Consider the following 57,671-nt stretch of genomic DNA (forward strand, 5'->3'; position numbering starts at 1 on the left):
GCCCCGCTGCGCCCCGAGCTGCACGCCCACTGCTACCGGCTGCTGGGTTCGGCCCACGACGCCGACGACGCGCTGCAGGACGCGCTGCTGCGGGCCTGGAGAGGCGTGGCCGGGTTCGAGTCCCGCAGCTCGTGGCGCACCTGGATGTACACCGTCGTGACCCGGGTCTGCCTCGACGCATTGCGCGGCCGGTCCCGCCGGGCGCTGCCGATGGACCTCGGGCCGCCGTCGGCGCATCCGGTGCTCGACGACCGGCCGGCTACCGGGACCCACTGGCTGGAGCCGTACGCGGTCGCCGGCCTGGGGGAGGGGCCGCTGTCGCCCGCCGCCCGGTACGAGCAGCGGGAGGCGGTGGAAGTGGCGTTCGTCGCCGCGGTGTCGCACCTGCCGCCCAACCAACGCGCCGTGCTGGTGCTGTTCGACGTGCTCGGGATGTCGGCGGCCGAGATCGCCGACGTCGTCGGTACCTCCGTGCCCGCGGTGACGAGTGCGCTGCAGCGCGCCCGCCGGGTGGTCGCCGAACGCGTCCCGCCCCGCTCCCAGCAGCAGACGCTCCGACAGGTCGGGGATGGCCGGGTCCGCTCACTCGTCGAGGGCTTCGCCGCGGCGTTGGAGCAGGGTGACGTCCCCCGGCTGACCGCGCTGCTGACGGCCGACGTCACCTGGTCGATGCCGCCGCTGCCGCGCTGGTACGGCGGGCGAACGGCCGCCGTGGCCTTCGCCGCCGCCGTTCCGATGGCGACCTGCGGGGCGTGGCGGCACCGGGCGGTCACCGCCAACGGTCAGCCCGCCGTCGCGGGATACCTGTGCGCGGACGGCAGCGGGGTCTTCCGGGCCTGGGCGGTCACCGTGCTCACCGTCGACGGCGGACTGGTCGGCGGGATCACCTCGTTCCTCGGTGTGGACCACTTCCCGCGGTTCGGACTGCCGACCGAACTGCGCTGACGAGACCGGACGCGACCCACGGCTGCGGTCAGGTCGCCGCGGGGTCCAGCGCCTCCCTGGGGTTCTGAGCCTCCCCGAGATCCTGAGCCTCCGCCGGGTCCGCCTCGGCGGCCCGCTGCGCGGCGGCCCGTTTCCGCCGCTTGCCTTCGTGCATGGCCTGCACCCGGGCCACCGGGATGGTGTGTCCCTCGGCGACGAGGGCCTGCGGAAGTCGTTGCCGCGCCGGCAGGGTCGCCGACCACGGGTCGTGCGCGCCCAGCAGGCCGGGCACCGTGCGGACGGTCAGCTCGTCGGGCACGACGTCGTCGAGTCCGTCCCACCCAACCGGGAACGACACCGGCACGCCGGGACGGGCCCGCGGGCTGTAGGTGGCCACCAGCGTCGCCCCGCCGGACCGGGTCGAGTCGACGAACACCCGGCCGCCGCGGTCGTCCTTGATGTAGGCGACGGTGGCGAGCTCCGGGTCGAGGGCCGCGGCGCGGGCACCGAGGGCGCGGGTCGCGGCGGCCGCGTCGTCCACCGTGGTGTCGGGAGCGACCGGCACCAGGATGTGCAGGCCCTTCGACCCGCTGGTCTTCACCGCGCCGACGAGGCCCGCATCGGCCAGCGCCTGCTGCACGAGTCGCGCAGTCCGCACCACCGTGCCGTCGCGACCCCACCGCTCCCGACCGTCCGACTCGGGCGGGTCGAGGTCGAGAACCACCCAGGACACGGTGTTCTCGGGTGCGGTGAGCACGGTGACGTGGTACTCCACCGCGCGTTGGTTGCCGAACCACAGCAGCGTCCGGGGATCGTCGGCCACCGCGTAGGCGATCTCCCGGTGCGAGGCCGACGACCACACCGGCAGCCGGGGGATCCAGGCCGGAGCGGTCGGCGGGAGGTTCTTCTGCATGAACGGCGGTTGCCCCGGCCGGATGCGCACGACCGACAACGGGCGGCCGGACAGCCCCGGCAGCATCCGGTCGGCCATCACCTCCAGGTAGTCGACGAGGTCGCGCTTCGTCGCGCCCGCCCCGTCGAAGAGGGTCTGGTCGAGGTTGGTCAGCTCGACGCCGAACCGGGTCTCCACCGTGCGCGCCATGTGTCTCCGCTCGTGGTACCGACACCGCCGTGTCCGACCGTAACGCGTGCACCGCCGGGCGGATCTCGTCCGGGCTGATCGCACCGCCAGACCCACCTGATCGACGGAACACGGCCCGCCGTTGACGACGTTCAGTCAGCGCAGATCTGCACTCGCCCTCTGGTGCATCACCCGTTCGTGACTTACAGTCCTATTCCTCCCCGCTGATCCGACATGTCCGTGTCGTGTGTCCGAGCGGGCTGGAGACAAAGGGGTCGGCGCGTGAAGAAGTGGTTGACGGCTGGGGTGGCGGTCGTGGTGGGGATGACGGTGGTGTTGCCAGGGGTGGCGCACGCCGCCGACAAGGTCATCGTGGTGCCGCAGGATTTCGTCAGGAGTCTGAGCGACACCCGGGCGACCGGGCACTACGAGATCGCGGGCACCGGGCTGCACATCTCCACCGAAGGGTCCACCAGCACGGACAAGGTCGCGGAGTACGTCTCGAGCAGCAGGGCGCTCGCCGGGGTGGGGGAGCCGTCACTCGACTACACCCCGACTTTCGGTGGCCTGCCCGGCTTCCAGTTGATCGTCGACTTCGACAACGACAAGGCGGCGGACGGGATCCTCGTCGGTGAGAAGATCTACGGCAACGACTGGTGGGCCAGCAACGGGTCGGCGCAGTTCGTCAAGAATGCCGCCCCCTCCCACGCGCCCGGGTCGGGCAGCGACAACCACGGGACCCTGGACGAGTGGCGCACGGCGTTCCCGGCCGCCACCGTTCTCGCGTTTGGCTTCTCGCTCGGCTCCGGCGTGCACGGCGACGGAGTTCTGAACGCCATCAACCTGGGCGGCGACCGCTACACCTTCACCGACAAGGCTCCCGACACCACCGCCCCCACGGTGACCTGCGACATCGCCCTCCCCGGACCTGACGTCGCCTTCGGCAGCACCACCCTGGTGACCGCCACCGTCACCGACGCCGGCTCCGGCCCGGCGGCGGTCGCGGTCTCCGGCGCAGCCGACACGGCCTCCCTCGGGACCAAGACCATCACGCTGACCGGAACCGACAACGCGGGGAACACGGCCTCCGCCACGTGTGCCTACACCGTGGTCGCCGGAGCCCCCACCCAGCTGACCGTGGTGTCGGGAAGCGGCCAGAAGGCCGCCGTCGGAACCGCCTTCGCCCAGCCGGTACGGATCCGGGTGACCGACGCGGGCGGCAACCCGGTCGGCAACGTCGGCGTCACCTTCACGGCGCCGCCGAACACGGGGGCGTCGGGCACGTTCACGTCGACGACGGTCACCACCGGGCAGGACGGCATCGCCTCCGTCAATGTCACCGCCAACGCGAAAACCGGTGTCTGGCAGGGGTCGGCCACCACGGGCGACCTCACCGCCGGGTTCTCGCTGACCAACACACCGGCGCCGCCGAAGAAGGCCGACCTGCGGGTCACCCTGACCGGTCCGTCGGAGATCGCCAGGAACAAGAGCGGCACCTACACGGTGACCGTCCGCAATCTCGGCCCGGACACGGCGACCGACGTCCTCACGTCCGTGGTGCTGCCCTGCACGATCGTCTCCGTCACCTTGACGGGCGGCGGGCAGCGCGCCGGCAGCCTGGTGGTGTTCCCGACCGCGAAGTCCCTGGCCTCGGGCGCCTCGGTGACCTACACCGTGACGGTGAAGGCGACCGCGAAGGGCAGCGGTGTCGTGGCCGCCGGAGCCGCCTCGCTGCGGACCGGGGATCCCGTGCTCGCCAACAACGCCGCGGCGGTGAAGCTCACCGTCCGGTGACCCCACCGCGACGCCGGCGGGGCCGTCAGGGCCCCGCCGGCACCGGTGCGGCTACGACGGGTCAGTGGCTCAGCTGCCGCCACAGGAATTCGTAGGCCAGTGCGGTCTTGAAGGCCAGCTGCCGGTTGTCGGCGGCACCGCCGTGCCCGCCCTCGATGTTCTCGTAGTAGGCGACCGGCTGTCCGGTCTCGGCGAGGCGGGCGGCCATCTTGCGGGCGTGCCCCGGATGGACCCGGTCGTCGCGGGTCGAGGTGGTGATCAGCACGGGCGGGTAGGGCCGACTCGCGCGGTCCGGGGCGACGTTCTGGTACGGCGACCACGTCGCGATCGACGCCCACGCGTCCGGGTCGTCGGGGTCGCCGTACTCGGCCACCCAGGACGCGCCCGCGAGAAGCAGGTGGAAGCGACGCATGTCGAGTAGTGGCACCTGACACACCAACGCGGCGAACAACTCCGGGTAGCGGGTCAGCATGATGCCCATCAGCAGACCGCCGTTGCTGCCGCCCTGGGCGCCGAGCCGGTCGGGGGTGGTGATGCCGCGGGCCACGAGATCCCTGGCCACCGCGGCGAAGTCCTCGTGCACCTTGTGCCGGCCGGCCTTGAGCACCTGGGTGTGCCACGCGGGGCCGTACTCGCCGCCGCCCCGGATGTTGGCCACGACATAGGTGCCACCGCGTTCCAGCCACGCCAGCCCCATCGCGCCGCTGTAGGCCGGCGTCAACGAGATCTCGAAGCCGCCGTAGCCGTACAACAGGGTCGGCCCAGGGCCGGCCTCCGGGCGCCCGACCACGAAATAGGGGATCGCGGTGCCGTCCTCGGAGGTCGCGAAGTACTGGTCCACCCGCAGTCCGGCGGCGTCGAAGAACGCGGGCGTCCCGCGCATCACCGCGGGGGCCGCGCGGTCGGTCAGGTCGCCGCGGAGCAGCGACGCCGGCGTCAGGTAGCCACTGGCGTTGAGCCAGAACGCGTCCCCGGCGTCGTCGCCGAGTTCGTCCGCGGCGTCGGGATCCGTGGCCGTGACGCCGATGTCGGTGAGCGGCGGCAGGCCGGTGAGCTCGGCCGTGGTGAACCCGTCCGGCCCCGGCGTGGCCACCAGCACACTCGACGCGACGTCGCGCAGCACCACCAGCAGCAGGTGGTGGCGGGTCCAGGCGTACTGGTGGAGTGCGGTGTGCGCGTCGGGGGCGAACACCACGTGCAGGGTGCGGTCACCGGCGAGGAAGTCGTCGAACCGCGCGGCGAGCAACGCGCCGGCAGGATATTCGGTGTCGGCGACCGTCCAGGGGGTCATCAGCCGGATCAGCAGCCATTCCCGTTCCACCGACAGGGACGCGTCGGTGGGGGCGTCCACCCGGGTGAGGGCGTCGTCGGGTCCGACCAGGTACTGCTCGGAGTTGAAGAAGTCGACCGCCCGGCTGACGAAACCCCGCTCGTGACCACGGGTCCGGTCGTGCCAGGCCGACACGGCGACGTCGGCGGACTCGCCGGCGAAGACGGTCACCGCCTCGCCGATCGGGGTACCGCGCCGCCAACGCAGGGCCAGCCGCGGGTATCCGGAGTCGGTCAGCGATCCATCGCCGAGATCGGTTCCGACGTAGACGGTGTCGTCGTCGATCCAACCGATGTCGGTCTTGGCCTCGGGCAGGTGGAAGCCGCCGTCCGCGGGATCCACGAACGCCCGGCGCAGCAGCGAGAACTCACGCACCACGACCGCGTCGGCGCCGCCCCGGGACAGCGACACCAGGACCCGGTCCTGGGCCGGCCGCAGCACCTGGGCCGACGACCACACCCAATTCTCGTTCTCGGCGGCGGCGAGCGCGTCGACGTCGATCAGCACGTCCCAGTCCGGCGACCCGTCGCGGTAGGCGTCCAGGGTGGTCCGCCGCCAGAGTCCCCGCGGGTGCTCGGCGTCCTTCCAGAAGTTGTACAGGTGCGGTCCCCGCGGCGTCACATACGGGATGCGCGCGTCGGTGTCGAGCACGGCGAGGACGCGCGCCTCCAGGGCGCGGAACGTGTCGTCGTCGGCCCACACGGACACGGTCTCGGCGTTGCGCGCCCGGACCCAGTCCAGCGCGGTGTCACCGGTGACGTCTTCCAACCACAGAAAGGGATCGTCCATGCGCTCATTGTGTCCGAGAGCGCGCCGGTGCCGGGCCGGCGCCCCGGTCAGGGGCCACCCAGCCAGTGGTCGATGCGGTGGTGGTCGGGCGTGAAACCGTGGTCGACTCCCCACAGCACCGCCTGCGTGCGGCTCTCCACGCCGATCTTGCGGTAGACGCTGCGGATGTAGGACTTGACGGTGTTGGGGCTGAGATAGGTCAGCGAGGCCACCTCGGCGTTGCTCTTGCCCTGGGTGATCAGGGCCAGGATCTCGGCCTCCCGGTCGGTGATGCCCTCGCGCCGGCCGGGCCAGTCCAGACCGAGCGCGCTGCCGGCCCGCCGCGGCGGCTCGCTGATGACCACCTCGCCCCGGTGGACCCGCTCCAGGGCCTCGACGAGTTCCCGCGCGGGCAGTGTCTTGGACAGGTACCCGCCCACCCCCTGATCGCGGGCCTGCTGGACCAGGTCGGGGTGGAAGTTCCAGGTGTACATCACCACCCGGCCCGCCCGGCTGCTCCGGGCCAGCTCGTGCAACTCGGGATGATCGGACTCCGGCTGCGCGAAGGAGTCGTACAGCACGATGTCCACTCTGTCGGTCAGAGTGGCGTTGGCGTCGATCTCGGCGATCAGGATGCGGTCGCGGTAGTCGTCGAACATGTGCGCCAACCCCTTCAGCACCACGTCGTAGTCGTCGACGAGGGCGACCAGGATGGGCGGCGGCGAGGGCACCGGTGACGGGGTCATCACCTGACGTTAAACCTCCCTAGGGGTGTAGTGGCACACCTCCAGGGGTGGTTGTGTCATCGGAGTCAGAGAAGACGCGGCGTTCCACCGGATCGTCGATCAGCCGCCTTCACCCGCAGGACGCACGGGATCCCGTGCTGTACAGGAGGCTTCTCATGCTCGGACTCATCATCGGCATCATCGTGGTCGGCCTCGTCGCCGGCGCCCTCGCCCGGCTGATCGTGCCCGGCTCACAGCACATCTCGATCCTGGCGACGATCGTGCTCGGCATCGTCGGATCCTTCGTCGGTGGCTTCCTCGGCTACCTGATCTTCCACAAGGACGCGCAGGAAGGGTTCCTGCAGCCGTCGGGCATCATCGGCTCGGTCATCGGCGCCGTCATCGTCCTGGTCCTCTACCTGAAGTTCGGCAGCCGCAACGCCGTCCGGCGCTGACCCCCGGCCGCCGGACCGCCGTCCCGACCGGCACCCCCCGGCGGCCGGTACCCGGCCCGCCCCGACGGGCGGCCGCACCCCACCCGATCGCGACGACCGCGCAGACGCCCTGCGCTCCGGAGGTCGTCGCAGTCGGGCAGCGGGGAAGAGGCGCCCCACCGGTCCGTCCGGTGGGGCGCTTCGTGCGTCCCGGGTGCCTGCCCTGGGCGCGCCCCGATGGGCCGGGTCCACGTCGCCACCCATCCGGCCGGTCACCGGAACCGAAGCACTCCACGGGCTCCGGTGGTGTCCGCACCCCGGGGACGCCCCGTGACCCGACCGCGCATCCCGCGGACGACGAGATTCGATCACCTCCGATGCAGGTGAGAAACCACCGCCCAGCGGGCAAGGAGAACGCATGGAGGCAGGGCGCCTGTACCGGCTCATCCGTCAGCTGCGCAGCGTGGCGGGTGCGGCGACCGGTGATTCAGCGGAGACGGTGTCACCGAGCATCATCGCGGTGATGGAGGATCTGGCCGAGCATCCGGACAGTTCGATCACCGAGATCGTCGGCCGGACCGGTCTCGTCCAGAGCATGGTGTCCACCGCCGTCGCCCAGTTGCGTTCCGACGGGGTGTTGCGGACGACGGCCGACCCCCGTGACCGCCGCCGGACCCTCGTCTCGATGGTGCCGTCGGCGTCCGACGGGGTGGTGCCCCGCCCCGGGCGCTCCGTCGACGACGCGTTGCGTCAGGTCCGGCCCGAGCTCGACGACGACCGGCGGGCCGAGGTGGTCCGCCACCTCGAGCAGGTGGCGGCCCTGCTGGAACACTGACCGCCGGGTGCGGCGCTCACGCCGCGGCGCGGAACGCGCGCAGCCGCAGGCTGTTGGTGACCACGAAGACCGAGCTGAGGGCCATCGCCGCCCCGGCCAGCATCGGGTTGAGCAGTCCCGCCGCGGCGAGCGGGATGGCTGCGACGTTGTAGGCGAAGGCCCAGAACAGGTTGCCGCGGATCGTGCCCAGGGTCCGCCGGGCCAGCCGGATGGCCGTCGGTGCCGTCCGCAGGTCGCCGCGGACGAGGGTGAGATCGGACGCCTCGATGGCCACGTCGGTGCCGGTGCCCATGGACAGTCCGAGGTCCGCGGCGGCGAGCGCGGCGGCGTCGTTGACCCCGTCACCCACCATGGCCACCACGTGTCCCCGCTCCTGCAGCCGCCGGACCGTGGCCACCTTGTCGGCCGGCAGCACCTCCGCGACGACGTCGGCCCCGGCGATCCCGACCTCCCGGGCGACCTCCGCGGCGACGGCGGCGCTGTCCCCGGTCAGCAGCATCGGTCGCAGCCCGAGCGCCCGTAGCTCGGCGACGGCCTGCGCCGAGGACGGCTTGACGGTGTCGGCGACGGCCAGCACCCCCCGGGCCCGGCCGTCCCAGCCGACGACGACGGGTGTGCGCCCGGCCGTTCCGGCGGCGCGGACCGCGGCGGCGAGCTCGGCGGGCAACGCCGACCCGTCGTCGACGACCATCCGCGGGGACCCCACGACGACGCGTCGGCCCTCGACCGTGCCCCGCACTCCGCGACCCGGAACGGCCACGAAGCCGCTGACGCCGGGCAGGGGTGCGGACCCGGCCGCGGCCGTGACGGCGGCGGCGATGGGGTGCTCCGAGGACTGCTCGAGCGCACCGGCCAGCCGCGCGACCAGCGCGGGGTCCTCTCCGTCGGCGGCGGTGACGTCCACGACGCCCATCCGGCCGCTGGTCACGGTGCCGGTCTTGTCCAGCAGCACCGTGTCGACCCGGCGGGTGGACTCCAGGACCTGTGGGCCCTTGATGAGGATGCCCAGCTGCGCGCCCCGGCCTGTGCCGACCAGGAGGGCGGTCGGCGTGGCGAGCCCCAGGGCGCACGGACAGGCGATGATCAGCACCGCGACGGCGGCCGAGAACGCCGTCACAGCCGGGGCGCCGTTGCCCAGCCAGAAGCCGAGAGTGCCGACGGACAGCGCGATCACGATGGGCACGAACACCGCCGACACCCGGTCCGCCAGCCGCTGCACCTGGGTCTTGCCGTTCTGCGCGTCCTCGACGAGACGGGCCATCTGCGCGAGCCGGGTGTCGGCGCCGATCCGGGTGGCCCGGACGACGAGCCGACCGCCGGCGTTGACGGTGGCCCCGACGACCGGGTCACCCGGACCCACGTCCACGGGCACCGACTCGCCGGTCAGCAGCGACACGTCCACCGCCGACGCCCCCGTCACGACGACGCCGTCGGTGGCGACCTTCTCTCCCGGGCGCACCACGAAGTGGTCGTCGACCGCGAGCCGGTCGACCGGGATCATCACCTCGACCCCGGACCGCAGCACGGCCACCTCCTTGGCGCCGAGGGCCAGTAGCGCCCGCAGGGCGGCTCCGGACCGCCGCTTCGCGCGGGCCTCGGCGTAGCGGCCGGCCAACAGGAAGACCGTGACGCCGGCAGCGACCTCGAGGTAGATCTCGTCCGCGCCGCCGCCGCGGGGGGCGAACAGGGTGAACGGCATGGTCATCCCCGGCTCGCCCGCGTCACCGACGAACAGGGCGAACAGCGACCAGCCGAACGCGGCCAGCACCCCCGTGGAGATGAGCGTGTCCATGGTGGCGGCACCGTGCCGCAGGTTGGTCCATGCCGCCCGATGGAACGGCCAGGCGCCCCAGACGACGACGGGGGCGGCCAGGGTCAGCGAGAGCCACTGCCAGTGCCGGAACTGCAGCCCCGGCACCATCGCCATCGCCACCACCGGGACGGCGAGTGCGAGCGTGACCAGCAGGCGGTGCCGCAGCGCGGCCGCCGGATCGTCGTCGGGTCGGACGTCGTCGTCCACCCGCGGGTCGGCGGCGGACGGAGCCGGCGGCGGCGGCAGGGTGGCGGTGTACCCGGTGGCCTCGACCGTGGCGATCAGATCGGCGGGTGCGGTGTCGGCGCCGTAGGTGACCCGTGCCTTCTCGGTGGCGTAGTTGACCGTGGCGCTGACGCCGGGCATCCGGTTGAGTTTCTTCTCGACCCGGGCGGCACACGAGGCGCACGTCATGCCGCCGATGGTGAGTTCGACGTCGGTGCCGTCCAGGTCGGGCACCCCGGTGGGAGTCGTGGTGGTGGGGGTGGTCATCCGGTCCCTCCCGGGGGTCGGTGCGGAGGTCGTGCTCAACCGGGATGCGGTGCGCTTCCGGTCGTGTCGGTCAGGTCGCCCATCGGCGGGTGGTCGGTCGATCGGGGCGCCGGGACGGCCGTCGCGGGCTCGACCCGTGGGGGACCGACCGCGGGCACGGCCCGGCCGAGCCCGAACGCCGCGGCGAAGACCACGGCGAGCGCGCCGGCGAAGCCGGCCAGGACCACGCCGGTCCGCGGGGCGCGGTCGCCGGTCACGCCGGAACGGGGGCCAGCTCGTAGCCGGCCTCGTCGACGGCGGCGCGGACGGCCTCCCGGTCGAGATCGGCGGTGCTGTCCACCGTCACGGTGGACACGCCGCCGGCGGCGAGGTCGACGACGACGTGCGCGACGCCGGGCAGGCGGCCGAGCTCCTCGGTGACGGCCGCGACGCAGTGACCGCAGGTCATGCCGGTGACGCCGTAGGTGCTGGTGCTCATGGAGTGCTCCTCGAGAGGGTGGGTGGGTGACCGGACGGTCAGCTGCGGACCAGGCGGGCGATCGCGGCGGAGGCCTCGCGCACCTTGACCTGAGCTTCGTCGCCGCCCTTGGCGGCCGCCTCGACCACGCAGTGACCCAGGTGCTCGTCCAGCAGCTCGAGGGAGAACGCCTGCAGCGCCTTGGTCGCCGCCGACACCTGGGTCAGCACGTCGATGCAGTACTTGTCCTCCTCGACCATCCGTTGCAGGCCGCGCACCTGTCCCTCGATGCGGCGCAGCCGCTTGAGGTGGCTGTCCCGCCGGGCGGAGTACCCGGGTGCGGTGCTGTGGTCGTGCGGTTCGGTCATACCGTCGACCATACCCCCAAGGGGTACCGGACACTACCCCCCGGGGGTACCGGACGACCGGCCCGCCCCGGTCGGCCGTGACGTCGCGGGCCGGTGGAGGCGGCCCGGTCAGCCCAGCTGGACGTCGTCGAACCAGGCCGTCCCGGAGTTGTACGCCGACTTCAGGTGGATCTGGAACGACGTCGCCGCGGCCGGAGCCCGGCCGGTGACGGTGATCCGCTGCCACCCGGACCGGTCGTTGCGGGCGTTGACGCTCTCGCTGCTGCCGAGATAGGTGGCGCCGTCGAACCAGGCGACGGCGATCCGGGAGAACCCCGTGGCTGCCTCCAGCCGGATGCTCACGCCGGCGGTCACCGTGCGGGCGCCGGACAGCAGCAGGAAGGTCTGACACACCGCGGGCACCATCGAGGGGCTGCCGCCGGTCCGGGTCAGCATCATCGCGGCGCCACTCACCCCCGCCCCGGCGACGGCACCGACACCGCCGATCTGGGCGGCGTCGAACACCCGCCAGGACCCCAGCCGGCCGGCCGACGACGGCGTCGGATCGGCCCGCTCGAAGCCGCCGTCGGCGTCGAGAGCGGTCGCCGCCGGTCGCGCCGGGTCCACCGCCGGCACCCCGGTGGGACCGAACATCCGGCGGACCAGGTCGGCGGCGGGCTTCCAGCTGCCGTCCAGCCGCCGCAGTCCGAACGAGGCCTCCGACGGCGTCCGGAACGCGGCCGGCATCGTGTCGAGGGCGAAGTCGGTCAGGGTCCAGGGGGCGAACACCCCGATCCCGGCGTCGCGGGTCAGCTGCGCGACCGCGGCGTAGTGGGCCAGCTGGCCCTGCTCGGACCCGGCCGTCCCGCCGTCACCGGTCGACCGGCCCGCTTCGCCGACGATGACCGGCCGTCCGGCGGCGACGGCCCGGGCCGCGGCGACGTAGGCGGGCATGGTGGACAGATCGCCGTACAGGTGGATGTCGATGACGTCCAGGGACGACCTCGGGATGGCGGCGTCGAGCGCCCGCAGGGCCGTGACGGTGTTGGTGGACATCGATCGCGGTACCCCCGGCAGCACGATCGCCAGGTAGGGCAGCATCTCCTGCGCCCAGGCGACGGCCGGCGGGTGACCGAAGGTCATCTCGTTCTCGAGCTCGACGAGGACGATGCGCGGATCATCCCGGTACGGCGAGAGCAGTTGCGCCACCCACGCCTTGGACGCGGCCAGCTCGGACCAGGAGTACCAGAGGTCGAACAGGGTCAGCTCCACCGTCAGCCCGTGGGCGGCGGCGATGTCGACCGTGTCCCGCAGGGCCGCCGCGCCGGCCGGCGTCACCGTCGGCCACCCGACCCCGGCGGGCTGCACGATGATCCGCACGGTGGTCGCGTTCAGGGAGGCGATGGCCGCGAAGTCGGCGTCGGTGCGGGCGGCGGAGTACGAGGTCCACATCGAGGTCCACGGAGCGTCCGCCGGGTAGTAGTTGACGATCCGGAGCTCCTCCGGGGCGAGCCGCACAGGTGCCGCGGGGGCGTCGGACGCGGCGCTCGACGGGGTGGCACCGCCACCGGGGGTGCCGGTCGGGTCGGCGGGACCGGTCGGACCGCGGACGTCGGTGGGGCCGGCAGGGTCGGACGGTCCGGTGGTCGCGGTGGCGGGTACGGCCGTTCCGGGGGTGGCCGGCAGGGGAGGCGTCGGGCCTCCTCCGTCGGCGGGCAGTGGTCCAGTCGGTGTCGGCGGATCCGGTGACGTGGTGGTGCCGGCAGTGGACGGTGGCGGTACGGGATCGGCGGGGAACGCCTCCACGGCCGTCCCCGCCGTCGACGACACCGTCGTGCCGGCGAGCACCGTGCCGGTCGTGCCGGTGGGTACGGCGCCGGTCGTGCCGGTGGGTGCGGCTCCGGTCGTGCCGGTGGGTGCGGCTCCGGTCGTGCCGGTCGTGCCGGTGGGTACGGCGCCGGCCGGTACGGCGACCGTGAGTGCCCACAGAGCCACCCCGACCGCCAGGAGGGCGGCGGAGAGCGGGCCGCGGCGCGCGCTCCGCGCGACGGTGGGGCGGGAGATCATCGGCGGTTCTCGTTCCGTCGGAGGTCGCAGTCGTGTCCGTCGACGGTGACGGCGAGGACGCGCACCGCGCGCGTCGGCGGGTCGCGGGCGGCAACCGGCGGTGACGCTACCGCGGAGGCGGACGACACGGCGCACCTCAGCGGCCCTCCGGTGTCACGCTGCGTCACCGGAGGGTCGTGGGGCTGTCGCGGTGTCCGCGTCCGGGTGGGTGCACCGGCACTGTGCTGACGCACCGTGCCCGCCGACCGGCCGCGTCGGCGTCCGACGCGCCGTGATCTCGGCGAACGGAGGATTTTCGTCCCCGCACGGAGTCTTCCGCGACCGAACCCCTCACGGCCCCTGTCAACGGGCGAACACACTGGGTAGCCTTACGTCACTATCAGTATGCGGTCAGCGGTCACCCCCGGTCACCCTGCGCCGCAGGCCCCGCGGTGCATCGAGACCACCCGAACCCCGGGTGACGGCCAGAGAAGAGAGACGAGTGTCGGTCGGTACGGAACCCGTGCAGGACAGCGCGGTGCGCCAGGCATTGGCCGGCCCGGTCGCCCCGGTCGCGCCGGCAGCCGGCCCGGTCGCGCCGGCGGCCGCTCCGGTCGCGCCGGCAGCCGTCCCGGTCGCGCCGACAGCCGCCCCCGTCGCGCCGACGGCCGGCCCGACGGTCGCCCCGGTCTTGGGCGCAGCCCAGGTACCGGCGTCACCCGCGGTGACGGACCCGCCGACCGACGCCGCCGCACCGACCACGCCGGCCGGCTCCGCACCGGCGCGTCCCGGTACCTGGGTGCTGGGAACGCAGGCGCGCACCGCCCTGCTGGTCGTGCTCGTCGCCCTCGCAGCGTTCCTGCTGGTCGCGCCGCCGTCGGCCGGCGCCCCACGGGACTTCGACGTCACCGCCGCCTCGATCTCGACCGCGATGGCCGGTCAGGCCGGCGTCACCCAGGCCTCCGGCGGCTATCTGCCCGGCACCGGGATCGTCCTGGTCAGTGCGGTCACCGGCGTCACCGCCACGCAGCTCAACGGCGTCCTGGCGGCCGCCCTCGGCCCGGTGGCCGCGCAGTTGGCCGACCTGCCGGACCGGGAGGCGGTCTCCTGGCAGACCATGCTCACCGCGACCGACGGCACCGTGACGACCTGGCTGATCCGGGTCGCCGCCGACGCCGTGTCCGACCAGTCCCGGTGGGTGGCGGTTCCGGTCGCCGCCGGCGGGTCCGGGTCGGGCCCGGCACCGGTGGCCGGCCCCGCTCCCGCGGCGGCCGCATCGGCCACCGCTGCGACCACCTCGACCGCCACCACCACCGCGCCTGCCACCACCACCGCGCCTGCCACCACCGCCGCGGCTGCCACCGCCGCCGCCCCCTCGGCCGCGACCGGCACCGGGGCCCCGCCGGCCGGCGCCGCGGAAGCCACGCCCGCCGGCACCACGGACGCCGGCGGCGATCCGGCCTCCGCGGCCGGCACCGCGCCGGCGAGCGCCGCTCCGGCCGGGGACGCGGGCGCCGTCGCCGTGTCCGGTCCGCAGTCCGACGACTTCGCCGGTGACGCCGCCGCCTGGAAGGCCCTCACCGGGACGTGGGCGGTCGTCGACGGCACCTACCAGCAGACTGACGCCTCCGGATACGACTACATCAGCCAGTTCACCTCGACACTGCCCGCGGCGTATACGGTCTCGGTCCGGATGAAGGGCATCGGGGACACCGTGAACGGCGGTCTCATCATCGGCCAGCCGGCGCTCGGATCCCGGAAGGGCGCCACCATCGTGGATCTCGCCAGCAAGGACTACGTCCGGTGGGGAAGCTACGACGCGAGCTCCAGCACCTACAAGTTCACCGGCGGGGCGGCGCTCGGTGCCGCCCAGGCGCCCGCCGACTGGCACACCCTGAGCATCACGGTGAAGGCCGACGCCACCGTGGTCAGCTGGGACGGCACGCAGGTGGGCACCTTCGCCGCCGTCGCGCCCGGCAGCGCGGGCCTGGTGTCCTCGCAGTCGGCCGTGGCCTTCGACGACTTCACCGTGACGGCGTCGTGACCACCCTCCTCGAGCGACCGACCGGCCCGGCCGACCCGGCCGGTTCCGCCGACCCGGCCGGTTCCGCCGACCCGGCCGGTTCCGCCGGCCCCGCCGCATCCGTCGGCGCCGACTCCGCCGCCGTTCCCGCGGCGGGCCGACCGCAGGCCCGCCCCGCCCGGGACGGCTTCCTGGACACGGTCCGGGCGGTCGCGTTGATCCGCGTCATCGTCTGGCACACCCTGGCCGCGGTCGCGATCAGCTGGTTCGTGGCGTCCATGCCGGCCATGTTCTTCGTGGCCGGCAGTCTCCTCGCGCGGTCGCTGGACCGGCGCCCGTGGCGGCAGCTGCTGCGGACCCGGTTGCGGCGGCTGCTGCTGCCGTTCTGGACGTTCGGCGCCGTCGTCCTTGTCGCGCTGCTCGTCGTCGCGCGGCTGGAACCCGGTGCGGACACGGCCCTCTCGCCGCTGTCGCTGCTGGCCTGGGTGTTCCCGTTGACCGATCCCCACGGGTCGACCTGGGAGGCGGGCTGGGCGACGACGCCGCTGTGGTACCTGCGCTGCTACCTGTGGCTGCTGTTGCTGTCGCCGTTGATGCGGCGGGCGCACCGCCGGTGGGGGCTGCGGGTGCTCATCGTCCCGATCGTCGGGATCTTCGCGGTCGACCAGCTCATGCGGCATCCCGAGCTGGCGCCGGCCGCGTTCGACGCGGTCAAGTACTACGCCGGTGACCTGGCCTGTTTCAGCTTCTTCTGGGTGCTGGGGTTCAGTCACAGCGACGGCGCCCTCGCCGGTCTCGACCGGCGCGCGCGCCTGGAGTGGGCCGTCATCGGCGGCGTGGCGGCACTGGTGTGGGTGCGGTTCGTCCGACCCACCGATCTGGTGGTCAACGACCACTACCCGCTGCTGCTGTTCGTCGGGATCGCCTGGCTGGCGGTGTTCCTCGCCTTCGAGGGCTGGATCGGCCGGGCCACCGCACACCGCATCCTGGGTCCGGTCGTCGCCTGGCTGGGGCGACGGTCGATCACCGTCTACCTGTGGCATCCGATCGCCATCGTCGGTGCCTACTGGCTGCGCGCCACCTTCGCCCCGTCGCTGCCCCGGCCCCTCGTGCTGGTCCTGGTCTTCCCGTTGGTCCTGGTGCTCACCGTGCTGTTCGGCCGGGTCGAGGACTTCTCCGCCGGACGCCCCGCCCAGTGGTGGCCCGGTCGTGACGACGGGACGCGGGTCCGCCGGGTCGGCGACGCGCTGGGCCGGCACCTGCCGCGCCGGCTGTCGCCGGTGACCGCCCTCGTCGTCGGCGGCGTGATCGGCGCCGTCGTGCTGAACGTGGTCGTCCCGTCCGGGGCGGCCACCGCCGCGGTGGGCGCCGCGACGACCCCGACCGGAACGGTCGACGCCGGCGGCACCTCGGGCACCGCCGGGGGTCTCGCGCTCCCGCCGGCCCCCTCGGCGAAACCCGACCAGGCCGATTTCGGTGGCGCCGACGGCGCCGGCCCGGTGCCGGCCGCCTCCCCGGCCACCGCGGTTTCGGCCACCATGGTCCCGGCCACCACGACGGTGCCGGCGGCGGCGCCCGCCGACGACACCGACATCGCCGCGCTCACCGCGGACCTGCAGGCCGTCACCGACTCCTGGCGCACCGGCAAGGTGGTCGACGGTGTCGAGCTGGGCGTCATGCTGCCCGACGGCCGGACCGTCACCCTGACCAGTGGAACCGAGACCGGCGGTGCCGCGCTGGATCCGGCGCAGGACTTCCCGATCACCTCGATCACCAAGACGATGACGGCCGCCATCGTCCTGCAGCTGGTCCACGACGGGAAGCTCGCCCTCGACGACCCGCTGCCCGAGATCGACGCGGTTCCGGGGTTGTCCTACGTCGGCAAGGTGACCGTCCGGCAGATCCTCGACCACACCGCCGGTATCGAGCCCTACGACCAGAGCGCGGCCTACCAGGCCGCTCGGAACGGGCCGCTCACCGCGGCGACCGCGCTCGCCCTGATCAAGGACGAGCCGCTGGAGTGGGCACCCGGCACGCAGGTCGGCTACTCCAACTCCGGCTACCTGACGCTGGGCCTGCTGGCCGAGCAGCTCACCGGGCAGACGTACCAGGACCTGTTGCAGCAGCGCATCTTCGACGTCGCGGGCATGGACCACAGCACCCTGGACACCACGCCGAGCGCCGGCTGGGCCGGGTTCTCCGCCGGGGGCGTGAAGTCGACCATCGGTGACCTGCTGGCCTACGGCGACGCCCTCTACCGCGAGAAGGCCATCCTGACCGCGGACTCGCTGGCCGCCATGCTCGACATCGAGAACCCGTTCAACACCGGCCTCGGCGCCTTTCCGTACTGCCCGTGCGACACCGTCGACGGGAAGAAGGTCTACAGCTCGATCGGGCACAACGGGGGGTCGGCCACCCTGCAGTGGGCGCCCGCGCAGGACATCGTGATCGCGGTGGACCTGACCGAGTCGCTGTTCACCGACGAGCTGAAGCAGGCCGACGTGGCGGAACTGCTGACCGCCGTCGAGGCGGCGGTGGGGACGTGAGCGACGCGCTCAGGGGGACGGTCACCGCATCGGAACGTGCCGCTCGGACCGCCGTCGGTGTCGCGCCCGGTTCGTCGCGCCACCGTGGATTTCCGCTCCTTGATTGCGTAGCGTGAACGGATGACTACCGCGCTCCAGTCGCCACCGACGGTCGCGAGGGATCTGCCGGGGGCGCGGTCCGCCGGCGCCGGTCGACGCGGCACGGTGCCGCGCGCCGGGCGCTCCGGGAGGGACCGATGACCAGCACCGATCCGGCCACGACGCCCGTGCATCTCGTGGTCGTCGCCGACGACGACGCCGCCATCCGCGGACTGGTGGAGGTGGCCGTGCGCAAGGCGGGCGCCCGCGTCGCGACCGCCGTGGGCGACGGCGCCGCCGCCGTCGCGGCCATCCGGGAACTGGAGCCGCACCTGGCGGTCCTGGACGTGTCGATGCCGGTGATGAGCGGGCTCGAGGCGTGCCAACAGGTCCGGACGGATCCGCGTTTCGCCACGCTCCCCGTCGTCATGCTGTCCGCCGCCGTGCACCCCGCCGCCGTGCAGTCCGGGATGGACGCGGGCGCCGACCTGTACCTCGAGAAGCCGTTCAGCCCCAGGGCGCTGGCCGCGACCCTGCGTGAGCTGCTGGCGCAGCGGTACGGGCCGTGACCACCGGCACCGCGACGCTGACGCCGCGCACCGCCGGGGCGGACCGCCCGGGGCTGCGCGAACTCGTCCGTCGGCGCTTCCGGGATCCGCACGCCGTCTTCCAGCGACAGCTGGCCATCTCCGTCGTGGTGCTGGTCTCGCTGCTCATGCTCGTGCGGTCGGACATCAACGCCAACCCCGACTGGATCGTCGCGCTGGCCGTGGCGCTGGTGGTCTCGGCGCTGGCCGTGTCGTTCGCGATGCCGCTGCGTCACCGGCCACGCTGGTTGCTCGTCGCCATCCCGCTCACCGACCTGCTGGCCGTCGGGCTGCTGCGGCACGCCACCGGCGGCGGTGCCTCCCTGTTCAGCGCTCTGCTGATCCTGCCGTGCATCTCGCTGGGGATCGAACGGGGCCGGTTGCCGGTCGCGGCCGCCGCGCTGGGCTGCGCCGCGGTGATCGGCGTACCGCTGGCCTTCACGCCCACCCCGGACGACTGGCTGCGGGTGATCAGCACGCCGACCGTGCTGATGCTGACCGCGTTCACGGTCAGCGTGCTGACCAACCGGCTCCGCGACCGGGTGCGGTCGGAGAACCGGTTGCGCCGCGAGCTGGAGGAGCTGCTGGCCGAGGCGGAACAGCACGCCACCGCGACCGCGGAGGTGGCCGCCCTGCTGCGGCAGTCCGCGGCGCTGATGTCGGGTGTCGTCGACGCGGTCACCGAGCAGTTCATCATCGCCACCGACGCCGCCGGTCGGGTCGAGGTGTTCAACCGGGGGGCCGAGCGGATGCTGGCCGTGCCCGCCGCCGAGGCGCTCGGCCGGGCGATGTTCAGCCGACTCGGTGACCGCTTCGTGGAGCGGCCGCACGGCCCGCCGACCGCCCTGGGGCACGAGAAGCCCCGGACGCTGGCCGAGGTCGGCTTCGACGCGCTGGTCGCCGACGCCCGCCACGGCCGGGCCGCCGCCAGCGTGTGGACCTACCACCGACCCGGCGGGACGACCGCGACGATCGAGATGTCGGTGACCGTACGCTCGGACCGCCGGGGCGACGTCGACGGCTTCCTCGTCGTGGGGACCGACGTCAGCGAGATGTACGAGCAGGCCCGGCTCAAGGACGAGTTCGTCAGCCTCATCTCCCACGAGCTGCGGACGCCGCTCAGTTCCATCCTCGGCTACCTCGAGCTGATCGGCGACGACGACGAGGCGCCGCTGTCCCACGAGCAGCGGCAGTACCTGGACATCGTCGAGCGCAACGCCCACCGGCTGCTGCGGCTCGTCGGGGACCTGCTGTTCACCGCGTCGCTGGAGGCCGGGAAGCTGCACCTGGTGACGTCGCCGGTGGATCTCGCGACCATCGCCGAGGCGTCCGTGCAGTCGGCCCGGCCGGCGGCCGCCGGCGCGGGGATCACCGTCACCCTCGAGGTGCCCAGGACACCTGTCGTGGTGGCCGCGGACGCCACCCGGCTCGGGCAGATCTGCGACAACCTGTTGTCCAACGCCATCAAGTTCACCCCGCGCGACGGCACCATCAGGGTCGTCCTGGCCCCGGCCGACCCGTTCCCGGGGCGGCCCATCCGGCTGGCGGTCCACGATTCCGGGATGGGCATCCCGGCCGCCGAGCTGGACAAACTGTTCTCCCGCTTCTTCCGGACGTCCACCGCGACCACGAACGCGGTGCCGGGCATCGGCCTCGGACTGTCCATCAGCCGGGCCATCGCCGTCGCGCACGGTGGCGCGATCCGGGTCGAGAGCACACCAGGGGAGGGCAGCGTCTTCACCCTGGAGCTGCCGACACCCGCCGCCGCGCCGGCACCCGCCGCCGCGCCGGCACCCGCCGCCGCGCCGGCACCCGCCGCCGCCCCGGCACCCGCCGACCGGTAGCGCACCGCGAGTGGGACCTACACTCGCGGGATCGTTCCCGACGGACCCGTCGCACACCGCGTCCGGACCGACGCAGCGACCGGTGCGGCCGTTGCGCGGGCCTGGTGGCCGGGCGGAACTCCAGCGTCGGTGCCGTGCACGGGAGGCGGAGGTCCAGGTGTCCGGAGCGTTCCCGGTACGGAGCCTGCTGTGGTGCGCGGTCGTCTCCGCACTGATCGCGGCACCCGCGTGCGGCTCACCTCGGGTCTGCACCCTCGTCGGGGGACACACCGGGTTCTTCGTCGACGTCCCGGGATTTCCGTTGCCTCCGGTCGAACCGGGCGTCAGTGTGGCCGGCGCCGGACCGATCATCACCGTCTGCATCGCCGGGGAGTGCCGGGACACCACCCTGGGCGGGCAGCCCGGGCCGTGGATCGTCCCGGACGACCGGCTCACCGGGGAACCGGCGGAGGTGACCGTCACGGTGTCGTCCGGCGCCGGCTTCTCGACCTCGGGGACCGGCAGGGTGACGCCGGCACGGCAGGAGCCGAACGGCCCCGGCTGCGGCACCTTCCTCTCGGCCGCCGTGACCCTCCCCGGCGACGGGACGCTGGTGCCGTCGGCGCCGCGTTGACCCGGGTCCGACGGGGGTGGGCGGGCGCCCACCGGACTCAGCCGGCCGGTACCGCCGGCGCCCGCCGGGATCGCCGGCGCCACCGGAGCACCAGGGCGACCACGATCACGGCAACCGACCCGGACACCGAGACCGCCTGCCAGAACCGTGATCCCAGGTAGTCGCCCAGGCCCGGCCCGGACACGGCGGTGAGGACGGCGTCCGGGGTCAGCAGGGCCGCGGCAGGCTTGGCGGTGCCGTCGGCGGCGACCACCCCCCGCGCGCCGGTGGTGGGTGAGTCCACCACGGCCGCCGTGCTGAGCCGACCGACCCCGTCGGCCCGGGCCGCCGACAGCACCTCGGCCAGCGTCGCCGCCTGGGCCGCCGGCGTCCGGGGGGCCGGACCCCAGCCACCGTCGGTGGCGGGCCCCGCGGAGACCCACGACAGCGGTCGCCCGTCGGCGGCCGCCGTCATCGGGGCCACCGTCGCGGCCAGCTCGTCCGGGTCCGTCCCGTCCACCCGCAGCGACACCAGGTCGACCAGTCCCACCATCGCGGGGTCGGTCGCGCCGGCCAGGTCGGGCCAGGTGATCGTCACCGGCGTCGCCGGGTCGAGGCCGTGCAGCCGGGTCGCCGCGATCACCAGGAACGCCCGGACGTCGGTCGCGGTGGCCCCGGCGGCGCGCCGGCCGTCGGGGTCGTCCATCAGGTCCCACGCGGTCAGCGCGGGACTGTCGCGCACCACGGAGACGATCCGCTGCAGGTGACGGTCCGCGCCCGCCCACGTGGCGGGGGAGAGATCGGCCAGCCCGTCGAACAGCACCGGCACCACGCCGATGCCGGCCGCCTGCGCCTGGGCGAGGACCGTCGCGAGATTGTCCAGCGCGGCGTCGGTCGGGTCAGCGCCCCCCATCGCCGCGTAGTCGATCGGCACCCGCACCGCGGTCAGCCCCAGCTCGACGGCCCGGCGGAGGACGTCGCCGACGGCGGTCACCTCGGCGGGTGTCCAGTGGCCGTCGGGAGCGGGGGCAGGCGCGGCGGTGCCGGTGCCGGTGCCGGTGCCGGTGCCGGTGCCGGTGGGCGGTTCCGCGGTCCCGCCGGGAACGGCGGTGGTCGCGGGGACGACGACCCCGGCGCCGTCGACGCCCAGAGTGGCGTCCCAGCGGTCCGGCCGGAACTCCGCGGCCCGGAACTCCGGCGCCTCGACCGGCTCCCGCGGGTCGGCGCCGGTGACCGAGGTGATGACCGTGTCGTCGGCGGTCGTGGTGCGCACCGTGACGACGCCGCCGTCCCCGCCGCGGCGCAACTGGTCGATCCGCCAGTACCCGTCCACCAGCGCCATCACCACGTCGTACCGCTCGTGCGTGACCAGGACGGTCTGCGTGTCGCCGCTGCGGACCGTGCGGGCGAGTGCGGCGTCACCGTCGGTGAAGGCGACGGTGCCACCGTCCAGCGCGTAGAACTGCAGGGTCAGCTCATGACCGAGATCGAAGGTGGCGACGGCGGAGTCACGGGGCGTCGCGAGCACCTGGGCACGGGCCCGGGCGGTGAAGGTGTCGGTCAGCGGCTCGTCGGAGCCGGTGGTCTGCAGGTGGCCGAGGGCGGCCCACGCGCGGATGTAGGCGGCCTCGACGAGCGTCCGGTTGGCGGGCTCGAGCTGACGGTCCCGCGTCCAGGCGTCGGGCTCCCACCGCACGAGGTGCTGCGCGTCCGGCGGCAGCGTGGCCACCTCGTGGAGTGCGGACGCGCTGTCGGCGCCCTGGGAGGCCTGCAGGACGAAGCGGCCGGCCACGACCACGGCACCCAGCGCCACGACGGCCCCGAGGACCAGGACCAGCTGCGCGACCAGCCGCTTGGCCCGGATGCGGCTGATCATCCGACGTCGACCGTGGTCGTGGTGCCCAGGACGGTCACCGCGGCGGTGACCGGTCCGGACAGTGCCGCCACCGGCAGCGACACGGTGCCGCTGCCGTCGACCAGCCCGACGGACGCCTGCACGTCGTTGCGCCGCAGGTCGCTCAGCGTCACGGTGGCGACCGTGCCGTCCGGGACGAAGGTGCCCCCCGTGCGGTTCACCGGGCCCACCGTGACCACCAGACCCCGCTCGTCGGCGGCGATGTCGACCGGGACCGTGGCCACCACCGACGGGAAGTCCAGCGTCAGCGGCGCCGCGGTGGAGGTGCCCCGCGAGAACGCGGTCAGCGTCACCGTTCCCGGCGCGGTGGGGGCCTGCACCGACAGTTCGGCGACGCCGGAGATGGTGACCGCCGACGACCGGGAGCGACCGCCGGGGCCCTCCCACTCCACCGTCACCAGCGTGCCGTCGGGCTGCACGTTGCCGAAGCGGTCGGCCAGCACCGACGTCCGCACCGTCACCAGGGCCTGGCCGTCCGCGCCCAGCCGGGCGGGCAGCGTCGGGTCCACCGCCGCCAGGGTGAAGGGCAGCGGTGGCCCGGCGACCTCGTCGAGACTGACCTGCTGGCCGGTCACGGTGTCGTCGGGTCCGGTCCGCAGCCAGACCGCCCCCCGGCCGGCCACGGTCCCCGACGTGAGCTCGAGCCAGCCCAGCAGGTGACGCACCTCGGTGCTCCCGGTGCTCGTGGTGCCCGTCGGGTCACGGTGCACCACGGTCACCGCCGACCCCTCGGCCACGGCGTTGCCCCAGCGGTCCACCGGCAGCGCCACCACCATCGACCGGTCGGCGGCGTCGGCGACGATGGAGCGGGCGCCGACGACCGGCAGCAACGGGCCGACGGCCGGACCCGGCAGGACGGCGACCGAACCCGTGGCCGACCGTCCACCGGACTCGGCGATCACGGTGAGCGTGCCCGCCGCCTGGCTCAGCGCCGACTCCAGCGCGAACGTCGCCGCCCCGCCGGTGGTGGCGGCCGTGCGGACGACGGTGCCCAGGGAGCCGATCACGGTGAGCGTCACCGTGCCGTCGACCCCCGTAACGGTGACCGGCAGCCCGGTGCCCGCGGTCAGCTCGCCCGGCAGCTCGACGACCGGGCCGTCGGACCGGTCGACCGCCGCGACGGCCGCGCCGCCGGCGGGGGCCGGCAGTGCGAGCAGCAGCGCGGCCACCAGCGACAGGACGGAGCGGCGCACCTCAGCCGCCCCGGATGAAGGCGGTGGCCAGCAGCGACACCCCGGCGAACCCGGTGTCGGCCGGCAGCGACAGCATCGGGGGCAGGCCGCCGACCGCGGCGTCCGGCCCGTCGACAGGGGTGTGCGCCGGCCCCGCGAAGCCGGCGGTCGGTACCCCGGACGCGGTGATGCCCGCGGAATCGGCGACGGCGATGCGGAACGTCGTCGACGACTGTGCGGCGACACTGTGCTCGAGGTAGGCGTGGTCGACCCAGACGAGGTCGCCGGCGGCGTCGGTGTAGCCGAGCAGCAGGTGCGGGACCGCGGCGGCCACGGCGGTGTCGTTGCGCAGGGACCCGGTGACGAACGAGCCGTCGGCGTTGGTGTCCAGGCGGAGGTCGGTCACCTGCAGACCGCGCGTCGAGGTGTGGGGGGTGACGACCGCGCGGGCGTAGACCCCGACCGAGGCGACGTCGGCGCCGGGACGGAGCACCAGCGGTGTGATGGTCTGCGGGTCGAACTCGACCGGTCCCTTGACGTTGGACGTCTTCTGCACCGGCGGGGCGACGGTCAACGCGCCGCCGGTGCCGGTGTCCTTGACCCCGCCGTCGGCCTCGGTGCCGTAGCTGCCGGTGCCGGCGATGCTCTGGAACTCGATGCGGAACGGGCTGCTCTCGCCGGGCAGCAACTTGTGCACCATCACCTGCGAGGCGTCCCAGGAGGCGAGCAGCTCACCCTCCGGGTCACGCAGCTGGGCGCTCACGGTGACGTCGGCGGGATCGACGTCGGCGTTGGTGACCTGGCCGATCACCACCCACCGGCCGTTCACCAGCATCGAGCGGACCTGGGTCAGGGTCAGCTCCGGCCGGTCCAGGATGTCCGCGGTGGACGTCTCGGTGTTGCCAGGGGTGCGTCGGCCCAGGGCGAGGAATCCCACCTCGGGACGGCTGGTGAATTCGTCGGGGGCCACCGAGGCGTCGGCGGCGGGCAGATCGATGTACCAGCGGTCGTCCTCCTGCAGCAGCACCACCTCACCGGTCACCTGGTAGGACTGCAGCGAGGTCAGGTAGTCGGCGGTGGTGGTCAGCACCGTCCGGCCCGGGGAGCTCGCGGTCGGCACGGCGGTCACCGACGCCAGCTTGGCGAAGGATGCCACGAGCCCACCGTCGCGGCCGAGATCCTTCTGGTACTGCATGAAGTCGGGCCGGGTCCGGGGGTCCAGCAGCGCCCAGGCGTCGGCGAACCGCCGGAAGTCCAGGTGGTCGTAGTAGTCGGTCACGACCTGTTCGGGGGTGCGCTCCGGCGGGCGCACCAGCACCGCGGCCCCGCCGGTCCCCGCGACGGCGAGCACGGCCACCACGGCCAGGGCCTGCAGCCGGCGGCGCCGCCGCGGGATCCGCGCCGCCGACAGGCCGCGCAGCCGCTCGAGGGTGGGCCGCCACGGCTGCCAGCGGTCGCCGGCACCGGCCGTCGCCGCGGGGACGGCGGCCGCGGCCCCCGTGTGCGGCGCGGACAGCGGGGCGGCGGCCCGTGCGAGCCGGCGGTCGACGCGACGGCCGGCCGACCGGAGCGGGGCGGTGGTCCATCGCCCGATGCGCCGCCCCCGGCTCGAGATCCACCGCAGCCAGCGCCATCCCGGCAGACGCCCGGGTTGCCCGAGGGCGGACCAGAACAGCACGCACAGCGCGAACAGCAACGACGCGGGCGGCACCGTGCCCCACATCAGCCGCTGCCACAGTGGGGCCTGGTGCGACCCGATGTCCACGGCCAGCGGGGTGACGTCGGCCCGCTCCCACACCTCGATGCCGTTCTCCAGCGGACCCAGATCCGTCCAGCCGTTGGCGTCCAGCAGCGGGGAGTAGAAGTCGTCGTTGGAGAACACGTACTTCAGGCTGTACCGCTCGGGGACGGCGAGGAACTGCTGCAGGGAACCGATCCCGGGGACGCCGGAGTACTTCGCCCCCTCCAGGCGCTCCACCGGCCGCGTGGTGAGCTCGGGGAGCTGGCGGGCCGAGTGGTAGTTGCCGTCGACGGTGCCGGCGGTGGTGTTGGCGCCGAGCCAGGCCATCTGGTCGCCGAAGCCGAGCGTGAGATACCGCCAGTTGCCGTGGTTGTCCTTGTCGATGAACGTGGTGATGGGCGTGACGTCGATGGCGGCGGGCTGGAACGCCCGGTAGTGGGTCAGGTTGGCCGCGAACAGGGTGGTCGCCAGGTGGGCGGCCAGCAGCAGCAGCGGCAGCAGTGCGGCCAGCACCGTCCCCACCTGGCCGACCAGCCAGCGCCGCACGGTGCCGCCGACCACGCTGGCCACGAACCGTCCGGCCAGCGGCAGGATCGAGATGGTGGCCCAGAAGGTGAACCGGTCCAGCGTCAGGATGTCGTACGCGCCGCCCAGCAGCAGTTTCGGGAACGGGGTGGTGCCGCCGGTGCCGAAGAACGCGAGCACGCCGAGCGACAGCGCGAGCGGCCACGCCTTCGACGCCAGCCCACGGACGATCGCGTAGGGCAGCACGAGGAGCGTGGTGCCCCAGGGGATCAGCCAGAAGACCAGTCCGGCGTTGACGTTGACCAGGAAGTTGTCGCGGCTGGCGTGCGGGATGGAGATCTGGGTGATGGGGTCGCTGCGTGAGTACAGCCAGTAGGGCAGCACCACGGTCAGCAGCGCCATCACCAGCAGCGTCCCGTAGACGCCGGCCCGCAGCACCGCCGGCAGCATCCGGCGCAGCCGCCGGGCGACCAGGGGCCACAGCAGCCTGCGCCCCACCCGCACCGGATGCCCGGCGGCTTCGTCGGGATGCGGGGTCCGCAGCGCCCCCACCACCCCGGAGACCAGCACCGGCCCGAGGAAGAACACCGCCCCGAAGAGCGTCGTGACGTGGTGCCCGGCGGTGGTGGCCATCGTGCAGGCGATGCCGGCGAGCAGCGCCCGGCGGTCACCGGTGCGCACCCAGCGGTCGGCGAACGGCAGCGAGTTCAGCAGGAAACCCAGCGAGAAGGTGGTGGGCAGCTGCCCGAAGACGTGCACCGTCTCCGCGATCGAGGACGACAGCACCAGCAGGACGGCCGCCCAGCCGGCGGACCGCCGGTCCACCCAGATCATCGACCAGCGGTAGACGCCGATCGTGAGGTTGAGCAGCGCGCACAGCTGCACGACGACGAACCCGCCGCGCAGCCCGAACACCGCGCTCACCGCGGCGATGGCCTGGTGGCTGCCCGGCGGGTAGCTCAGCACCGAGAAGCCGGTGTACCAGCGGGTGTCCCAGCTGGAGAACCAGTCGCGCCGGTAGTGGTCGCCGAAGAAGATGTGCACGTAGGCGTCGTAGGTGCGCTGGTAGCTGCCCGAGAGCAGCAGCGCACCGTGGAACACCAGCACCAGCACCAGGGCCAGCAGCAGCAGCCGGTGCCGGCGGGCGAACCCGCCGGTCCGGGCGGCGGCCGTGGCGGCACCGTCCGGGCGGGTGCCCGGGACGGCGGCCGGCTCCGGGACGGGAACCCCGTCGGCCGGGGACACCGGCGGGTCGTCGGGCCGCGTCGGGCGGTCGTCGAGCGTGCGGGTCACGATCGGCTCGTCAGCGCCAGTTCCGCGACCAGCCTGCGGTGGTCGCTGCCGGCACTGACGGCCTCGTCCACCGACACCACCGCGACGCCGTCGCCGACGAGCACGTGGTCCAGCCGCATGACCGGCACCGTCGGGCCACCCCAGGACGGCCAGGTCGCGCCGTAGCCGGAACCGGCCTCCAGGAAGGCGTCCCGCTTCCCGGCGGCCAGCACCCGCTGGAAGGGAGCGTGGTCGACGGTGGCGTTGAAGTCGCCCGCCATCACCAGGGCGGAACCGGCCGGGGCCGACATCGTGGCCAGCGCCTCCATCTGGGCCAGCCACACGGCGGTGTTCTCGCGGTTGACCGGAGCCACGGCGTGCACGTCCACCACGCGCACCGGGCCCGCCGCGGTCTGCAGGTCGGCCCGGGTCATCGGGCGGCCGGCCACGTCGAAGGCGCGGCCCCCGGTGATCGGCAGCCGGGACAGGATCAGGGAGCCGTGGAAGCCCGGCAACGCATTGTCGACGCGTCCGGGATAGGCCGTCCACAGCGGGGTGGTGGCGAGGGTCGCGGCGATCTCCGGCGTGATCTCCTGGAGCAGGATGACGTCCGCGCCGCTGGCCAGCAGCTCGTCGGCGAGCTCGGGGATCGCCGGGTTGTCCATCAGCACGTTCGCCGTGACCACCCGCAGGGGCACGGAACCGCCGGGTGCGGGCTGTGGGCCGTGCCAGCCCGTCGCGGCGCCGATCCAGCCGAGCTGGACGACGGTGATCGCGGCGGCCACCGCCGCCATCACCCGGCGCCGTCGCCACAGCGCCAGCCCGGCCAGCGGCAGCGCCGGCGCGAGCAGGAACACCGCCACCCCCTGCAGGCCGATCAGCAGCGGGACGTGCTCGGGCCGCACGGCCCGGTTGACCGTGACCAGCGCCAGCGCCGCGGTGAGCGACCAGCCGGCGACCGGACCGACACGCCGCCACCGGATGCGGCGGCCGGTCGTCACCGCCCTGGTCCGCCGGACATGATGGTGGCCAGGCACTGCTGCAGGGCCCGCGTGCTGATCGGCTTGGTGAGCTGGGCGTCCACGCGGTGACCCGGGTCGTCGGCCGGGCCGGTGTGCTGGACGACCCCGGTGATGAGCACGAACAGCGGCCGCGGCGCGTGCAACGAGGCCAGCAGGTCCATCCCGGTGCCGCCCGGCATCGAGTAGTCGCTGAACACGGCGGTGTAGTCGAACTCGGCCAGCAGGGAGCGGGCCGGTGCGACGTCGTCGGCCTCGTCGACCTCCCAGCCGGACCGGCGCAGCATGTGGGCGAGCACCAGCCGCGACACCGTGTCGTCGTCGACGACCAGCGCGGTCCGGACGTCCCCGGCGGCTGCCGTCACGACGTCGCCACGGGGGCCGGCGGGAGGATGGTGAAGACGCGGTCGAACTGGGTCAACCGGAACACCCGGGTCGCGTCGACGGAGCGCGGGCCCACCAGGACGACGTCGCCGTCCTGCAATCGGGTCTCGCGGCGGGACCGGACCAACACGGCGAGACCGGCGCTGTCCACGAAGGTCACGTCGGACAGGTCCACGGTGAGGTGCGGGTACCCGTCGGCGAGCAGACCCGCGAGCGCCTCGTGCAGCTCCGGGGCCGCGACCGCGTCCAGCCGGCCCGCGACCACCGCGGTGGCCGTGTTCCCGGCGGTCACGGCGGTTGTCACGGTGAGAGGTGCGTGCGACGGCGGGGTCGCGTGCGGTGGGGGCATGGAGGCGCTCCGGATGGATCGTCGGTCGGGCGGGGTCGGTGCGGGGCGGGGCGGGGCTCAGGGCGGTGTGGCGGCGGCGCCGGTCTGCGGTGTCCGGTGCAGCTCGAGCACCCAGGTGTTGTGGCCCTCGGTGCGTCGGTAGTCGACGGTGTCGACCAGCTGCCGGACGATCATCAGACCGTAACCCCGCACCTGGGCCACGCCCGGCACCGGCTCCGGCACGCCGCTCGGATCGAACGGCGACCCGTCGTCGTGGATCTCGATCCGGACGCGGTCGGCGGTGACGGCACCTCGCAGTCCCAGCGCGGCCCCCGGCGGCAGCCCGGCGTGGTCGACGACGTTCATGCACACCTCGTGGACCGCGAGTTCCAGTCGGGCGACGAGGGTCTCGGCCTCGGTGGGAGTGGTCGCGGTCAGCAGCGCCCGCAGCCAGGGCCCGATGTCGCGGACGGCCAGCGGGTTCGCGTCGATGGACAGCGTCGACACCGGGGCACTCATCGGCGCGGTCACCGGGCGCCGGCCGGGACGGTTCGGGTAACGGGGTTCATGCCTGGCCCTCCCTGCGGATCACCGCGAGTGTGCAGTCGTCCGAGGGTGGAGTCCCGTCGGCGAACGCCGAGACCGCGGCGATCAGCATCCGCCCGAGGTCGTCGGCGGAGGTGGTACCGGCGCCGGAGTCGATGCCGGCGGCGGCGACGCAGAGGTTCTGGAACCGTTCGTAGCCGAACAGGTCGCCGTCGCCGTTCTCCTGCTCGGCCAGGCCGTCGGAGCCCAGCAGCAGTGCGTCACCGGGGGCGAGGGTGATGACGGTGCCGCGCGCCGGCGGATCGGCCATGATGCCCAACGGCGGGACCGACGCCGGGACCGCCATGACCCCGGCGCCGCTGACGGTCAGCACCGGGGAGTGGCCCGCGTTGCACAGGTGCAGCTCGCCGGTGTCCGGGTGGAAGGCGCCGAGCACGGTGGTGACGAACAGCCCGACCTCGTCGAGGTAGTCGTAGAGCTCCCGGCCCATGGCCAGGAGCGCGCCGACCGCGTCGTCGGGGCGGTGGGTCAGGAAGGCGACGCGGGCGGCGCTGACCGCACGCGTCATCACCATCGCCGCGGGCAGTCCCTTGCCGGCGACGTCACCGACGGCGAACCACAGGATGCCGTCCACGTCCATGAACGTCATGAAGTCGCCGCCCGCCAGGCTGGCCGGCGTGGACGAGGCGAACACGTCGATGCCGTCCATCAGCGGGATGGGCGCCTCCAGCACGGCCTGGGCGAGGCTGGAGGCGAACTGGTGCTCGCGCTCGATGGTGGCCCGCCGGACGCCCTGCAGGTGCAGCCGGGTCAGGGTGTGCATCATCTCGGTGGCCGAGGCGACCGCTTCGATGAGGCCCAGGTCGCCGGTGTTGAAGGGGGCACCGTCGCGGCGGAGGAAGCCGAGAACGATGCGACGGCCGGCGTTCTCGGCCAGCCGGACGATGACGGTGCGGCCGTTGTCGGTGGGCCACAGGCCCGGGGCGTGGTCGGACTCGGCCGCGGCGGCCAGTTGCAGCACCAGCTCGGTGGCGGCGAGGTCGTCGCCACTGACGTGCACGCTGCCGTCCTCGGACAGCAGCACCACGGCGTCGGAATCGGTGAGGGCCAGGGCCTCGTCGAGCACCCGCTCGGTGGAGCCGTCGGCCCCGAGGGTGTCGACGTTGACCCGGGTCAGCGCGCGCAGTGCGAGCAGCCGGTCCTGGCTGGTCACCAGCGCCTCGGTCATGCCCTCGGCGGCGTCGGTGAGAGTGCGCACCGTGCGGCGGATCTCGGCGGCGGCGTGCAGCAGCGGATCGGACGGCGCCGCGGTGGCGCCGAGGAGCAGGTCGAGCGCGGCGTCGACGGGGGTCCGCCGCGTCCGGCCGGCGCGGGCGCCCGGCGGGGCGGCGGTCATCGTCACGAGACCGCCCCGGCGTCGGGGATCCGGATGGTGAACACCTGGCTCAACGCGGTGAGCTCCAGGATGACCCGGACCGGGTCCGAGAGCGCGGTGATCACCAGCGTGCCGCCGCACGCGTGGGCCGACTTCTGCGCCCGGACCAGCTCGGCCAGCGCGCTGGAGTCGACGAACACCACCTGGGCGAGGTCCAGGTCGACGGTGTCCCCGTCGCGCAGCAGCGGGTCGATGGCGGTCCGGAAGGCGGGCAGTTCGTGCGCGTCGAAGCGGCCGGCGAGTTCGATCTGGTGGGAGCCGTTCCCGGTCTCGGTGCGGATTCTCATCGGGCGGTCCTGTCCTGGGCGTCGTCGGTGCGGGGAGCGGTGCGGTCGGTGGCGGTGGGGGCGTAGCGGCCGCGCAGGTCGTACCACCTGATGGTCACCAGGTCCCGGAGGAACTGCAGGGTCACCTTGGCGGCGTCGACCGTGGACCCGGGGGCGTCGATCCACTCGACCGGCACCTCGGTGGTGGCCAGTCCGCGTCTGGCGGCGAGGTAGAGCACCTCGAGGTCGAACGAGAAGCCGTCCACCTTCTGGGCGGTGAACAGCTGGCGGGCCGCGTCGGCGGTGAAGAGCTTAAAGCCGCACTGGGTGTCGCGGACGCGGATGCCGAAGCCGACCGACACGATCACCCGCAGTCCGTTGCTCAGCAGCTTGCGCAGTGCCGACTTCCCGCTCACCTCGGCGCCGGTGGCGGCGCGCGAGCCGACGACCACGTCGTAGCCGTCGTCGATGCGGTCCATCAGCTCGCCGAACTGCTCGATCGGCGTGGACTGGTCGGCGTCGGCGAAGAGCACGACGTCACCCCGGGCGGCGAGCACTCCGCGGCGTACCGCCGATCCCTTGCCGCCGTTGGCCTCGGCGACCAGGACCCGCATGTTGGGGAACCGCAGGTCCTGCAGCAGCGACACCGTCGTGTCGGTCGAGCCGTCGTCGGCGACGATCAGCTCCCACGGTTCGCCACGCGACGACAGGTGGGTGGCGATGGCCCCCACCGTCGGCAGGATGCGGAACTCCTCGTTGTAGGCCGGGATCACCACCGAGATCCGCGGCCGCTCGGTGAGTGGCCGGGACACCCAGTCCCGGTAGGCCTGGTAGGCCGCGCTGGCCGGTCCCGCGGGCCGGGCGGCCGGCGGGGACTCCGGGTGGACGCGGGTCGATTCGGTGGTGGTCATGCGCCGGCCTCCGTCGGGCTGGTGGTCGCGGGGGCCGACGGCCGGGCCCCGCGGAGATGGTCGACCGTCAGGACGACGAGAAGCAGGGCCATGGCCGTCAACTGGGCCGTGATCAGTTGCACGGCCGAGCCGTGCCGGAACAGCAGGAGCACCAGACCCAGGACCGCCCCGCCGAGCAGCAGCCAGGACGGCCGGGCGTTGCCCAGGGACAACTGGTGGCTGGCGATGAGGTTGCCGACCGCGAACAGCGTCGTCATCCCCGCGTACAGCGCGAGCAGCCCCGACAGGCCCGCGTACGCCGGACCGAGGACCACCCCGAGCACCGGGCCGCCCACCGTCCACGCCGCCGCCGCGCAGACCGCGCCGATTGCGGTGACCGCCAGGATGCCGCCCCGGAGCAGGCTGTCGGTGTTCCCGCCACCGGCGTGCCGGGCGGCGACCGCCGGGAACACCACGGTCGCCACCGACCAGGACAGGAAGAAGACCGCGCGGCCGATGAGCGCCACCGCGGCGAAGATGCCGGCGGCGGTGGGCGTCAGGTACGCCTTCGCCACCAGCACGTCGGAGTTGTTGGCGATCATCTGGCCGACCAGCAGCACCGAGGTGAACCCGATGTAGGCCCGCACCTCGCCCAGCGGCGGCCGCGGTCCGGCCGTCGGCCGGTGGGCTCCGGACAGCACGTGCACGACGAGCCCGGTGGCCACGAACGACGCGGCCAGACCGACGGTCGCCCCGACGACCCCGAAACCGAGCGTGACCAGCAGCGCGCCGAGCCCGAGCCGTACCACCATCTCCACGACGAAGGTGACCGCCAGCGGTCGGAACCGCAGCCGGCCCTGCATGACGCCACGCCCGACGGACTGCACGAGGTAGAACGGCATCCCGGCGCCGAGGATCACGAACGGCACCCACGACTCGGTGTGGAACACCTCCCGCCACCAGACCGCCGGGGCGGCCAGCAGTACCGCGCAGCCGAGGCCGGCGACGAGGGCCCCGCGGCGCAGCGTGCGGGCCAGCCGGTCCGAGCGCTCCGGGGTGCCCGCGGCGTCGTAGGAACCCACGAAGCGGGCCGCGACCAGCTGCAGGCACAGCGTGAGGGAGGTCAGGGTCAGCATCAACGTGACCATCAGCGTGGCGTCGGAGAACTGGGCCGGGGTGAGCCACCGGCCGAGCAGCAGGTTGAGCGCGTAGTTGCCGGCGTTGGCCACCAGCATCGCCAGGCCCAGGATGCTGCCGCCGGCCAGCAGCGCGCGACCGCTGGTCGGGTCGGCGATCGCGTCACCCGGATCGTCCACGGTCGGCACGACCGCGCCGGCCGGTGGGAGTGTCCCGGTCGCTACCCCCGGCACCGGGGCGCCGACGGAGCGGACCGACTGCGGCGCGGTCATGCCGGCACCGTCGCGCGCCGGTCGAGCAGGCGCCGGACGTGCACCAGGTGCCAGTGCACGACCTCGCTCATCGGGATACCGGAGGCCGCCGCGAAGTTGGTCCGGCCCAACGCGATGCGCTGCTGTGGGTCGTCGAGGACCGTGGCGATCGCGTCGGCCAGGCTGCCCGGGTCACCGGGTTCGAAGTAGACGCCGCGGAAGCCCTCCTCCTCGATGATGTCCACGAGGTCGCCGATGCGGGGGAGCACCGCGGCCCGGCCGTACTCACCGGCCTGGTGCAGCACCCCCGAGCTGCCGGTCGTCGACGTGTACGGGAACGCCACGACCGAGGAGGACGCGAACAGCGGGGCCACGTCCTCCTCGGCGACGTAGCCGGTGAAGGTCAGGTGGTCGAGATCGGCGTGCTCGGCGGCGACACCGGCCATGTAGCCGGCGGAGTTCGGGCTGTCGGTGCCGGCGAGGACCAGCTCCAGGTCGTCGTAACCGCGTGCGAGCAGCTCGCGGTAGGCGTCGACGAGGATGTCGACCGTCTTGTAGGTCCCCCACTTGCCGAAGGCCATGATCCGACGGCGGCCGGCCGGCACGTCGAAGGACGGGACGGCGACCTCCTCGAAGCTGCCGTGCGGCGCCAGGATCGCGTTGTCGGCGCCGTAAGAGCGCTGCAGGAACTCGACGTAACGCGGAATGGTCAACGCCACCAGATCCGCCCGCAGCAGGGCGCGGGTGAGCAACCGGCCGGCGGTGCGCAGGATCCGTGCGGACAGCGCCGAGGTGGCGAAGCCGGCGTCGCGCATGTCCACGTTGTCGGCCAGGTTGTGCAGGATCACGATGGTGCGCACCCGCAGCATCCGCAGGACGGCCGGGATCAGCAGCCCGGTGCCGCCCGCGATGCGGGTGTCGCCGAACGTCGCGAACTGCAGGTTGAGCAGCACGGCGTCGGGTCGGTCGGCCCGTACCGCGCGCACGACCCGCCACAGATTGGCCAGGCTGTTGAAGCGCCAGCAGGGCACCGCCACCACACCGGGCACCGGGGTGGGCGGTCCGGCCTCGGTCTCGTCGGCGTAGAGCACGACCTCGGACACCTCGGCCGACCGGGCCAGGTGATTGACCAGGTGCAGCCCGAACTCGTTGAGGCTGTTGCGCCCGGGTGGGAAGGCCGACAGCACCCCGATGCGCAACGGCGCGTCGCGCAGCCGGCGTGGAACGGTCACGACGCGTCGGCCCGCAGTGCCGGCGCCGTCGAGGGCCGGGTCACGCGGTCGCTGTCCTGCACCGCATGGAGGTGACTCACGGTGACCGACATCAGGCGCCCGGGGTCGAGGTCCACCGGTCGCCGCGACCGCCGTGTGTACCGATGACCGGGTGTGCCGGCCGACGTGGCGCCGGAGAGCTGAACGGGTGACGCGGGGGCGGATCGTCGGTGGAGTGGCATCGCGGGAATCCTCTTCGGGGCACGGGCGGGGCGGCTCCGCCACCCGGTGCCCTCGCCGCGGTCGACACCCGGTCGGGGTGCTCCGTGACGATTCGGTCCGATCGGAGCGCCGACCCGGAGGCGAACCTCCGGGCCGACGCGTCCACCAGCGGCGTCTTCCCTGTTCATACTGCCGCAAAACATCGACGTTGGGTAGTATTCGAATTACTCTGAGTGTCATTTCCCGCTCAGCGACCCCGCCGGGGTTGGTGCGCCTGCGCCACCTCCGGGGCCGCGTTCCGCGATCGCGGAATCCGTCCTCGCGGGTCGCCGGGCCCCGCCCGAAGCCAGGAAGAGGTGGACCCGTCGATGCCGGCGACCCTGACGCCCCTCCACGGGGACGCGCCCGGACGGGGTGGATCGCGCCGCGCGGGCGTCGCTGCGTCCTCCCGGCCGGGTCGGCGTCCGTGCCGCCCCGGTGTTCCGATCGACGTCCGATGACCCGATTGCCCGCCGACGAGCCGTCGGCCGTGACCTCCGGGGCGGACGGCCGACCCGATGGGACGCGACCCCCGTCCGCCTTTCGTGTACAGAGAGTGACGGCAGCAGGCCCGGCTCCGCACCCGCTGTCGGAGCACCCCGCGTCCCCGGCGGGCGTGCCGGGCGGCGGTGCCGCCGCCGGCGGGATCGCCGCCGGCACCGGTTCCGGCGACGCCGTCTGGTGGGCGCGGGCGGGGGACCCGGTGCCGGACATCGACGCCCGGGGCGGCATCGGACGTCCCGTCGACGGCGGTGTGATGTCTCTCACCGACGAGCCCGACGCGGCGCCGCAGAACGACGGGCGGATCCCGCGTCCCACCGTGCCCACCGCGGTGCGGGCCCTGCTGGTGGTGCTGGGTGCGGGCTGCGGTGCCTACGCGGTCGGGTCGGCGTTGCCGACCACCCTGCCCGGTTGGTGGCGGGACGGGGTGTACGTCGCACTGGAGGCGCTCGCGACGGCGCTGATCGCGGCCCGGGCGGTCCGGGTCCGCACCGAGCGCACCGCCTGGGCGGTGCTGCCCGCCGGTCTGTCGATGCTGGTCGTCGGGGACGTGCTGATCACCGGTCCACGGTCCTCGGGGATGGTGTCCCCGCCCGACGTCCTCTACATCGGCTTCTTCGTGCTGACGTTCCTGTCGATGGTGCTGCTGCTGCGGCAGCGGTTGCCGCGCGCCAGCTCGTCCGTGTGGCTGGACGGGCTGATCGCCGGGTTCGGGCTGGTGGCGGTCGCCGCGGCGTTCAGTCTCTCGCCGGTCGACGGCGTGACGATGAACCAGGTGGCGGTGCTGGCCTACTCGGTGAGCCTGCTGATGCTGGTGGCGCTGATGATCGGGGCGGCGACCGTGCTCGGACGGCGGCCGAGCACCGTGTGGTGGCTGATCAGCGCCGCGTTCGCGCTGATGGCGGCGTCCAACGTGGTGATCGCCCCGGCGGTCGCGGCGGGGACCTACGTCCGGGGCGCTCCCGTCGACGCGGTCTGGCCGGTGGCGTGCCTGCTGCTGGCGATCGCGGCCTGGCGGGCCGGGCGGCCGCCACGGTCGTCGACGGACGTCTCGCCGCTGACCGTCGCCGCCCCCACCGTGTTCATCGTGCTGGCGTTGTGCGTGCTCGCGGTCAACGAGCTCGCCGGTCTGCAGCCCTTCTCGGTGCTGTTCGCGCTGGCCACCCTGGTGGCCGGAGCGGTGCGCTTCACGATGGCCGTCGGAGCGGCGGTACGGCTGACCCGCAGGGAGATCGAGCTGAACCGCAGCCTGGCCCGCGCCCGCGACGAGGCCGTCGCGGCGACGACCGCGAAGTCGGAGTTCCTGGCGACGATGAGCCACGAGATCCGGACACCGATGAACGCCATCATCGGGATGACCGGTCTGCTGCTGGACACCGGCCTGACCCCGGTCCAGCGCGACTACGTGGACACCGTCCGCCGGGGCGGTGACCTGCTGCTCGAGGTCATCAACGACATCCTGGACTTCTCCAAGATCGAATCCGGTCAGCTGGAGCTGGAGAACCGGCCCTTCGACCTGGTGTCGGCGTTCGAGGACGTGCTCGGGCTGCTCGCCGTCACCGCGGACGGCAAGGACGTCGCGCTGCTCTGCGACTTCGCCGACGGCTGCCCGACGTGGGTCTCCGGTGACCGCACCCGGCTGCGGCAGGTGCTGCTGAACCTGGCCGGCAACGCGGTCAAGTTCACCGCGTCCGGCAGCGTCACCGTCCGCATCGAGCCCGTGCCGACCGCCGACCCCGCGCGGATCGCCCTGCGGGTCGACGTCACCGACACCGGCATCGGCATCCCCGCCGACCGGATGCACCGCCTGTTCCGGGCGTTCAGCCAGGTCGAGGCGTCCACCACCCGTGAGCACGGCGGGTCGGGCCTCGGTCTCGCGATCAGCCGCGCGATCGTGGAGCGCATGGGCGGCGGCATCACCGTCCGCAGCGAGGCCGGCGTCGGTTCGGTCTTCTCCTTCACCACCGTCCTCGACCGCTGCCCCGTCCCCGAAGGGGCCACCATGACCAACACCGTGTCGCTGACCGGCCGGACCGCACTCGTCGTCGACGACAACGCGGCCAACCGGCGCATCCTGACCGAGCAGATGACCCGCTGGGGCATGCGGGTCGCGGCGGTGGCGAGCGCCGCCGAGGCGCTGCGACTCGTCGACACCGCCCCACCGGACGTGGCGCTGGTCGACATGCAGCTGCCCGACCTCGACGGCGCCGAACTGGCCGGGATGCTGCACGACGACCCGCGCTGGGCCGACGTGCCGCTGATCCTGTTGACCAGCCTCAGCCGCTCGCTGACCGCCGACCGGCGGGAGAACTTCGCCGCCACGATGACCAAACCGGTCCGCAACGCCGAGCTGCGGCGGGCCGTGATGGCCGTGCTCTCGGGGCTCGCGCCGGGGCTGGACGAGCTGGTCCGCGCGCCGGTGGAACGGCACGGGCTGCGCGTCCTGCTGGTCGAGGACAACCTGGTGAACCAGCGCGTCGGGCAGCTGCTGCTCAGCCGTGCCGGACACGAGGTGGAACTGGTCGGCAACGGCCGCGAGGCACTGGCCGCCGTGCAAAACCAGCACTACGACGTCGTCCTGATGGACGTGCACATGCCCGTGATGGACGGACTCACCGCGACGCGGGAGATCCGGGCCCTGGGGACCGGCCTGCGGCAGCCGCGGATCGTCGCGCTGACCGCCAGCGTCACCACCGAGGACCGGCGGGCCTGTCGGAAGGCCGGCATGGACGGCTACCTGAGCAAGCCCATCCGGGCCGAGGAGCTCAACGCCACCCTCGCCGACATCGCCGCCGCGATCGGGGCGCCGTCCGACCCGGACACCACCCCCGACCGCCCAGGTGCCACCGATGGTCCGGACGCGGGTGCGGGCGCCGGCCGGACCGACGGGGGCCACGCGACGGGGGCCGGCACCGCCGGTGCGTCGGTCGCGCCGGTCGTGGACGGGGACGGGGGGCCGCCGACCGTCGAACCGGACGGGGGGCCGCCGGCCGTCGGACCGGACGGGCCGCTGCCGAGCGTAGACCGGGACGGGCTGCCGTCGGTCGCGCCGGTCGTGGTCGGGGAGCCGGCGCTCGACGAGGAGCGCTTCGCCGAGCTCGCCGAGCTGCCCGAGGAGATCCGGCGCCCGATGATCCGGTCGTGGCTCGCCGAGGTCGTCGGCTTCGACGCGGCGCTGCGCGCGGAACTCGCCGCCGGTGACACCGAGGCGGTGCGCTTCCGCTGCCACCGGCTCAAGGGCAGCAGCGGCACCCTGGGAGCGATGGCGGTCTCCCGCGGCTGCGCCGGCATCGAGGACGCCGTGCGCCGGGGGGAACCGGTCGACGCCGCTCAGGTGGACGCTTTGCGGGGGAGTCTCCGCGACGTCGCCGCGGTGCTCGCCGGCCGTGGCTACCACCCCGCCGGGTGACGCCGGTCGTCTCGCGCTGAACCGAGACAGCCTGCGGGACTTCGCGATCGGTGTTAGGCATAGACGACGAACGGCCGACCGGGAGGTGGCGGATGAGCGGTACCACGGGCGGCCCCGACGGCGGAGCGCGATCCGGCGGTGCCGGTCCGGCCGCCGACCGACCCGGTGACGGTCCGGCCCCGCCGGCGGCCCCGGGCGCCACGGACGACGAGGCGCTGCGCCGGGCGTTGGAGAACGCCGAGGACCGGCTCCGGCACGCCATGCTGGACGGCGACGTCGTCACCCTCGGGGAACTGCTGGACGACCACATCGTCTACACCGGACCCGACGGCCGGCAGGTCTCCAAACAGCAGGATCTCGACGCCTACGCCAGCGGCGCCGTGGAGATCACCGACTACGACGAGCAGCACCGGTCGGTGCGGGTCATCGGCCGCACCGGGCTGACGTGGATCCTCACGGAGGTGCGCGGCCGGGCGGGTGCCCAGCCGTTCGGGGCCCGGCTCCGCTACACCCGCACCTGGGTCTACGACACCGGCTGGCGGGTCGTCGCCGCGCACGCGAGCTTCGCCCACCAGCGCTGACCGTCCGTCGTCCGGGCTCGGGGTGGTGGCGCCCGCCGGCTCTGGCGCAACAGCTGTCACACAGTGCACAATGATCACAACACCCGGTACGTCGCAGTGCGCTCCCACGTCGGGGAAGACGACGGAGCTCCGCGAAGGGTGTGACATATGCAGACGAGTGGCGTCATCTACGTCCATTCGGCGCTGCCGGCGATCTGCCCGCACGTCGAGTGGGCTCTTTCGGGCATCCTCAAGACGAGGGTGTCGCTGTCCTGGACGGCGCAGCCGGCCGCTCCCGGCCACCTGCGCGCGGAAGCGTCCTGGGTGGGCGACCGGGGGACCGGCGCGCGGCTGGCCGCTGCGCTGCGCTCGTGGAAGATGCTGCGCTTCGAGGTCACCGAGAACCCCAGCGCGGGTCAGGACGGGGAGCGCATCTGTGTCGTCCCCGGACGGCCCCTGTGGCGCGCGACCATGTCGGCCAACGGCGACGTCCTGATCGGGGAGGACCAGCTCCGGTCCCTCGTCCTCGCCCACCCGTCGGTGGACGCGCTCCGGCATGCGCTGTCCCAGGCCCTCGGGGAACACATCGACGACGAGCTGGAGGCCTTCCGCAGTGCCGGCGAGGGCTCCGAGGTGACCTGGCTGCACCAGGTCGGCTGACCCGCTCCGCCGCACGCCCCCCGGATGCCACACTGGTGACCGGCCGACAGCCGACAGGACGACGACGGGGGTGACCGGTGACGGGTGACGCGGCGTCCCGTCGGCTCACCGTCATCCTGAGCACCGGACTGGTCCTGGTCATCGCGCTCGGGATCTCCCTCGGCGTGCTGCTCGGCCGGCGCACCGCCGAGCCCGACGCGCCCGCCACCGACAGCGGCCCGAGCGTGGTCACCGGCGACACCCCGACCACGCCGGCACCGACCACCGGTCCGGGCACCACCCCGCCGCCGGTCACCGACGCCCCGTCCACCGCGTCCACCACGAGCGGGCCGGCGACGAGCGAGGACACCTCCGCCCCGGCGACCACCCCTGACCCGGGCACGTCGGACGCCACCACGCCGAGCACCGGCGACCCGTCCTCCGAGGCACCGACCACCACCGGCGGCGACGACGGTGACGACAGCGGTGGCGGTGACGGCGGCGGCGGTGACGACGACGGCGGTGACGACGGCAGCGGCGGTGGGGACGACGGCGGAACCACCGAGGCGCCGGCGACCGACGGGACCACCCCCGCCACCCCCACCACGCCCGGCGACGACGCCGCCGGCGCCACGACCTCCGCCGCGTCCGCCGCGCCTTCCGACGTCGGGGTCCGCGATCCCGACCTCCCCCCGGCCGCCGGCACCGAGGCGGCGCCCACGACCTCCGCGGCGGCCGCTGCTCCCGCTCGGCCCGGCGGCACCGTCGGGTCCACCTCCGACACCACGACCCGGGCCGCGGCCGTCCCGCCGGTCGACCGACGATGACCACCCGTCGCCGGTGGGTCGTCGCCGCGTCGGCCGCGCTGGTGCTGGCGGCCTGCGGCAGCCCCGACGCCGAGCGCTTCGAGGCCACCGTCGCCCCGCCGACCACCGTCAGCGCGTCCGGGCTGTCCGGGTCGGCCGAGGCCCCAGAACCCTCACAACCGTCCGAACCCTCACAAACCTCTGGAATTCCCGAGACCTCCGGGCCCGGGTCCCCTCCGTCGTCGGAGCCGACCCCGCCGTCGACCTCGGCCACCGACAGCCCGACCGCCGAGCTCCCTCCGGTTCCCCCGGTCGACCCGGCGGTCGCGCTCGGTGCGGGCGGGGTGGTGCCGTGGGGGCCGGTCACCGCCGACGATGTGAGCCGCGCCGTGACCCAGGTCGCCGGGATGACCGTCGCCGCCCGGGCGGGCTCGGTGGTGATGGCCGCGTCCGGCGCCGTCGTCGGCACCAGCACGATCGGCGACCTCGGGCTCGGCGGCGTCAACCTGCTGGGTACCCGTGGCGTGCTGGACGGCACGTCGGGCGGCCGGCCCGCCGAGGTCGCCGAGGTGACCGCCGCGTTCGCCGCCCAGCTACCCGCCGACCAGACCGGGTTCCCGTTGCTGATCGCCACCGATCAGGAGAACGGCGACGTCACCCGGATGGTCAACGGCTTCACCGAGCTCCCCGGCGCCGGGGACCTCGGGAGCATCGACGATCTCGACGCCGCGGTGCGGGCGACCACCGGGACCGCCGCGATCAGCGCCGCCGAGCTGGCCGCGGTGGGCGTCAACCTCGACTTCGCCCCGGTGTCGGACCTGCTGCCGGTCCGCGGATCCTCGGCGATCGCCGACCGCTCGTTCGGGTCCGACCCCGACCGGACCGCCGCCCTGGTCGCCGCGGCCGTCCGGGGCTACCAGGACGCCGGTGTGGCCGCCAGCCTCAAGCACTTCCCGGGCCTGGGTGAGGTGGCCGCCGACAGCCACGTCACGCTCGCCACCCTGACCACCGACTGCGACGCCTGGAACGCGCGGGCGTCGGTTCCGGTCCGCGCCGGGGTCGCCGCCGGCGTCGGGCTGGTGATGACCGGGCACACGCTGTTCCCCGCCGTGGACGACGGCTCCGAGCCGACGTCGTTGTCCCGGGTCATCCTGCAGGACCTGCTGCGCGGCGATCCCGCCGTGCCGCTGCCGAGCGGCTGCACGCCCGTCGGGTTCCGCGGTCTCGCCATCAGCGACTCGGTCGTGATGGCCCCGGTGGCGGACAACTACTCGACCGGGGAGGCCGCCTGGCGCTCGCTGGGCGCGGGCGAGGACATCGTGCTGATGCCGGCCAGCCCGGCGGCCGCGGTGGCCGGCATCACCGACGCGGTCGCGGACGGCCGACTGGCCGAGACGCGGTTGAACGAGGCCTCGGTGCGGGTGTTCGCCCTGCGTTCGGCGCTGAGCCGCTCGGTGCGACCACCGCTGGACGTGGTCGGATCCGCGGCGAATCAGGCTGCGGCACAGGCGATCTGGGACCGGATCGGCTGAGAACCGGTCCGGTGGCGGGCCGGTCGTCCGAGCGCGGCCGGGCGCGTTGTGCCGCACGGACGACGACACCGCCGGCCCCGAAGGGAACCGGCGGTGTCGGTGACGCGGAGCGGTCAGGCCTTGGTGAACACCAGGGCCACGTTGTGGCCGCCGAAGCCGAACGAGTCGTTGATGGCGGCGTCGATGGTGACCTTGCGGGTCTCCTGAGCCACGTCGACCTCGATGGCCGGGTCCAGGTTCTGGATGTTGCGGGTGCCGGGGACGATGTCGTCACGGACCGACAGCACGGTGGCGATGGCCTCCAGCGCCCCGGACGCGCCGAGCATGTGGCCGGTCATCGACTTGGTCGCGGTCACCACCGGGTGCTCGCCGAGCACCTTGCGGATGGTGCGCGACTCGGCGACGTCGCCGACCGGGGTGGAGGTGGCGTGCGCGTTGACGTGGGCGATGTCCTTCGGGCCGAGGCCGGCCATCTTCAGCGCCTTGTTGATGGCGCGGGACGAGCCCTCGCCCTCCGGCTCCGGCGCGGTGATGTGGAAGGCGTCGTTGGTCATGCCGATGCCGGCCAGCGTGCCGTAGATCTTCGCGCCACGGCCCTCGGCGTGCGAACGCCGCTCCAGCACCATGATGCCGGCGCCCTCTCCGATGACGAAGCCGTCACGGCCGGTGTCGAACGGCCGGGACGCGGTCGCCGGATCGTCGTTGCGGGTGCTCATCGCGCGCATCTGCGAGAAGCCGGCCATCGGCAGCGGGTGGATGCAGCCCTCGGCGCCACCGGCGAGGGCGATGTCGATCTCGCCCTCCTTGATGAGCTTGTAGGCCCAGGCGATGCCCTCGGCGCCGGCCGCACAGGCCGAGACCGGGGCGTGCACCGCACCCCTCGAGGTGTTCCACAGGCCGACGGCGGCGGCCGGGCCGTTGGGCATCAGCATCGGCACGGTCATCACCGACACCTTGCGGATGCCCTGCGTCTCCAGCAGGTCGTCCTGGTCGAGCAGGGTGACCGCGCCGCCGATGCCGGTGCCGATGACGGTGCCCCGCCGCAGCGGGTCGATCTCGTCGGGGCTGCCGGCGTCGGCCCACGCCTCGCGGGCGGCGATGATCGCCGCCTGCTGGCTGCGGTCCAGCCGGCGCGCCTCGACCCGCGGGAGGACCTCCAGCGGGTCGACGGCGAGCGGCGCGTGCAGGTTCACCGTGAGCTGGTACTTCTCCACCCACGGCTGGTTGATGTTCCTGACCCCGACGGTGCCCGCGAGCAACGCCTCCCAGGTCTCCGGAGCGGTCCCGCCGAGTGGCGTGGTTGCCCCGATCCCGGTGACGACGACGTCATCAGCACTCATGGTGAAAGCTCCTTCGATACAACGGGAGACGCCGGCTCAGCGCGACGTCGGGGTACGGCAGCGACCGACCGGCCGCCGCCTGCGGTGCGGCGTCCTACTTGTGGGCGTCGATGTAGGTGACGGCGTCGTTGACGGTCTTGAGGTTCGCCAGCTCGTCGTCGGGGATCTTGACGCCGAAACGGTCCTCGGCCTGCACGGCGATCTCGACCATCGACAGCGAGTCGATGTCCAGGTCGTCGGTGAAGGTCTTGTCGGCGGTCACGTCGGCCGCGGGCACGCCGGCGACCTCTTCGACGATCTCGGCGAATCCGGTGAGGGTGTCCTCGTTTGCCACGGTGTGTTTCCTTTCCTAGAACGCCGGCTCATCGGTTGAGCAGGCGGGGTGAAGCTCGGGAAATCGTAGTGGCCTGCGGTGCCCGGTGGTGGGAACCGCAACCGGTCACGGAACCCGGTAGACCTGGCCGGCGAAGGTGAGCCCGGCGCCGAAGCCGACCGAGAGCACCAGGTCGCCGGAGACGATGGAGCCCTCGTCGCGGGCCCGGCACAGGGCCACCGGCACCGAGGCCGACGAGGTGTTGCCGGTGGTGACGATGTCGCGGGCGATGTGCACGTCGGGACGGGCCCCGGCCGCGTTCAGTCGTTTGGCGATCGCGTCGATGATGCGCAGGTTGGCCTGGTGGGTGACCACGGCGTCGATGTCGGACATCTCCAGTCCCGCCGCCTCGACGGCGCGCAGGCCGACCGGCGCGATCTGGGTGGTCGCCCAGCGGAAGACGGCCTGCCCGTCCTGGTACATCGAGGAGTTGCGGTCGGCGATGTGGATCGCCTGCGTCTGCGTCTCGTCGCTGCCCCAGGACACCGGGCCGATCTCCTCGGTGTCCGAGCCGGTCACCACGACCGCGCCGGCGGCGTCGGCGAAGATGATCGCCGTCGACCGGTCGGTCAGGTCGGTCCAGTCGGTCAGCTTGTCCACGCCGACCAGCAGCACGTTCTTCCCGGCCCCGGCCCGGACGGTGTGCGAGGCCACCGCCAGCCCGTAGCAGAACCCCGCGCACGCGGCGTTGAGATCGAACGAGCCGGGAGCGTGGATGCCGAGGTCCCGCGCGATCTGGGTGGCCGCGTGCGGGACCTGGGTGGGCAGCGAGCAGGTCGCCACGATCACGGTGTCGATGTCGGCGGCGGTCAGACCGGCGTCGGCGATCGCCTTGCGGCCCGCCTCGGCGCCCATGAACACCGCGGTCTCGGTCGCCGAGGCCCAGCGGCGCTCCTGGATACCGACCCGGGTGCGGATCCACTCGTCGTTGGTGTCCATCGTGGTGGACAGCTCGTCGTTGGTGACGACCCGCTCGGGGCGGTGGTAGCCCATGCCGGCGATGCGGGTACCGGCCGGGGCGTCCCGGCGGGCGATCGAGGCGGTCACGCGGACGCCCCGACGGCGCTGTGCTCGGCGATGAAGGCGGCGGCGGCCGGGAGGTCGTCCGGGGTCCTGAGGGCCATCGTGGCGGTTCCTTTGAGTTCGCGCTTGACCAGTCCGACGAGTGCACCGGCCGGCGGGAGTTCCAGTACCCCGGTGACGCCCAGACGCGCGAAGGTGGCCATGCACAGATCCCAGCGCACCGGACGGGTGACCTGCCGGACGAGCAACGACACGAACTCGGGGCCGGACGCCACGGGGTCGCCGGTGGCGTTGGTGAGCAGGGTGAACGCGGGGTCGGCGGGGGACAGGTCGCCGACCGGGTCGGCCAGCGCGTCCTCGGCCGGGGCCATGTAGCGGGTGTGGAAGGCGCCCGCGACGGGCAGCGGCATCACCCGGGCACCGGCCGGCGGGTCGGCCTGCAGGGCCGCGATCGCGTCGGCGGCACCGGCGGCGACGATCTGGCCGCCGCCGTTGCGGTTGGCGCCGACCAGGTCCAGTGCGGCCAGTGCGGCCAGCACCGTGTCGGGATCACCACCGAGGACGGCGGCCATCGACGTGGGCTCCAGGTCGCAGGCGCGGGCCATTTCCCGGCCGCGCACCCCGGCGAGGGTGACGGCGGGCCCGGAGTCCAGCACGCCGGCGAGGGCGGCCGCGGCGAGTTCACCGACCGAGTGGCCGGCGACGACGGTGCCGGGCGGCAGCTCGAGTTCACCGGCGGCGAGCAACGCGGCCGCCACGACCAGTGGCTGGGTGACGGCGGTGTCCTTGATCTCGTCGGCGGTCGCGGTGGTGCCGAGCCGGGTGAGGTCCAGTCCGGCGGCGGCGCCGAAGGCGTCGAGGCGGGCGGCGAGGTGCTCCCGCTCGAGCCACGGGGCGAGCATTCCGGGTTTCTGCGATCCCTGGCCGGGTGCGACGACTGCCAACATGCGGTCCACTCAACCACCCGGTTCCCCGGTTCGCCGGGTGGCGAGTTACCAAGTCGTGATCGGCCTTTTGTAGGGACCCTCCAAGTTCTCGCGACGATAGCGCCAAAGATCACACGGTGATCAGGGGAGCAACGGCGTGCCGTGGAGACTTTCGCGGTGCAGGCGCCCCAGGATCAGCGCCACCCGCAGGACGGCCACGTCACGGGCGTTCCACGGATCGGTCCCGGTCAGCTCGGCCACCCGGTGCAGGCGGTACCGCAGCGTGTTGGGATGGATGAACAGGCTCCGGGCGGCCGGTTCCAGGGCGGCGCCGTGGTCGAGGTAGGCGTCCAGGGTCTCCAGCAGCGGCGTGGTCGCGGCCGCCAGTGGCGCGTAGACGTGGTCCCGGAGCCGTCGCACCGCGGTGCCGTCGCCGGCCAGCACGCGTTCCACGAGCAGATCGGCGGCGCTGAGCAAGCGGGTGCCACCGCTCCAGGCGTGGGCCACCCGCAGCCCGGCAAAGGCCTCCTCGGACGACCGGACGGCGCCGGCCAGGCCCAGCGCCGGCGGCCCGTGCACGATCGGCCCGTCGCCGAAGAGCGTATCGATGTCGGCCGGGAACGGATGCTCCTTCAGCAGTGCGGCCCGGCCCCCCGGGGTGCCGGCCAGGTCGGCGTCCTCGACGGGCCAGGCGTTGAGCACGACGACGAGGCGCCCGCCCTGCACCCCCGACAGCGCGCTGAGCACGTGCCGGCCGGCCCAGTCGGCGACCAGCCGCGCCTCCCGACCGCCGCTGGGGGCCGCACCGACGACCACCGCGACGGGCCCGGACGGGTCCCAGCCGAGCGCGGCCGCGCGCGACGCCAGCGAGTCGGGTGCCTCGCCGCGGACGATGCCGTCGACGAGGGCCGCCTCCACCCGGGCGTCCCAGGCACCGCGGGTCTCGGCGGCGGTGGCGTAGACCGCGGCGGCGGCGAAGGCGATCTCCCGGCTGTAGCGCAGCAGGGAGTCCCGCAGCGCGACGGTCTCGGCGGGGGTGTCGCCGAGTGCGGGGATGCGCTCCTCGGCGACGTCGATGGCGACGCGCACCAGCTCGACGGTGCGTCGCAGCGACACCGAGCGCAGCAGGTCGCGCGGGGCGCTGCCGAAGACGGTGTCGGTGAGCCGCAGGTCCGAACGGGCGCTGTCGACCCAGGGGACGTAGCCGCCGATACCGGCCTGCGCGACCAGGGTGACCCAGGACCGCTCCTCGGCGGTCAGGGTCCGGAACCACGGCAGCCGGTCGTCCATCATGGCGACGGCGCGGGTGGCCATCCCGCCGGTGGCGCGTTGCACCCGGCGTAGGGTCGCCTCGCTGACACCGTCGCCGCCGTGCGCCGGGGCGGGCCGGGCGCGCGCAGCCGGGTCGGTGGGGGTCATCGCGTTCGGCACGGGCGCAGGACCGGCAGACAGACGAACAGGGCCGGTGCCCGGAGGCACCGGCCCTGAACGGTGGGTTGCTGTCGGATCAGATCGCGACGACGCCGCTGGCCTGCGGGCCCTTGGGCGACTGTTCGACCTCGAACTGGACCCGCTGGCTCTCCTCGAGGGAGCGGTAGCCGGATCCGCCGATGGCCGAGTAGTGGACGAAGACGTCCGCCGAACCGTCATCGGGAGAGATGAAGCCGTAGCCCTTCTCCGCGTTGAACCACTTCACAGTGCCCTGCGCCATACCTGTTCTCCTGGTGCATGTCCGGGCCGCATCCGCGGACCGGTTCCGAAAGCACTCCGGGGGGAGCGTGTTCCCCCCGAAGGGATCACCGTCCCGATGGTCCGACGGCCGGGGCGAGGGCCCCGGTCGCCGTCTTTCGGTTCGACATCGGTCGAATAGTAACTGTGGGTGGTGGCTCCGGCTAGGCCGAACGGCCACCGAAGTCGCCCCGCACGGTCACGATTCAGCCTCGGAACCGACCCGGCGCGCAACCCGTCAGGACTCGCCGCCCGCATTGCCGGACGCCCCGGCACTCGGGTCGTCGAGCCGGTACTTCGCCGCGGCCTCCGCCGCCGCCCCGGCGCGGTACTCGCCCCGCCGCTCCAGCGCCGACAGCGTCGCCACCACCATCGACGGGCCGTCGATGAGGAAGTGCCGACGAGCGGCCGCGCGGGTGTCGGAGAAGCCGAAACCGTCCGCCCCCAGGGCGACGAAGTCCGTCGGCACCCACGGGGCGATCAGGTTCTGCACCGCGCGCTGGTAGTCGCTGGTGGCGATCACCGGCCCGGGGGCGTTCTGCAGCTTCTGCGTCACGTACGGCTCGGAGTGGTTGTTCGGGTCCAGCAGCCGGGCCCGGTCGATCTGCTCCGCCTCGCGGGAGAGCTCCGTCCAGCTGGTCACCGACCACACGTCGGCGGCCACGTCCCACTCGGTGGCCAGCAGGTGCTGGGCCTCCAGCGCCCAGCGCAGCCCGACGCCGGACGCGAGCAGCTGGGCGCGCGCCCTGCCGTGCGTGTCCTGGGCCGGCGACAGCAGGTACATGCCCTTGAGCAGGCCCTCCACGTCCAGGCCCTCGGGCTCGGGCGGTTGTGCGTACGGCTCGTTGTAGAGGGTGATGTAGTACAGGACGTTCTCGCCCTGCGGGAACTCCTCGCTGCTGCCGTACATCCGGCGCAGACCGTCCTTGACGATGTGGGACACCTCGAACCCGTAGGCGGGGTCGTAGGCCACCACGTGCGGCATCGTCTTGGCCAGCAGGTGCGAGTGCCCGTCAGCGTGCTGCAGGCCCTCGCCGGTGAGCGTGGTGCGGCCCGCGGTCGCGCCCATGACGAAGCCGCGGCCCATCTGGTCGCCGATGGCCCAGAAACCGTCACCGGTGCGCTGGAAACCGAACATCGAATAGAAGATGTAGATCGGGATCAGCGGCTCGCCGTGCGTGGCGTAGGAGGTGGCGACCGCCGTCAGGGTCGCGACCGAGCCCGCCTCGTTGATGCCCTCGTGCAGGATCTGGCCCGCTTCGCTCTCCTTGTAGGCGAGCATCAGGCTGGCGTCCACCGCGGTGTACAGCTGACCGTTCGGGTTGTAGATCTTCAGCGTCGGGAAGAACGAGTCCATGCCGAACGTGCGGGCCTCGTCCGGGATGATCGGCACGATGCGGTGCCCGATCTCCGGGTCCTTGACCAGGTCGCGGACCAGCCGGACGAACGCCATCGTGGTGGCGATCTCCTGCTTGCCCGAACCCCGCTTGAGCACGTCGTAGACCTTGTCGCCGGGCAGCACCAGCGGCTTGGACGTGTTGCGCCGCTCCGGGACGTAGCCGCCCAGCTTGACCCGGCGCTCCTTGAGGTAGGAGATCTCCGGCGAGTCGTCGCCCGGGTGGTAGTACGGCGGCTGGTACGGATCGGCCTCGAGCTGGTCGTCCTCGATCGGGATGTGCAGCTCCGAGCGGAACGCCTTGAGGTTGTCCAGGGTCAGCTTCTTCATCTGGTGCGTGGCGTTGCGGCCCTCGAAGCTGGGCCCGAGGTGGAAGCCCTTGACCGTCTTGGCCAGGATGACCGTCGGCTGCCCCTTGTGCTCCATCGCCGCCTTGTAGGCCGCGTAGACCTTGCGGTAGTCGTGGCCGCCGCGGCGCAGACCCCAGATCTCGTCGTCGGTCATGCCGGCGACCATCGCCTTGGTCCGCGGGTCGCGGCCGAAGAAGTGTTCCCGGACGTAGGCGCCGTCGTTGGCCTTGAACGTCTGGTAGTCACCGTCGGCGGTGGTGTTCATCAGGTTGACCAGCGCACCGTCGCGGTCGGCGTGCAGCAGCGCGTCCCACTCGCGGCCCCAGACGACCTTGATGACGTTCCAGCCGGCGCCGCGGAAGAACGACTCCAGCTCCTGGATGATCTTGCCGTTGCCGCGGACGGGGCCGTCGAGGCGCTGCAGGTTGCAGTTGATGACGAAGTTCAGGTTGTCCAGGCCGTCCACCGCGGCGATGTGGATCAGACCGCGCGACTCGACCTCGTCGAGCTCGCCGTCGCCCAGGAACGCCCAGACCTGCTGGTCGGAGGTGTCCTTGATGCCGCGGTGGTGCAGGTAGCGGTTGACCCGCGCCTGCTGGATGGCGTTCATCGGGCCGAGACCCATCGACACCGTCGGGTGCTCCCAGAAGTCCGGCATCAACCGGGGGTGCGGGTAGGACGGGATGCCGCCGCCGGGGTGCGAGACCTCCTGGCGGAAGCCGTCGAGCTGGTGCTCGGACAGCCGGCCCTCGAGGTAGGCGCGGGCGTACATGCCGGGGGAGGCGTGGCCCTGGTAGAAGATGTGGTCGCCGCCGCCGGGGTGGTCCTTGCCGCGGAAGAACCAGTTGTGGCCGACCTCGTAGAGGCTGGCCGAGCTCGCGTAGGTCGAGATGTGGCCGCCGACGCCGATGCCGGGCCGCTGGGCGCGGTGCACCATGACCGCGGCGTTCCAGCGGATCCAGGCGCGGTAGCGGCGCTCGAGCTCCTCGTCGCCCGGGAAGAACGGCTCGTTCTCGGTGGCGATGGTGTTGATGTAGTCGGTGGTGGTCAGCGCGGGCAGACCGACGTGGCGCTCCCGCGCCCGCGCCAGCATCCGCAACATCACGTAGCGGGCGCGCTGCTGCCCGCCGGCGTCGACCATCGCGTCGAACGAGTCGAGCCATTCCGACGTCTCGCCCGGATCGGTGTCGGGGATCTGGGCGGCGATGCCGTCCCGGATCACCCGGTGCCGGGCGGGGGTGAGGTCCTCATACGGTGACGCAGCCAACGGAACTCCTCGTCACGTGCCGGGCCGCCCTGGTGGGGCGACCTCTCCAAGCGGCCGACTGGTTGTAGCTTGCCCTCTGCGCGGGCAAGGCGATCGTCCGGCGTCCATCCTCTCCCATGCCCGGCGTTCCCGCCGCCCCCCACCGCGGGCACGGTCGAGCGCGCCGCGATCGGTGCGGCACCCGGGTCGCCGGGACCGTCCGCGCGGCCCGACACGCCCGCCTCGACGGGGGTGGCGATTCCTGTTTCACCCCTGGGCTAATAGGCTGCCGGGAAACAACCGCGGGAACACACCCGGACCACGACCGGCGCGCCGGTCGACGAGGAGGACTGATATTCGTGAGCGACGTTGCGGAGCAGGCGGCAGCGACCGCCGCTCGGCTCGGTCTGACCGCTGACAGCGTGGTCGCCGAGTTCGGCTACGACGACGACGTCGACTTCGATCTGCGGGACGCGATCGAAGAACTGACGAACAACGAACTGCTCGACGAGGACACCGACGAGGTGCTCGACGCGGTGCTGCTGTGGTGGCGCGACGGCGACGGCGACCTCACGGACGCCCTGGTCGACGCGGTCACGCCGCTGGCCAGCACCGGGTCGGTCTGGGTGCTCACCCCGAAGACCTCCCACAGCGGGTTCGTGGAACCGTCCGACGTCACCGAGGCGGCCCAGATCGCCGGGCTGTCCTCCACCAGCAGTTTCGCGGCCGGCCCGGGCTGGACGGCCACCCGGTTGGTGCGCCCGAAGTCCGAGAAGTCGCGGCGCTGACCGCGTGACGGCGCCGGCTCCGCCGCGGATCGGTGACCCGGCGCCCCGGTTCCGGTTGCCCTCCGCGGCCGGGCCCGGCGTGGGTCTCGCCGACTACCGCGGACGCCGTCCGGTGCTGCTGGTGTTCTTCCCGTTCGCGTTCTCGCCGATCTGCACCTCCGAACTCGACGGCATGCGCGACCACGCCTTCGACCGGGTGCAGTTGATCGCGGTGTCGTGCGACCCCAAGTACAGCCTGCGGGTGTTCGCCCGGGAGCGGGGGTACACCTTCCCGCTGCTCTCGGACTTCTGGCCACACGGCGAGACCGCCCGGTCGTACGGCGTTTTCGACGCCTCGCACGGCATGCCGGTGCGCGGGACGTTCCTCGTCGACGCGGCGGGGGTGGTCCGGTTCAGCGAGATCAACGAGCCCGGGGACGCCCGCGACCAGGACGGCTGGCGGACCGCGATCGCCGCGCTGCCGGCGGCCACCGACGCGGGTTGAGCGCTCCCGCGGCCGGTGCCCCACCGGCGGTGGTGGCGCGCGGCGCCGTCCCGGCGTCCGGCGACGCTGATTTGGCCGTCCGGGCGGCAGCGGTGGAGAATGTGGGCGGCCACCGGCAGGTGGCCCGGGGCGTGTAGCTCAGCGGAAGAGCATCTCGTTTACACCGAGACGGTCGGGGGTTCGATCCCCTCCGCGCCCACTCTCGTCCACCGATCGCGGCCGTCCACCGATCGCGGCCGTCCACCGCAGCCCGTCGCCGGCCACCCCGGCTCTTGGTCGTCACGGGCCACCGGGTCACCCGGGCCGCAGCTCACGGCCGCCGGGTCACGGCAGCCGCCGGTGGATCCGCAGCGCGACCACCTGGGCCACCACGGCGATGCCGACGCACCACCCCAGCGCGGGCCAGATCGAGGTGCCGGCCGGACGCCCGTCGAGCAGGGCCCGGAGGGTGTCGACGATCGCGGTGACCGGCTGGTGCTCGGCGAACACCCGCACCGGTGTGGGCATCGTCGCCGTCGGGACGAAGGCGGAGCTGACGAACGGCAGCAGGATCAGCGGATAGGAGAACGCCGACGCCCCGTCGACGGAGGTCGCGGTCAGTCCGGGGATGACGGCCAACCAGGTCAACGCGTAGGTCAGCAGCACGAGGATGCCGATCGCAGCGAGCCAGCCGAGCACTCCGGCGTGCGGCCGGAAGCCGGTGACGAACGCCACCGCGACGATGACCGTCAACGAGAGCGCGTTCGCCACTAGGGATGTCAGTACGTGGGCCCACAGCACCGAGGACCGTGCGACGGGCATCGCGTGGAACCGGGTGACGATGCCGTTCTGCACGTCGGTGAACAGCCGGACCGCGGTGTAGGAGATGCCGGTGGCCACCGCGATCACCAGGATGCCCGGCAGCAGGTAGTTCACGTAGTCGGCCGCGCCGACGTCGATGGCGCCGCCGAACACGTAGGTGAACAGCAGCAGGAACGCGACGGGCATGACCGCCACGGTGATGAGGGTGTCCGGGCTGCGCCGGATGTGCCGCATCGACCGCCCCAGCAGGATGGTGGTGTCACGGACGGCGTTCACCGCGACCCTCCGTCGCCGCCGACCAGCGCGAGGAAGACCTGCTCCAGCGTCGGCTGCCGGGGCACGTACTCCACCTGTGCGGGCGGCAGCAGGTTCTTCAGTTCGGCGACGGTGCCGCCGGCGACGATGCGCCCGCCGTGCAGGACGGCGACCCGGTCGGCGAGCTGTTCGGCCTCCTCCAGGTACTGCGTGGTCAACAGGATGGTCACGCCGGTGTCCGCGAGATGCCTGATACTGCGCCACACCTCGAGTCGGGCTTGCGGGTCGAGGCCGGTCGTGGGTTCGTCGAGGAAGATCACCTCGGGGGAGCCGAGCAGGCTCATCGCGATGTCCAGCCGCCGGGTCATCCCGCCGGAGTAGGTGCCGGCGCGCCGGTCGGCGGCCTCGCTCAGTCCGAACCGCGCGAGCAGCTCGTCGGCGGCCCGGCCGGGTTCGGGGACCGTCCGCAACCGGGCGATCAGCACCAGGTTCTCCCGCCCGGTGAGCAGGCCGTCGACCGCGGCGAACTGGCCGGTCAGGCTGATCTTCCCGCGGACCTGCGCCGGGTGTTCGGTGACGTCCAGCCCGCAGATCCGGGCGGTGCCACGGTGCGGGGTCAGCAGCGTCGCCAGGATGTTCACCGTGGTGGTCTTGCCGGCACCGTTGGATCCCAGCAGGGCGAGGATCTCCCCGCGGCCGGCGGCCAGGTCGACCCCACGGAGCACCTCGACGCCGTCGAAATCCCTGCCAAGGCCGATGGTCTCGATCGCGAGGTCAGTCATGGCCGGTGCCCAGCCTGCGGCGGACGCTGCGGTTGAGGTCGTCGTGCCAGGCCGCGGTGTAGGTCCTGGCGTTGCGCAGCAGCTCGTCGCAGAACCCGGCGACGTCCTCGCCGGTGACCGTCAGGACGCCACGGCCGTCCGCGGCGCCGGTCTCGAACAGGCCGAGCAGATCGTCGAGGATGGCGATGACGTCCATCCCGCCGCCGGCGGAGAACTTCCACAGGTAGCCCTTGATCTCGTCGTAGACGATGCGGTAATCCGGTGGCAGCGCCGCTGCCCGTGCTTCCATCCGGCGCCACTGCTTCTTGTCGCCGATGAGCTTCTTCAGGATGTCGATGGCCGTGCTCCTCTCAGCTCGTGCATGGTCCGGGTGACGAAGTCCCACTTCGTCCAGAACGCCGCGAGGTCGGCTCGGCCGGCGTCGTTGAGTGCGTAGAACTTCCGCGGCGGCCCGACCGTCGACGGGCGTTTCTCGCTGACGACGAGACCGTTGCGCTCCAGCCGCAGCAAAATCGTGTAGACAGTGCCCTCCACCACGTCGGTGAAGCCGAGATCTCTCAGCATCGACGCGATCTCGTAGCCGTAGGTGTCGCCGCGGCCGATGATCTCCAGGACGCTGCCCTCGAGCACTCCCTTGAGCAACTCGGTCAGGTTGTCCACCGACGTCGTCTCCTCCCGTGGGTGCGACTGGTACCCGGTCACACTTTGTACCGGTAGTCTGTGACACCGGATAGCGGACGTCAAGTGGTCGTCCCGACGGCCCCGTCGCGGTCCGTAGAGTCGCGCACGACGATCGACAGGAGGCGCAGGTGCAGCACGCGGTGTGGACGGTGACCGGGGCGGAGTTCGCACCGGCCGCGGCGGTGACCCGGATCGGCTATCCGGCGGGGGAGACCCGGTCGCGTGGCGTGGTCGTCGGCGTGGTGCGGCTCATCGGCACGGCGGGGGAGCCGGCGCTGGGCGTCGTGCTGGACACGACCGCCGCGCACCCGCTGTCACCGACCTGGCCGGACCAACCCGCCGACGCCGGCGTGCTCGTCACCGCCCGGGGGGAGCGTGCGTTGCTCGACGTCCGGCAGGGGGTGCTCACCCCGGAGGGACTCCTGCTGGACGCCCCGCGGGCCGAGGGTGCCGCGGTGGTGGTGCATGTCGTCGACGGCACGGCCTCCGTCGCGCTCGGTGAGACCGTGACGGTGGCGGTCGACACGGTCGCGCGTCGGGCGCTGTCGCTCGCACACTCGGCGTGCCACCTCAACGCGCTGGCGCTGGACGCCGTGCTGGTGCCGTACTGGAACAAGCCGGTCCCGCAGACCGATTCACTGGGTCACCCCGCGTTCGACCAGCTCGCCATCCAGTCGTCGCGGCTGTCGCCGCACCGGGCGGTGGACGTCTACCGGCTGGGGAAGTCGTTGCGCAAGAAGGGCTTCGACGCCTCGCGGCTGGCGGGCGAGCTGGCCGCCGTGACCGGCGCGCACGCCGCGCTGCTGCAGCACTGGGTGGCCGCGGACGCGCCACTGCACGTGGAGGCGGGTGACGGGACGCTGGCGGCCCGGCGCGCGTGGTGCTGCGTCCTGGACGACACCGAGGTGGTCATCCCGTGCGGGGGCACCCATGCGGCGTCGACCGGTGAGCTGGCCGGGATCCACGCGACGTACCGGCTCGCCGAGACCCTCGACGAGCTGGTCGTCACCACGACGCTGCCGGGCTGACCCCGGCCGGCCGTCAGCCGAGCGGCGGGGTGGTGCCGGGCGGCGCGGGCTCGACGCCGGGCACCAGGGGGACGTCGGGAACAGGATCCGACGACGGGGTCGGCGCGGGACCCGGGTCGGGGGCCGGACCCGGATCGGGCGTGGGCATCGGATCGAGCGGGCCGGGGCTGCTGGGAATGGTCATGCTCCGAGAGTGCCACTGGTCCGGGACGTCTGCCAGACCGGGGCGGTTCCCGGGTCGGCGAGGCCGTTCACCAGGACCGCCCCGGCCGGTGGGAACAGACCGACCACTGGTGGCCCTCCGGGTCGAGCACCTCGAACCGGTGGTTGCCCCAGGCGGTGGTCTCCGGACCGCGCACCACGGTGGCGCCGGCCGACCTGACCCGGTCGAACAGCACGTCCACGGCGGCGTCGTCGTCCAGGCAGAGGACCGGGGCGCGGTTTCGTCGACGCCCCCACCACCGGTGACGCCGATCGACCGGCCGCGGCGGCCTGCATCATCACGACCGCGTCCCCGAGGCGCAGCTCCGCGTGACGGACACCGTCGCCGTCGGTGCCGTCACGGTTGATCACCTCGAAGCCGAAGGCGTCGACCAACCACCGGACGGCCGCGGCCGGATCGCGGTACAGGGTGAACACCGACAGGGTGGCGGTCACGGGCTGCTCCTCGGGTGACGGTGCGACCCGTCGAGGGTGCGCGGCACTCCGGTCAGGGAGTGACCTGAGGTCTCCGAACCCCGGGGTCGAGATCCCGGCCGGGCGACCCTGCGGGCGTCAGCACCGCGACCGCCGCGGCGGCGACGCACAGGACGGCGCAGACACCGAAGATCTCGCGGTACTGGGTCACCAGCGCCTCGGTGAGCAGCCGCTGGTAGTCGGCGAACTGCGCGGCGAAGACCTCTTCGGTCTGTCCGAACGGCAGCGGTGTGTTCAGCGTGGCGGTGAGCTCACGGAAGCGGTGCAGTCCCCAGGCGGTGAGCGCCGCGACCCCGACGAGCATGCCGGCGGTCCGTGCGACGACGACGGCCGCGGACGCCACCCCGTGCTCGCTGTCGGGCACCACCGCGAGCACGGCGGCCGCCAGCGGTGCGATCACCAGACCCAGGCCGAGGCCGGCGACGACCAACCCCAGCGGCAGCTCGGGCAGGCCGAGCAACCGGGCCGACTCGACGTCGGCGCCCCAGCGCGACATCACCAGGTACCCGGCGGCGGCGACCACCATGCCGGCCACGGTGACCACCCGGTCGAGCAACCGACGAGCCGACCACCCCCCGGCCACGGCCCCGACGGGCAGCGCCCCGAGGAAGGGCACCAGCAGCACGGCCGCCGATCCGGCGTCACGGCCGAGCACGGTCCGGGCGAACAGCTCGACGTCCACCAGCGTGACCAGCAGGGCCGCGCCGGTGAGCAGACTGACCACCAGCACGGCGGCGAACGGCCGCCGCCGCACCTGCCGCAGATCGATCAGGCGGGTGCGGGCCCGGCGTTCCCACAGCCCGAACACCACGAGCACCACCAGGGCGACGGCGATCAGCGGCCACCCCCACGGCGGCAGCGCCGCCCGTTCGGGATCGGGGTTGTACAGCGCGACCACCAGGACGGCGAGCGCCGCCGCCAGCAGCCCGCCGCCGACGAGGTCCAGCCGCCGGTCGGGATCGCCGCGGTCGGCCGGCAGCGAGCGGTGGACGACGACCATCGCCGCCAGCGTCAACGGCAGGTTGATCCAGAAGACCCACCGCCAACTCTGCGGCTCGAGGTGCACCGTCACCGACCAGGCGCCCAGGGCGGTGGCCACGGCCACCCCCCACAGGGTGCCCAGGACGCTCCCCGCCTCCTGGGCGGCCCCGACGGTGCCCAGCGCCGCGGACCGCCGCCGGGGCTCCCACAGGTCGCCGACGAGGGCCATCGTGACCGGCAACAGCGCGCCGCCCGCCGCGCCCTGCAGCACCCGGCC

50 protein-coding genes, 1 tRNA gene and 1 pseudogene (2 of these 52 cut by a window edge) are annotated in these 57,671 nt (G+C 73.3%); 18 read left to right on the top strand and 34 right to left on the bottom strand.

From position 1 onward, the window contains the following. On the top strand, positions 1 to 945 hold the 3' portion of the coding sequence (locus tag DB033_RS03060; RefSeq protein ID WP_111767195.1) for a sigma-70 family RNA polymerase sigma factor. 81 nt of this gene lie to the left of the window's left edge; only the last 945 of its 1,026 coding nucleotides appear in the window; the start codon falls outside the window, past its left edge; it ends in the stop codon at positions 943 to 945. Positions 946 to 973: 28 nt separating this feature from the next. Here the strand turns inward: DB033_RS03060 and DB033_RS03065 are convergent, their stop codons facing one another. Continuing rightward, entirely contained in the window at positions 974 to 2,026 is a 1,053-nt protein-coding gene (locus DB033_RS03065; protein WP_205843622.1) for a DNA polymerase domain-containing protein, read from the bottom strand. A 261-nt stretch (positions 2,027 to 2,287) separates the two neighbouring features. On the opposite strand from DB033_RS03065, the gene DB033_RS03070 reads away from it, so the two are divergent. Continuing rightward, positions 2,288 to 3,799 carry a CARDB domain-containing protein gene (locus DB033_RS03070; protein ID WP_157970474.1) on the top strand — a complete coding sequence of 504 codons (1,512 nt, stop codon included), beginning with the start codon at positions 2,288 to 2,290 and terminating at the stop codon, positions 3,797 to 3,799. 61 nt (positions 3,800 to 3,860) lie between these two features. On the opposite strand, the gene DB033_RS03075 is transcribed toward DB033_RS03070, so the two are convergent. Further along, entirely contained in the window at positions 3,861 to 5,969 is a 2,109-nt protein-coding gene (locus DB033_RS03075) for a prolyl oligopeptidase family serine peptidase (protein ID WP_420814044.1), read from the bottom strand. Beyond that, positions 5,966 to 6,643 carry a response regulator transcription factor gene (locus DB033_RS03080; RefSeq protein ID WP_111765402.1) on the bottom strand — a complete coding sequence of 226 codons (678 nt, stop codon included), beginning with the start codon at positions 6,641 to 6,643 and terminating at the stop codon, positions 5,966 to 5,968. Before DB033_RS03080 ends, DB033_RS03075 begins: the two co-directional genes overlap by 4 nt. A 155-nt stretch (positions 6,644 to 6,798) precedes the next feature. Between DB033_RS03080 and DB033_RS03085 the strand changes: the two genes are divergently transcribed. After that, complete coding sequence (locus DB033_RS03085; protein WP_111765403.1) at positions 6,799 to 7,077, top strand: GlsB/YeaQ/YmgE family stress response membrane protein; 279 nt, start codon at positions 6,799 to 6,801, stop codon at positions 7,075 to 7,077. Between the two features lie 397 nt (positions 7,078 to 7,474). Continuing rightward, positions 7,475 to 7,891 carry a MarR family winged helix-turn-helix transcriptional regulator gene (locus DB033_RS03090; protein WP_111765404.1) on the top strand — a complete coding sequence of 139 codons (417 nt, stop codon included), beginning with the start codon at positions 7,475 to 7,477 and terminating at the stop codon, positions 7,889 to 7,891. A gap of 16 nt (positions 7,892 to 7,907) precedes the next feature. Here the strand turns inward: DB033_RS03090 and DB033_RS03095 are convergent, their stop codons facing one another. From DB033_RS03095 to DB033_RS03115, 5 genes are all read right to left on the bottom strand, one after another. After that, on the bottom strand, positions 7,908 to 10,196 hold the full coding sequence (locus tag DB033_RS03095; protein ID WP_111765405.1) for a heavy metal translocating P-type ATPase: 2,289 nt from the start codon (positions 10,194 to 10,196) through the stop codon (positions 7,908 to 7,910). Between the two features lie 35 nt (positions 10,197 to 10,231). Beyond that, on the bottom strand, positions 10,232 to 10,453 hold the full coding sequence (locus tag DB033_RS03100) for a hypothetical protein (RefSeq protein WP_111765406.1): 222 nt from the start codon (positions 10,451 to 10,453) through the stop codon (positions 10,232 to 10,234). Then, positions 10,450 to 10,674 (bottom strand): heavy-metal-associated domain-containing protein, encoded by a 225-nt coding sequence (locus tag DB033_RS03105; RefSeq protein WP_111765407.1) that lies wholly within the window; start codon positions 10,672 to 10,674, stop codon positions 10,450 to 10,452. Before DB033_RS03105 ends, DB033_RS03100 begins: the two co-directional genes overlap by 4 nt. A 38-nt stretch (positions 10,675 to 10,712) precedes the next feature. Continuing rightward, the gene (locus DB033_RS03110) at positions 10,713 to 11,021 is read right to left on the bottom strand and encodes a metal-sensitive transcriptional regulator (protein WP_111767196.1); all 309 of its coding nucleotides are present in this window, start codon (positions 11,019 to 11,021) and stop codon (positions 10,713 to 10,715) included. Between the two features lie 108 nt (positions 11,022 to 11,129). Continuing rightward, positions 11,130 to 13,067 (bottom strand): cellulase family glycosylhydrolase, encoded by a 1,938-nt coding sequence (locus DB033_RS03115; RefSeq protein WP_111765408.1) that lies wholly within the window; start codon positions 13,065 to 13,067, stop codon positions 11,130 to 11,132. 703 nt (positions 13,068 to 13,770) lie between these two features. Here DB033_RS03115 and DB033_RS03125 point away from each other — a divergent pair. From DB033_RS03125 to DB033_RS03145, 5 genes are all read left to right on the top strand, one after another. Then, positions 13,771 to 15,090, top strand: a complete 1,320-nt coding sequence (locus DB033_RS03125; RefSeq protein WP_170315449.1) for a hypothetical protein — start codon at positions 13,771 to 13,773, stop codon at positions 15,088 to 15,090. After that, a complete protein-coding gene (locus DB033_RS03130) occupies positions 15,087 to 17,615 on the top strand; it encodes a serine hydrolase (RefSeq protein ID WP_111765411.1) in 2,529 nt (842 codons plus the stop codon). The genes DB033_RS03125 and DB033_RS03130 overlap by 4 nt, the downstream gene beginning before the upstream one ends. Before the next feature lie 236 nt (positions 17,616 to 17,851). Then, positions 17,852 to 18,262 carry a response regulator transcription factor gene (locus tag DB033_RS03135; RefSeq protein WP_111765412.1) on the top strand — a complete coding sequence of 137 codons (411 nt, stop codon included), beginning with the start codon at positions 17,852 to 17,854 and terminating at the stop codon, positions 18,260 to 18,262. After that, a complete protein-coding gene (locus DB033_RS03140; RefSeq protein WP_111765413.1) occupies positions 18,259 to 20,124 on the top strand; it encodes a sensor histidine kinase in 1,866 nt (621 codons plus the stop codon). The genes DB033_RS03135 and DB033_RS03140 overlap by 4 nt, the downstream gene beginning before the upstream one ends. A 157-nt stretch (positions 20,125 to 20,281) precedes the next feature. Then, on the top strand, positions 20,282 to 20,737 hold the full coding sequence (locus DB033_RS03145; protein ID WP_111765414.1) for a hypothetical protein: 456 nt from the start codon (positions 20,282 to 20,284) through the stop codon (positions 20,735 to 20,737). Positions 20,738 to 20,774: 37 nt separating this feature from the next. Here DB033_RS03145 and DB033_RS03150 read toward each other — a convergent pair whose 3' ends face one another. The 12 genes from DB033_RS03150 to DB033_RS20505 all read right to left on the bottom strand — a co-directional run bounded on the left by DB033_RS03150 (position 20,775) and on the right by DB033_RS20505 (position 34,829). Next, entirely contained in the window at positions 20,775 to 22,592 is a 1,818-nt protein-coding gene (locus DB033_RS03150) for a hypothetical protein (protein WP_111765415.1), read from the bottom strand. Continuing rightward, positions 22,589 to 23,824, bottom strand: a complete 1,236-nt coding sequence (locus DB033_RS03155) for a hypothetical protein (protein ID WP_111765416.1) — start codon at positions 23,822 to 23,824, stop codon at positions 22,589 to 22,591. Before DB033_RS03155 ends, DB033_RS03150 begins: the two co-directional genes overlap by 4 nt. 1 nt (position 23,825) lies before the next feature. Further along, entirely contained in the window at positions 23,826 to 27,362 is a 3,537-nt protein-coding gene (locus tag DB033_RS03160) for a hypothetical protein (RefSeq protein ID WP_111765417.1), read from the bottom strand. Further along, positions 27,359 to 28,342: an endonuclease/exonuclease/phosphatase family protein gene (locus tag DB033_RS03165; RefSeq protein WP_111765418.1), complete on the bottom strand. Its 984-nt coding sequence runs from the start codon at positions 28,340 to 28,342 to the stop codon at positions 27,359 to 27,361. Before DB033_RS03165 ends, DB033_RS03160 begins: the two co-directional genes overlap by 4 nt. Next, entirely contained in the window at positions 28,339 to 28,725 is a 387-nt protein-coding gene (locus tag DB033_RS03170; RefSeq protein ID WP_111765419.1) for a response regulator, read from the bottom strand. Before DB033_RS03170 ends, DB033_RS03165 begins: the two co-directional genes overlap by 4 nt. Then, positions 28,722 to 29,048 (bottom strand): STAS domain-containing protein, encoded by a 327-nt coding sequence (locus tag DB033_RS03175; RefSeq protein WP_157970476.1) that lies wholly within the window; start codon positions 29,046 to 29,048, stop codon positions 28,722 to 28,724. Before DB033_RS03175 ends, DB033_RS03170 begins: the two co-directional genes overlap by 4 nt. A gap of 102 nt (positions 29,049 to 29,150) precedes the next feature. Continuing rightward, positions 29,151 to 29,591, bottom strand: coding sequence for an ATP-binding protein (locus tag DB033_RS03180; protein WP_157970477.1), 441 nt, complete (start codon positions 29,589 to 29,591; stop codon positions 29,151 to 29,153). 46 nt (positions 29,592 to 29,637) lie between these two features. Next, complete coding sequence (locus DB033_RS03185) at positions 29,638 to 31,014, bottom strand: PP2C family protein-serine/threonine phosphatase (protein WP_111765422.1); 1,377 nt, start codon at positions 31,012 to 31,014, stop codon at positions 29,638 to 29,640. A gap of 2 nt (positions 31,015 to 31,016) precedes the next feature. Beyond that, entirely contained in the window at positions 31,017 to 31,340 is a 324-nt protein-coding gene (locus DB033_RS03190) for an STAS domain-containing protein (protein WP_111765423.1), read from the bottom strand. Then, on the bottom strand, positions 31,337 to 32,230 hold the full coding sequence (locus tag DB033_RS03195; protein ID WP_111765424.1) for a dolichyl-phosphate beta-glucosyltransferase: 894 nt from the start codon (positions 32,228 to 32,230) through the stop codon (positions 31,337 to 31,339). Before DB033_RS03195 ends, DB033_RS03190 begins: the two co-directional genes overlap by 4 nt. After that, positions 32,227 to 33,618, bottom strand: a complete 1,392-nt coding sequence (locus DB033_RS03200; protein WP_111765425.1) for an oligosaccharide flippase family protein — start codon at positions 33,616 to 33,618, stop codon at positions 32,227 to 32,229. The genes DB033_RS03195 and DB033_RS03200 overlap by 4 nt, the downstream gene beginning before the upstream one ends. Continuing rightward, positions 33,615 to 34,829: a glycosyltransferase gene (locus DB033_RS20505; RefSeq protein ID WP_157970478.1), complete on the bottom strand. Its 1,215-nt coding sequence runs from the start codon at positions 34,827 to 34,829 to the stop codon at positions 33,615 to 33,617. The genes DB033_RS03200 and DB033_RS20505 overlap by 4 nt, the downstream gene beginning before the upstream one ends. A 796-nt stretch (positions 34,830 to 35,625) precedes the next feature. Between DB033_RS20505 and DB033_RS03210 the strand changes: the two genes are divergently transcribed. The 5 genes from DB033_RS03210 (at position 35,626) to DB033_RS03230 (ending at position 42,516) form a co-directional block, all read left to right on the top strand. Further along, entirely contained in the window at positions 35,626 to 38,979 is a 3,354-nt protein-coding gene (locus tag DB033_RS03210; protein WP_157970479.1) for a response regulator, read from the top strand. 92 nt (positions 38,980 to 39,071) lie between these two features. Then, a complete protein-coding gene (locus DB033_RS03215) occupies positions 39,072 to 39,560 on the top strand; it encodes a nuclear transport factor 2 family protein (RefSeq protein ID WP_111765428.1) in 489 nt (162 codons plus the stop codon). 147 nt (positions 39,561 to 39,707) lie between these two features. Further along, entirely contained in the window at positions 39,708 to 40,199 is a 492-nt protein-coding gene (locus DB033_RS03220) for a DUF3145 domain-containing protein (protein ID WP_111765429.1), read from the top strand. A gap of 77 nt (positions 40,200 to 40,276) precedes the next feature. Continuing rightward, positions 40,277 to 41,005 (top strand): hypothetical protein, encoded by a 729-nt coding sequence (locus DB033_RS21610; protein ID WP_111765430.1) that lies wholly within the window; start codon positions 40,277 to 40,279, stop codon positions 41,003 to 41,005. Beyond that, positions 41,002 to 42,516 (top strand): glycoside hydrolase family 3 N-terminal domain-containing protein, encoded by a 1,515-nt coding sequence (locus DB033_RS03230; protein WP_111765431.1) that lies wholly within the window; start codon positions 41,002 to 41,004, stop codon positions 42,514 to 42,516. Before DB033_RS21610 ends, DB033_RS03230 begins: the two co-directional genes overlap by 4 nt. A gap of 113 nt (positions 42,517 to 42,629) precedes the next feature. On the opposite strand, the gene DB033_RS03235 is transcribed toward DB033_RS03230, so the two are convergent. The 7 genes and pseudogenes from DB033_RS03235 to aceE form a co-directional block, all read right to left on the bottom strand. After that, complete coding sequence (locus DB033_RS03235) at positions 42,630 to 43,856, bottom strand: beta-ketoacyl-[acyl-carrier-protein] synthase family protein (protein ID WP_111765432.1); 1,227 nt, start codon at positions 43,854 to 43,856, stop codon at positions 42,630 to 42,632. Between the two features lie 94 nt (positions 43,857 to 43,950). Further along, entirely contained in the window at positions 43,951 to 44,190 is a 240-nt protein-coding gene (locus tag DB033_RS03240; protein WP_111765433.1) for an acyl carrier protein, read from the bottom strand. A gap of 105 nt (positions 44,191 to 44,295) precedes the next feature. Then, positions 44,296 to 45,276 carry a beta-ketoacyl-ACP synthase III gene (locus DB033_RS03245; RefSeq protein WP_111765434.1) on the bottom strand — a complete coding sequence of 327 codons (981 nt, stop codon included), beginning with the start codon at positions 45,274 to 45,276 and terminating at the stop codon, positions 44,296 to 44,298. A 17-nt stretch (positions 45,277 to 45,293) separates the two neighbouring features. Further along, positions 45,294 to 46,199: pseudogene (locus DB033_RS03250) on the bottom strand (ACP S-malonyltransferase); the annotation flags it as partial. Positions 46,200 to 46,319: 120 nt separating this feature from the next. After that, positions 46,320 to 47,597: a PucR family transcriptional regulator gene (locus DB033_RS03255; protein WP_111765436.1), complete on the bottom strand. Its 1,278-nt coding sequence runs from the start codon at positions 47,595 to 47,597 to the stop codon at positions 46,320 to 46,322. Between the two features lie 88 nt (positions 47,598 to 47,685). Further along, entirely contained in the window at positions 47,686 to 47,889 is a 204-nt protein-coding gene (locus DB033_RS03260; protein WP_111765437.1) for a cold-shock protein, read from the bottom strand. A 255-nt stretch (positions 47,890 to 48,144) separates the two neighbouring features. Beyond that, positions 48,145 to 50,919, bottom strand: coding sequence for a pyruvate dehydrogenase (acetyl-transferring), homodimeric type (aceE, locus tag DB033_RS03265; RefSeq protein ID WP_111765438.1), 2,775 nt, complete (start codon positions 50,917 to 50,919; stop codon positions 48,145 to 48,147). Positions 50,920 to 51,248: 329 nt separating this feature from the next. Here aceE and DB033_RS03270 point away from each other — a divergent pair, with 329 nt between their 5' ends. From DB033_RS03270 to DB033_RS03280, 3 genes are all read left to right on the top strand, one after another. Next, on the top strand, positions 51,249 to 51,686 hold the full coding sequence (locus tag DB033_RS03270) for a DUF3052 domain-containing protein (protein ID WP_111767197.1): 438 nt from the start codon (positions 51,249 to 51,251) through the stop codon (positions 51,684 to 51,686). A 4-nt stretch (positions 51,687 to 51,690) separates the two neighbouring features. Continuing rightward, entirely contained in the window at positions 51,691 to 52,170 is a 480-nt protein-coding gene (locus tag DB033_RS03275; protein ID WP_205843623.1) for a peroxiredoxin, read from the top strand. A gap of 127 nt (positions 52,171 to 52,297) precedes the next feature. After that, positions 52,298 to 52,369 (top strand) — tRNA-Val (locus DB033_RS03280). A gap of 125 nt (positions 52,370 to 52,494) precedes the next feature. Here DB033_RS03280 and DB033_RS03285 read toward each other — a convergent pair. Genes DB033_RS03285 through DB033_RS03300 form a run of 4 tightly spaced genes read right to left on the bottom strand, consistent with a single transcriptional unit; the run spans position 52,495 to position 54,668 of the window. After that, entirely contained in the window at positions 52,495 to 53,247 is a 753-nt protein-coding gene (locus DB033_RS03285) for an ABC transporter permease (protein WP_111765439.1), read from the bottom strand. Beyond that, positions 53,244 to 54,008 (bottom strand): ABC transporter ATP-binding protein, encoded by a 765-nt coding sequence (locus DB033_RS03290; RefSeq protein WP_111765440.1) that lies wholly within the window; start codon positions 54,006 to 54,008, stop codon positions 53,244 to 53,246. Before DB033_RS03290 ends, DB033_RS03285 begins: the two co-directional genes overlap by 4 nt. Beyond that, positions 54,001 to 54,297: a DUF1048 domain-containing protein gene (locus tag DB033_RS03295; RefSeq protein WP_205843624.1), complete on the bottom strand. Its 297-nt coding sequence runs from the start codon at positions 54,295 to 54,297 to the stop codon at positions 54,001 to 54,003. Before DB033_RS03295 ends, DB033_RS03290 begins: the two co-directional genes overlap by 8 nt. Before the next feature lie 35 nt (positions 54,298 to 54,332). Continuing rightward, positions 54,333 to 54,668, bottom strand: a complete 336-nt coding sequence (locus tag DB033_RS03300; protein WP_111767200.1) for a PadR family transcriptional regulator — start codon at positions 54,666 to 54,668, stop codon at positions 54,333 to 54,335. Between the two features lie 149 nt (positions 54,669 to 54,817). Here DB033_RS03300 and DB033_RS03305 point away from each other — a divergent pair, with 149 nt between their 5' ends. Further along, positions 54,818 to 55,717 (top strand): alanyl-tRNA editing protein, encoded by a 900-nt coding sequence (locus DB033_RS03305; RefSeq protein WP_111765441.1) that lies wholly within the window; start codon positions 54,818 to 54,820, stop codon positions 55,715 to 55,717. A gap of 13 nt (positions 55,718 to 55,730) precedes the next feature. Here the strand turns inward: DB033_RS03305 and DB033_RS20510 are convergent, their stop codons facing one another. The 3 genes from DB033_RS20510 to DB033_RS03310 form a co-directional block, all read right to left on the bottom strand. Beyond that, complete coding sequence (locus DB033_RS20510; RefSeq protein WP_157970480.1) at positions 55,731 to 55,901, bottom strand: hypothetical protein; 171 nt, start codon at positions 55,899 to 55,901, stop codon at positions 55,731 to 55,733. A gap of 67 nt (positions 55,902 to 55,968) precedes the next feature. After that, the gene (locus DB033_RS20515) at positions 55,969 to 56,139 is read right to left on the bottom strand and encodes a VOC family protein (RefSeq protein ID WP_338066269.1); all 171 of its coding nucleotides are present in this window, start codon (positions 56,137 to 56,139) and stop codon (positions 55,969 to 55,971) included. A gap of 287 nt (positions 56,140 to 56,426) precedes the next feature. Then, positions 56,427 to 57,671 carry the 3' portion of an MFS transporter gene (locus tag DB033_RS03310; RefSeq protein ID WP_111765442.1) on the bottom strand. 330 nt of this gene lie beyond the right edge of the window, so the window shows 1,245 of its 1,575 coding nt (coding positions 331-1,575); its start codon lies beyond the right edge, outside the window; the stop codon is at positions 56,427 to 56,429.

The organism is Nakamurella deserti, from assembly GCF_003260015.1.
Lineage (GTDB): Bacteria > Actinomycetota > Actinomycetes > Mycobacteriales > Nakamurellaceae > Nakamurella > Nakamurella deserti.

Coding starts and splice junctions, on each gene's coding strand:
- DB033_RS03065 (WP_205843622.1), bottom strand. CDS start 2,026: ATGGCGCGCACGGTGGAGACCCGGTTCGGCGTCGAGCTGACCAACCTC.
- DB033_RS03080 (WP_111765402.1), bottom strand. CDS start 6,643: ATGACCCCGTCACCGGTGCCCTCGCCGCCGCCCATCCTGGTCGCCCTC.
- DB033_RS03085 (WP_111765403.1), top strand. CDS start 6,799: ATGCTCGGACTCATCATCGGCATCATCGTGGTCGGCCTCGTCGCCGGC.
- DB033_RS03090 (WP_111765404.1), top strand. CDS start 7,475: ATGGAGGCAGGGCGCCTGTACCGGCTCATCCGTCAGCTGCGCAGCGTG.
- DB033_RS03095 (WP_111765405.1), bottom strand. CDS start 10,196: ATGACCACCCCCACCACCACGACTCCCACCGGGGTGCCCGACCTGGAC.
- DB033_RS03105 (WP_111765407.1), bottom strand. CDS start 10,674: ATGAGCACCAGCACCTACGGCGTCACCGGCATGACCTGCGGTCACTGC.
- DB033_RS03110 (WP_111767196.1), bottom strand. CDS start 11,021: ATGACCGAACCGCACGACCACAGCACCGCACCCGGGTACTCCGCCCGG.
- DB033_RS03115 (WP_111765408.1), bottom strand. CDS start 13,067: ATGATCTCCCGCCCCACCGTCGCGCGGAGCGCGCGCCGCGGCCCGCTC.
- DB033_RS03135 (WP_111765412.1), top strand. CDS start 17,852: ATGACCAGCACCGATCCGGCCACGACGCCCGTGCATCTCGTGGTCGTC.
- DB033_RS03150 (WP_111765415.1), bottom strand. CDS start 22,592: ATGATCAGCCGCATCCGGGCCAAGCGGCTGGTCGCGCAGCTGGTCCTG.
- DB033_RS03180 (WP_157970477.1), bottom strand. CDS start 29,591: ATGAGTGCCCCGGTGTCGACGCTGTCCATCGACGCGAACCCGCTGGCC.
- DB033_RS03185 (WP_111765422.1), bottom strand. CDS start 31,014: ATGACCGCCGCCCCGCCGGGCGCCCGCGCCGGCCGGACGCGGCGGACC.
- DB033_RS03190 (WP_111765423.1), bottom strand. CDS start 31,340: ATGAGAATCCGCACCGAGACCGGGAACGGCTCCCACCAGATCGAACTC.
- DB033_RS03195 (WP_111765424.1), bottom strand. CDS start 32,230: ATGACCACCACCGAATCGACCCGCGTCCACCCGGAGTCCCCGCCGGCC.
- DB033_RS03200 (WP_111765425.1), bottom strand. CDS start 33,618: ATGACCGCGCCGCAGTCGGTCCGCTCCGTCGGCGCCCCGGTGCCGGGG.
- DB033_RS03215 (WP_111765428.1), top strand. CDS start 39,072: ATGAGCGGTACCACGGGCGGCCCCGACGGCGGAGCGCGATCCGGCGGT.
- DB033_RS03220 (WP_111765429.1), top strand. CDS start 39,708: ATGCAGACGAGTGGCGTCATCTACGTCCATTCGGCGCTGCCGGCGATC.
- DB033_RS03230 (WP_111765431.1), top strand. CDS start 41,002: ATGACCACCCGTCGCCGGTGGGTCGTCGCCGCGTCGGCCGCGCTGGTG.
- DB033_RS03235 (WP_111765432.1), bottom strand. CDS start 43,856: ATGAGTGCTGATGACGTCGTCGTCACCGGGATCGGGGCAACCACGCCA.
- DB033_RS03255 (WP_111765436.1), bottom strand. CDS start 47,597: ATGACCCCCACCGACCCGGCTGCGCGCGCCCGGCCCGCCCCGGCGCAC.
- DB033_RS03260 (WP_111765437.1), bottom strand. CDS start 47,889: ATGGCGCAGGGCACTGTGAAGTGGTTCAACGCGGAGAAGGGCTACGGC.
- DB033_RS03290 (WP_111765440.1), bottom strand. CDS start 54,008: ATGACTGACCTCGCGATCGAGACCATCGGCCTTGGCAGGGATTTCGAC.
- DB033_RS03295 (WP_205843624.1), bottom strand. CDS start 54,297: ATGGAAGCACGGGCAGCGGCGCTGCCACCGGATTACCGCATCGTCTAC.
- DB033_RS20510 (WP_157970480.1), bottom strand. CDS start 55,901: ATGACCATTCCCAGCAGCCCCGGCCCGCTCGATCCGATGCCCACGCCC.